The organism is Streptomyces sp. NPDC012935, from assembly GCF_042900345.1.
GTDB lineage: Bacteria > Actinomycetota > Actinomycetes > Streptomycetales > Streptomycetaceae > Streptomyces.
On sequence record NZ_JBIBBC010000029.1, the window covers coordinates 1 to 55451 of the forward strand.

The window sequence follows — 55451 nt, forward strand, 5'->3', positions numbered from 1 at the left end:
CGCTCCCGGGGTTTCGCGTCCCGCCCCGCGGCGCCCCCGCCCCCCCCCCCCCCCGCCCCCCCCCCCCCCCCCCCCCCCCCCCCCCCCCCCCCCCCCCCCCCCCCCCCCCCCCCCCCCCCCCCCCCCCCCCCCCGGGCCGGGGTCGAAGGGGCAGCGCCCCTTCAAGGACGGGACGGGTAGGGGCGGCGGGGGCGAAACGAGCGCCCCCCTCAGCCGGCCACCCGGGCCCGCCCCTCCCCTTCCCCCTCCCCGCCGGAGGCAACCGGCGCCTCCCCGAACCGCGCCAACACCAACGCCCCCACCACCGACACCACGAACCCCAGCACCGCCAGCCAGGCCAACCCCTCCCGCGTCCGATCCCCCAACCACACCACCCCCACCAGCGCCGGCCCGACCGTTTCTCCGATCACCATCGCCGCCGTCGCAGTGGTCACGGACCCCCGCTGCAATGCCGACGTCAACGCCAGAAACGCCGCCCCGCCGCCCAACAACAGCGCATACGTCGCCGGGTTCGCCAACAGCTCCGGCACCGCCACCGAGTCGATCAACCGCACCGCCACCTCCACCACCCCGAACCCGAACCCCGCGGCCAACCCCAGCACCAACCCCCGCCCCCGCTCCGGCAACCGCCCACCGGCCAGCCCCACCCCGAGCACCCCCAGAGCCACGCCGAGCATCGCGAACCTGAGCGGATCCGAGCCCTCCCGATCCCCTTCCGCCCCCGACGCGAGCCCCAGCATCGCGAGCCCGGCACACACCACCCCCACCGCGGCCCACTCACTGCGCCGCAACCGCACCCGCAGCAACCGTGCCGCGACCACCGCCGTCACCGCGAGACTGGACGCCAACGCCGCCCCGACGGCGTAGATGGGAAGCGACCGCAGGGCGACGACCTGCAACACGAACCCCAGCCCGTCCAAGGCCAGCCCGGCCAGATACCGCCACTGCCGAAGCGCCCGCAGCAGCACCCCCGCCTCGCCGCCCCGGCCGCCCTGCGCACTCGCCGTCCGCGCGGCCATCGCCTGCAGGACGGTGGCCGTACCGAAACAGACCGCCGCACCCAGCGCACACACCATCCCAAACAGCACAAAGCGACTGTAGGCGAGCACCGAAGGGGCAGCCCCGCCGACAGCCCCATACGAAACGATCTCTAGGCTGTCCGCCGGACGGGAAAAAAGACGAGTACAACATCTGGAATCTCGGGGGAGACACACATGGCGGAAACACGACGCAGGCTGCGCTCCAGCACGGTCGTACTCGGCGGCATGGGAGTCATAGCCGCGGCCCTCACCTCATGCAGCTCGGACCCGGACCGCCGCTGCGTCGACCGCGACAGCTACACGTACGAGGGCTACAAGGTCGTCGCGGACAAGAACTGCAAGTCCGGAACGGGTTCGAGCACCTCGTACGGCAAGAGCGGCAAGGGCGGCAAGGGCGGCAAGAAGAAGACCGGCAGCGCGGACGCCGCCTGGTACTACGACGCCGACGTCTCCGCAGGCCGCGCCGACTACGGCACCTTCAGCCGTGGCGAGGCCGTCGACCGCGGCGGCTTCGGCTGCTCGGGCTCGGGCAGCAGCGGCGGCTGAGCAGGACCCGTAGACGATGGAGCGCCGCACGACCGCCCCCCGCCCCGGCTGGCAGCAGACCGTCGAGGAGCAGGGGCTCATCTATCCCCTTACCCGTCACCCCGACAACTCCCTGCGCCCGTACTGGGACGAGAGCGCCTACTACGTCTTCTCCCTGGAGGAGGTCGAGGCGCTGGAAGAGGTCGTCGAAGAACTCCACCGCATGTGCCTGACGGCGGCCGAGCACATCGTCGCCGACAACCGGTTCGCCGACCTCGGCATCACCGACCCGCGCATCGTGCACGCGGTCACCGACGCCTGGCACCGCCGCGCCGAACTGCCCTCCGTCTACGGCCGCTTCGACCTCCGCTACGACGGCACCGGCCCGGCGAAACTCCTGGAGTACAACGCCGACACCCCCACGTCCCTCGTCGAGGCCGCCTCGCCCCAGTGGTTCTGGATGGAGGAACGCTTCCCCGGCGCCGACCAGTGGAACTCCCTCCACGAACGCCTCGTCGCCGCCTGGAAGAAACAGTCCGCCCTGCTCCCGCCCGGCAGCCCCCTGTACTTCGCGTACTCCTCCGCCGACGAGCTCGGCGAGGACATGATGACCGTCGCCTATCTGAAGGAGACGGCGGAGCAGGCGGGGCTGGACACCGGCTGGATCTCCATGGAGGAGATCGGCTGGGACCGCCTCTCCGGCCGCTTCGTCGACACCCGACTGCGCTTCATCCGCAGCTGCTTCAAGCTGTACCCCTGGGAGTGGCTCACCACCGACCGCTTCGCCGACCACGTCCTCGGCACCCTCGACAACGGCGGCGGCACCGGCTCGACGCTGTGGATCGAGCCGGCCTGGAAGATGCTCCTCAGCAACAAGGCCCTCCTCGCCATCCTCTGGGAGCTCTACCCGGACCACCCGAACCTGCTCCCCGCCCATCTCGACGGGCCACGGGAACTGGCGACGACGACGGGCTACGTCGCCAAGCCCCTGCTGGGCCGGGAGGGCGCCGGGGTGACCGTGCACGAGCCGATGCCCTCGATCACCACCGGCGCCGGTCCTGCCGTACGCGAAGAGCCCTGCTGTTACCAGCAGTTGGCTCCGCTCCCCGCCTTCGACGGCAATCACGTCGTCCTCGGCGCGTGGGTCGTCGAGGACGAGTCGGCGGGCCTGGGTATCCGCGAGTCGTCCGGCCTGATCACGGACGGGTACGCGCGCTTCCTCCCGCACGTGATCCTCTGAAGGCGCCCGCCGGCCCCAGACCACTCACCGCTGCCGCCCGGGCCGGCTCCCCGGACCACCGTCCACCACCACCTGACCTGGACGATCCACGGTGCCAAGCCCCTCGCCCGCGCGATCTTCGACCACACCGCACACTGCTGTAGCTGTAGCTGTAGCTGTAGCTGTAGCTGTAGCCGGACGGCCGGCAGTGCCGGGTCACATCCCGAGCACACCTCGCAACTGGGCGAGCCCCCAGTCCAGATCCTCCTGCCCGATCACCAGAGGCGGCGCGATGCGGATCGTCGACCCATGGGTGTCCTTCACCAGCACACCCCGGTCCATCAGCTTCTCCGACACCTCCCGCCCCGTGCCGTACATCCGGGCGATGTCGACCCCCGCCCACAGCCCACGTCCCCGCACCGCCGTCACCCGCCCGGTCCCGGCCAACAGGCCCAGCTCCCGGTGCAGATGCGCGCCGAGCTGTGCCGCCCGCTCCTGGAATTCGCCCGTCCGCAGCATCGCGATCACCTCCAGCGCCACCGCACAGGCCAGCGGATTCCCACCGAACGTCGACCCGTGCTCCCCGGGCCGGAACACGCCGAGCACATCGGCCGACGACACCACCGCCGACACCGGCACGACCCCGCCCCCGAGCGCCTTCCCGAGCACATACACATCCGGCACCACCCCCTCGTGCTCGCATGCGAACGTCCGACCCGTGCGCCCCAGCCCCGACTGGATCTCGTCCGCCATGAACAGCACGTTCCGCTCCCGCGTCAGCTCCCGCACCGCCGGCAGATAACCGGCCGGCGGAACGAGCACCCCCGCCTCGCCCTGGATCGGCTCCAGCAGTACCGCCACCGTGTTCTCCGTCAACGCCTCCCGCATGGCCGTCAGATCGCCGTACGGCACGATCTCGAAGCCCGGCGTGTACGGCCCGAAGTCCGCCCGCGCCTCCGCGTCGGTGGAGAAGCTGATGATCGTCGTCGTACGGCCGTGGAAGTTGTTGCCCGCGACGACGACCTTCGCCATCTCCGCCGGCACCCCCTTGACCCGGTAGCCCCACTTCCGGGCGGTCTTCACCGCCGTCTCCACAGCCTCCGCCCCGGTGTTCATCGGCAGCACCATCTCCATCCCGCACAGCTCGGCGAGCTGCTTGCAGAACGCGGCGAACCGGTCGTGATGAAACGCCCGCGACGTCAGCGTCACCCGCTCCAGCTGCGCCTTCGCCGCGTCCACGATCCGCCGGTTGCCGTGCCCGAAGTTGAGCGCCGAATACCCGGCAAGCAGATCCAGATACCGTCGCCCCTCCACATCCGTCATCCACGCCCCGTCTGCCGTAGCCACGACGACCGGCAGCGGGTGGTAGTTGTGGGCGCTGTGCGCGTCGACCGCGGCGATCAGGGATTCGGTGGTGCTCGACGTGCTCACGGGGTTCTCCGTTTCCGCCACCACGAGTGCTCGCGCTCCGCCGGTCACGAGGCTCGTGGCCACTGTCCATTTCTGGCCGTTCGAGTGCTTTGCGGCCCCTTCCTATCGTTGCTCGCATGGCGGACGCGGGACCATGCCGCGTCGGCGCGCCCGGTAGGCTGATCGACGGGCCGTGACTGGCGCGCTGAGATGGGACCGACCATCGGGGAGCGGCCCACTGGACCTCGTCGTCCAGCACCGAGTGCCGTGCGCCTGGGCCGAACCGTGAACGCTGCACACGACGTCCGGAGGTCCCCATGCCAGCCGAGCCCCTCTCCAACGAGTCCACCGCCTTCCGTTCCGCCCTCGACGTGATCCGCGCCGTCGAGCCGCGCGTGGCCGACGCCATCGGCCAGGAGGTCGCCGACCAGCGCGAGATGCTGAAACTGATCGCCTCCGAGAACTACGCCTCCCCGGCCACCCTCCTGGCGATGGGCAACTGGTTCAGCGACAAATACGCCGAGGGCACCGTCGGCCGCCGCTTCTACGCCGGCTGCCGCAACGTCGATACCGTCGAGGCCCTCGCCGCCGAGCACGCCCGGGAGCTCTTCGGCGCTCGCCACGCCTACGTCCAGCCCCACTCCGGCATCGACGCCAACCTCGTCGCCTTCTGGGCCGTCCTCGCCGCCCGCGTCGAGGCCCCCGCCCTGGAGAAGGCCGGCGTCCGCCAGGTCAACGACCTCACCGAGGCCGACTGGGCGGAACTCCGCCAGGCCTTCGGCAACCAGCGCATGCTCGGCATGTCCCTGGACGCCGGCGGCCACCTCACCCACGGCTTCCGCCCGAACATCTCCGGCAAGATGTTCAACCAGCGCTCCTACGGCACCGACCCCGCCACGGGCCTGATCGACTACGAGGCGCTGCGTGCCTCCGCCCGCGACTTCAAGCCGCTGATCATCGTCGCCGGCTACTCCGCCTACCCCCGTCTCGTGAACTTCCGGATCATGCGCGAGATCGCCGACGAGGTCGGCGCCACGCTCATGGTGGACATGGCCCACTTCGCGGGTCTCGTCGCCGGCAAGGTCCTCACCGGCGACTTCGACCCCGTCCCGCACGCCCAGATCGTCACCACCACCACCCACAAGTCCCTGCGTGGCCCGCGCGGCGGCATGGTCCTGTGCGACGACTCCCTCAAGGACCAGGTCGACCGCGGCTGCCCGATGGTCCTCGGCGGCCCGCTCCCGCATGTCATGGCAGCCAAGGCCGTCGCCCTGGCCGAGGCCCGGCAGGATTCCTTCCGCGACTACGCCCAGCGCATCGTCGACAACTCCCGGGCACTGGCGGAGGGCCTGATGCGCCGCGGCGCGACCCTCGTGACCGGCGGCACGGACAACCACCTCAACCTGATCGACGTCGCCTCCTCCTACGGCCTCACCGGCCGCCAGGCCGAGGCCGCGCTCCTCGAGTCCGGCATCGTCACCAACCGCAACGCCATCCCGGCCGACCCCAACGGCGCCTGGTACACCTCCGGCATCCGCATCGGCACCCCTGCCCTGACCACCCGTGGCCTGGGTACCGCCGAGATGGACGAGGTCGCCGCCCTCATCGACCGCGTCCTCACCACCACCGAGCCCGGCACCACCAGCAAGGGCGCCCCCTCCAAGGCGCAGCACGTCCTGGACCCGAAGCTCGCCGACGAGATCTCCCACCGCGCCACCGACCTCGTGGCGGGCTTCCCGCTGTACCCGGAGGTCGACCTGGGCTGACGCCACTGGGGCATCTTCCTGGCGTTCTCAGAGATCCAGGTCGATCAACTCATGGCGTGGTTCCTCCCGCGGCGGTCCGGCTCCCGGCCGGGCCGCCGCGCGGCGTATCAGCAGCGTGCCGCCCACTCCGGTCGCGAACCCGACGGCCAGCCCCGCCAACGCCCACCCGGCATCATCCATCGCCGGGCCGGGCTGCTCCCCGGCGGCAGCGGCCCCGACGAACTGGTCCCCCGTCTCGCCGAGGAGCCCTGCCAGGTCCAGCCGCTCGAAGACGGAGCGTGGCGCGCGGTGCCAGCGGATGTCGTCGTCCTCCACGTCGGGAGCGAGATCCGAGCGCACCCAGGGCGTGCCGTCACCGGCCACGAACAGCTGGTCCTGCCGGTGGATGGCCACGTCTCCTCCCGGCGGCCGGTTCGTCCGGGGCCAGCCACCGATCCCGGTCAGACCCCAGATCACCGTGATGCGCATCCGTGGATGACGCCCCTCGGCCCAGGCCTCGGACACCCGCTCCGTCCCGACGTACGTCGGCTGCAGCAATTGCCAGAGGCGGGCGAAGGCCGACTCGCCGGAGCGCAAGGTCGTCGTCCGTCCCGTGCCACCGGCGACGACCACAGCCACATCGGGAACATCCCGCCCCTGTGCCGGCACCGCCGCGGCGGTCGTCGCTGTTCCGCACAGCGCCAGCGCAGCCGCCATCGGGACGAGCAGCGCGAGCCGCGCCGTGCCGTACCCGCCGCCGTACGCCGGCCGCGTCGTTCCCTTGCCGGGGAGGTCCTCCAGCCCCGCGCGGCGACGAACGACGTCCGCCGCCGTGCCGTACCCGCCTGCTCGCCACCCTCTCCGCCCTCCGCCATGTGCACCCACTGCTCCCCCTCGCGTCTCATCAGCCCCATCAGTCCGCCCGCCGGCCGTGTCGGTCCCTTGCCGGGCAGGGCCTCCAACCCCGCGCGGCAAAGACCGACGTCCGCTTCTCAGGCCGGCGTCACACGTCGCGCAGCTCCTGCCTGGGCCCCGGCTCACCCCGCAGCCGCTCCAGAGACAGTCGCGTGGCGAAGGGCCGCAGTACCAGCGCAAGCACCGCTCCGGCTGCCGCGCCCGGCAGTGCCCACCACCAGTCGGTCCCGTCACCCGACCCGGTTGATTGGGCCAGCGGCGCCTCGGTCGCCATGTCAGTGGTGTCGGTCGCAGCGCCCGCCGACGAATCCCTCGCGCCTTCGTTCTCTCCGGGTGCCTTCGACGCCGGCGGGACGGCCTCCGCGCTACCCCCAGCCGAGGTCTTGCTCATCAGGCCAAGGTCCCTGAACAGGGTGCGCAACTGGGCCGGCTGCTCGGCGCGATGCCAGGTGCCGTTCGTCGGCTGGTTGCTGCCCACAGCGGTGTGTATCCAGACGCTCCGCCCGTCGTCCATCTCGTAGACCCGGTCGACGCGCCACGGCGTCACGTCATGGGCCATCCACGTGACGCTGATCTGGTGGGCCGCCATGAGGTCGGCCTCAGGCGGCTTGTCCCGCGTGCCCCTGCCCCCGGGGCCGAGCAGCCCGTCCAGCTCGCCGTACTCCTCGTCCGAGTAGTACAGCGAAGCCGTCTTCTGGCTCTCCGGGGAAGCCAGGAAGACGCTTGTCGATCCTCCGGCCGAGGCGGGAGGCGCACCCCACAGCAGAAGGGCGAGCGTGGCAGCCAACGCCCCGATCGTGGCCGCAAGTTCACGGCACCTGCTCCTGCGGCCGCCCTCGCACCCAGGCGGCCGATCTCCCGAGCGGCCGGCCTCCTGTCCCGGCCACCGTCCTTCGAAGCGGCCGATCTCATGTCCCCACATCCGAACCCCCAAGCCGAGCGATCCCCGTGCGGCCCGTCCCCGAGCCGCATGTCACTTCTGGTACACCGCCCGACCCGCCGGGGTTCCCACCCTCGGCCCACTATTTCCGGACCGACTCCTTCAAGGGCTCGTCCCGACCGTGGGCTCTTTCCGACCGTGGGCTCTTTCCGACCATGGGCTCTTTCCGACCATGGGTTGGTTCCACCATGGGTTGGTCCCGACCATGGGGTCGTCCCGGTTCACACGTTGGGCCTGCCTAATTCGAGGTCACCTCGGGCGGCCTCTGGAGCGACCGCGCGATCTCCACCGCTCGGTCCTTCGACGCCACGCCCTCCAGCCGCAGCGTCACGATCCCGCTCCCGGCCTTGTGGGTCCACAGCAACGTCGGCCCGGCCGTCCGCTCCTCGTGGGCATAGCGCCGGCCGCTCGCGTCCACGAGCCAGAAGGTCAGCAGGTGCGGCCGCGCGAACCACAGGGCCGGGTCGGTCGCGCCGTTGCTCGAGGGGTCGGGACCAAGGGCGATCCATTCCGGTGGTTCGCGCACCGTCTTGGCGAAGCCGGGGTCCAGGCTTGCCCGCCGCTCGTCCAGCCGTATCGTGCGCCCGTCCTCGTGCCAGCACAGGCTCACCACGACCCGTCCCCGCGCCTCATCCGTCACCGCGACCGTGTCCGGCATGCCGAGCTCCTCCGGAACCGGGGGTTCGAACCCGGCCCGGCGCTCCGCCTCGGCGAATGACACCGAGCGGCCGCAGCCGGGAACCTGGGCGCCCGGGGCGGGGGCCGCCGACGGGTCGTATCGCACCTCGACCCCGGCGAAGTCGAACCAGTCGAACACCGCAGCCCGCACCGGGGGCGTGAGCACAAGCACCGCCAGCAGGCCGCACAGCGCCGCGGTCAGCGAACGCCACCGCGCCCGCGTCCAGCGCCGCAGCGCCCGCAGCCGTTCAGCGGCGCCCGGTGGCTCGGCCACCGGAACCGGTAGGCGCTCGGCGAGTATCTGCCCCAGCACCCGCTCGACCATCGTCTCGGTGCCGTCCGCCGAGTCCGGCGCGTCCAGCGAGCGTCCGAGCGCCCGCAGCTCCTCGGGCAGCCCTGCCGCGGCGGCATCGCGCCGGCCGTGATCACCGGCGCCAGCGTCAGTGGCTCCGGCTCCCCGACCGCTTCGATCGGCGCCGGTGCCGTCCCCGGCGCCGTCCCGCCCGTACCTATGCCGTCCGTGATCGTCGTACGGTCCCTGGCCGGCGCCGTCGTCCGGCCTCCTCCCGTCACCCATGCTCATCACCCCCTTCCCGAGGCTGAAAGTCAGGCAGCAAGCGCCCCAGCTTCCGCAGCGCGCGGTTCAGCCGGGATTTCACCGTGCCCCGGGGCCAGCCCAGTGCCTGGGCCGTCTCGGACTCGTCCATCTCCAGGAGATAGCGGTAGGTCACGACCAGGCGATGCTCCTCGCTCAGCTTCTCCAGGGCGGACTGCAGCGCGGCACGGCGCTCTATCTCCAGCGCGGCCACCGCCGGGTCCGCCGACTCCGGTATCAGTGGCTCGGCCTCCACGAACGCCGCCTCACGCCCGGCCAGTGAGCGCTGGCGGGCCGCCGTGCGCACTGTGTTCCTCGTCTCATTGGCCACGATCGCGAGCAGCCACGGCTTGAACGCCGAGCCGTCCTTGAACCGCCCCAGCGAGCAGTACGCCTTGACGAAGGCTTGCTGCACCACGTCCTCCGCGTCCGCACCCGCCCCGAGTGCGGCAGCCGCCCTGAGCGCGATGCCCGTATGGGCACGCACCAGCTGCGCATACGCCTCCGGCTCTCCGGCGCGTACGCGTGCGATCACCGCGGCCTCATCGACGATGCGGCCCCCCTCCCGCGTTCTCACATTCTTGGTACACCGCCCGGCCTGGATCGGTTCCCACCCGTGTCGGATCTGTTTCCGTGCCGTTCCGGATCGGCCCCCGACACCTGAGAGAATGGTGAGCATGGCCTCTGATCGACCCCGCGTGCTCTCCGGAATCCAGCCCACCGCAGGCTCGTTCCACCTCGGCAACTACCTGGGCGCCGTCCGCCAGTGGGTGGCCCTGCAGGAGACCCACGACGCGTTCTACATGGTCGTCGACCTGCACGCGATCACGCTCCCGCAGGACCCCGCGGACCTGCGCGCCAACACCCGGCTCGCCGCCGCCCAGCTCCTCGCCGCCGGCCTCGACCCCGAGCGCTGCACGCTCTTCGTCCAGAGCCACGTCCCCGAGCACGCCCAGCTCGCCTGGGTCATGAACTGCCTCACCGGCTTCGGCGAGGCCTCCCGCATGACCCAGTTCAAGGACAAGTCCGCCAAGCAGGGCGCGGACCGGGCGTCGGTCGGCCTGTTCACGTACCCGATCCTGCAGGTCGCGGACATCCTGCTGTACCAGGCCAACGAGGTCCCGGTCGGCGAGGACCAGCGCCAGCACATCGAGCTCACCCGCGACCTCGCCGAGCGCTTCAACGGCCGCTTCGGCCAGACCTTCACCGTCCCGAAGCCGTACATCCTCAAGGAGACGGCGAAGATCTACGACCTTCAGGACCCGTCGATCAAGATGAGCAAGTCGGCGTCCACGCCGAAGGGCCTCATCAACCTGCTCGACGAGCCCAAGGCCACCGCCAAGAAGGTCAAGAGCGCGGTCACCGACACCGACACCGTCATCCGCTACGACGTCGCGAACAAGCCGGGCATCAGCAATCTGCTCACCATCTACTCGACCCTCACCGGGACGGGAATCGCGGAACTGGAGCAGAAGTACGACGGCAAGGGCTACGGTGCGCTCAAGACGGACCTCGCCGAGGTCATGGTCGAGTTCGTGACGCCGTTCCGGGAGCGCACCCAGCAGTACCTGGACGACCCGGAGACGCTGGACTCGATCCTGGCCAAGGGCGCGGAGAAAGCGCGTGCCGTCGCCGCGGAGACGCTCTCCCAGGCGTACGACAAGGTGGGCTTCCTGCCCGCCAAACACTGAGCCCGCACCACGGCAGGCGACCGGAAAACGGCCGTACCACCGCACAGCGCTGCACATCACTACGGTTGCGCCTGCCCGCAGCACTGCCGTGGCCGTACAGTCGATAGCCGAGTGACCGCATCGGCGGCCGCTCACGCTCACCAACAGGGCACGAGCTCACAACAGGACGAGCCTCGCGATGTGCGAGCTCACCGACAGACGACAGGAGACGACGTGGGGACCGTAACGATCGGCGTGTCGATCGCGGTCCCGGAGCCTCACGGCAGCCTGCTCCAGGAGCGGCGCGCGGGCTTCGGCGACGCCGCGGCTCACGGCATCCCCACGCACGTCACACTGCTGCCGCCGACGGAGGTCGACGCCTCGCTGCTGCCCGCGATCGAGGCGCACCTCGTCGAGGTCGCGGCCGCCGGCCGCCCCTTCCCGATGCGGCTGTCCGGCACCGGCACTTTCCGGCCCCTCTCGCCGGTGGTCTTCGTGCAGGTCGTCGAGGGCGCCGCGGCCTGCACGTGGCTGCAGAAGCAGGTCCGCCACGACTCCGGGCCGGTCGCACGCGAACTGCAGTTCCCGTACCACCCGCATGTCACCGTCGCGCACGGCATCGACGAGGCCTCGATGGACCGCGCCTTCGACGAGCTGGCCGACTACCAGGCCGCGTGGTCCTGCAACGGCTTCGCCCTCTACGAGCAGGGCGCCGACGGCGTGTGGCGCAGGCTGAGGGACTTCGCCTTCGGCGGCTCGGTGGTGCCGCCGCAGGCGGGGGCCGTGGAGCGTGGGTCGATCCCAGCGGGGTAGCTCCGCTGGTGGGGCGGGGGCGGTTGGTGGTCGGCTGCGGGTTCGTGGTGGTTGGTCGCGCAGTTCCCCGCGCCCCTAGGGGGCGTTGCCGAGCCGCGGCAATCATGGGGTGACCCCGTCTTGTGCTTTGCGGGCCGGGTCGTTGATTGTCTGCGGGTTCGTGGTGGCTGGTTGCGCAGTTCCCCGCGCCCCTGGGGGGTGTCGGGCCGCGGCACTGATGGGGTGACCCCGTCTTGTGCTTTGCGGGCCGGGTCGTTGATTGTCTGCGGGTTCGTGGTGGCTGGTCGCGCAGTTCCCCGCGCCCCTGGGGGGTGTCGGGGCGCGGCATTGAATGCGGTGGCCCGTCGCAGCGGACCTAGAGCGGCAGGCGGCGGAACATCGCTCGCGGTACGTGCCGTAGGGCTGACATCACCAGCCTGAGCGCGCCCGGGACCCATACCGTCTCCGAGCGGCGCCGGAGGCCCACTTCGATGGCCGTCGCGACGGCCTCCGGGGTGGTCGCGAGCGGGCTTTCCTCCAGGCCGGCGGTCATCTTGGACCGTACGAATCCGGGGCGGACGATCATGACGTGGACGCCGGTGCCGTGCAGGGCGTCACCCAGGCCCTGGGTGAAGGTGTCGAGGCCGGCCTTGCTGGAGCCGTAGATGAAGTTGGCGCGCCGGGCCCGTTCGCCGGCGACCGAGGACAGGACGACCAGGGAGCCGTGGCCCTGGCTCTGGAGGGCGCTCGCGGTGACCAGGGTCGCCGACACGGCGCCCGTGTAGTTGGTCTGGGCGACCCGCACGGCGCTCAACGGCTCGCGCTCGTCGTGGGCCTGGTCGCCGAGGATCCCGAAGGCGAGCAGCACCATGTCGATGTCGCCCTCCGCGAAGACCTTGCCGAGCGCCGCCTCGTGGGACTCGGGGTCGAGCGCGTCGAAAGCCACCGTGTGCACGTCGGCTCCCAGTGCGCGCAGATCGGCCGCGGACTGCTCCAGGGCGGGCGACGGGCGGCCGGCCAGCCAGACCGTGCGGGTACGGCGCGCGATCAGGCGGCGTGCGGTTGCCAGCGCGATCTCGGACGTACCGCCGAGGACGAGCAGGGACTGGGGGAGGCCGAAGGCGTCCTTCACGACAGCTCCTAGGGATCTGAGGGTCCGAGAGATGAGGGGTTGAGGGTGCGAGAGGTCCGTTGGCCGGTGCTACAGGCCCAGGCGCCGGGCCAGGTCCGAGACGAACACCTCGCGCGGGTCCACCTCGGCGCGCAGCGCGCGGAAGGCGTCCAGGCGGGGGTACATCGCGGCGAGCACCTCGGGTCGCAGCCGGGAGTCCTTGGCGAGGTACACGCGCCCGCCCGCCGCGGCCACCTCCTCGTCCAGCGCGTCGAGGAGGGTGGCGAGGCCGGGCATGCCGGCCGGGATGTCCAGGGCCAGGGTCCAGCCGGGGGCGGGGAAGGAGAGCCAGCCGGGGTCGGCTTCCCCGAAGCGTTTGAGGACGGCCAGGAAGGACGGGCAGCGGTGCTCGGAGATGCGCCGCACGATCCGGCGCAGTGTCTCCTCCTGGCCGTGTCCGACGACGAACTGGTACTGCACGAAGCCGCCCCGGCCGTAGATCCGGTTCCAGTGCGGGACGCCGTCCAGCGGGTGGAAGAAGGCGGAGAGCCGCTGCAGTTCGCCGGTACGCGCGTGTGGGGCCGTGCGGTACCAGAGCTCGTTGAACCAGCCCACGGTACGGCGGTTGAGTAGCCCTTCCGGCAGGAACGCGGGCGCGGTCGGCAGCCGGGCGGGGCGGAAGGCGAGCGGGTCTCTCCACGCGCGTGTGCCTCTGCGCAGGGCCTCCAGGGGCGCGTGGTCACCGCGGGTGAGCACCGCGCGCCCCGTCGCCGCGCCACGTGCCAGCAGGTCGATCCACGCCACCGAGTAGCGGTAGTGGTCGTCGGTGGCGGCCAGGCATGCCATGAGGTCGTCGAGGTCCCGCGCGCGTTCCGTGTCGACCGACATCAGCGAGGTCTGCACCGGCTGGAGTTGGAGCGTGGCCGTAAGGATCACTCCGGTGAGGCCCATGCCGCCGGTGGTCGCGTCGAACAGGGGTGTGCCGCGGCGGACGGTGCGGATCTCGCCGTCTGCGGTGAGGAGTTCCAGCGACAGGACGTGACGGGAGAACGCGCCCGACACGTGGTGGTTCTTGCCGTGGATGTCGGCCCCGACGGCGCCGCCGACCGTCACATAGCGGGTGCCGGGCGTCACCGGCACGAACCAGCCGAGCGGCAGCAGCACCTCCATCAGCCGGTGCAGGGAGACACCCGCGTCGCAGGCCACGGTGCCGCCGTCGGCGTCGATCGCGTGGATGCGGTCCAGGCCGGTCATGTCGAACACCGTGCCCCCGGCGTTCTGCGCCGCGTCCCCGTACGCCCGGCCCAGGCCCCTCGGGATGACTCCGCGGGCCCCGCAGCCCCGGACGGCGGCCGTCGCCTCCTCGTACGTCCTGGGGCGGATCAGACGGGCTGTGGTGGGGGCGGTGCGGCCCCATCCCGTGACGGAGACGGTGTCGGCAGGCATGTCGGCGACCGTAGCGCCCGCATCTGAGGGATTACTTCTGAAACATCCAGTTTCTCCCCGAAATGGGTGATTAATGGGATGTCGCTCAATATTGCCGTAATTCTGGCTCTGTGGGCGTGAACAGTGAGTCCACATGGACCAACTCGACGACATCGATCGGCGAAGCCTTCGGGGCGCGGACCGCCGAATCCTTTCCGCACTCCATGCCCGCGGCCGCGACCCACGGGTCGCCGCCGCCGCTCGTATCCTGTCCCGGGCGGGCGAGCACGGCGCGCTGTGGCTGGCGGCGGGCGTCGCGGGGGCGGCCGTGGACGGTCGGCGACGTGGCGCCTGGTTGCGCGGTACGGCGCTCACCGCGGGTGCGCACCTCGCCAGCATGGGCGTGAAGAGGGTGGTGCGCCGTCCTCGCCCGGCGCATGTCGAGCCCCTGGTGCGCACCCTCGGCCGGCACTCCTTCCCCAGCTCCCACGCGGCCTCCGCGGCGGCTGCCGCCGTCGCCTACGGCACGCTCGGCGCGTACACGATCGTGCCGCTCGCCGCCGCGATGTGCGTGTCGCGCCTGGTCGTCGGTGTGCACTACCCCTCGGACGTCGCGGCAGGCGTGGCGCTCGGGGCACTCACCGCGCGCGCAGGGACGCGCTGGATGAGCACAGGGGGCGCCCATGCCTGAGACCGCGCACCTGACAAGCGCCGCACGCATCAGACAGGCCGCGCTCCACGAGCAGCGCACGCCCCCGCGTCGAGCCGTGCCACCACCCCGCGCAGGCGGCCCCCGCGCGCTGCTGAAAGGCCTGCTCAAGACCGCGCGCCCCAAGCAGTGGGTCAAGAACATCCTGGTCATCGCCGCTCCGGCCGCCGCCGGTCGGCTCTTCACGACCCATGCCCTGACCCAACTGGCGCTCGTCTTCGTCCTCTTCACCGCCAGTGCCGCCGCCGTCTACCTGATCAACGACGCCCGCGACGCCCAGGCGGACCGCGCGCACCCCACCAAGCGGCACCGGCCGGTCGCCGCCGGTCAGGTCCCCGTGCCGGTCGCCTACACCGTCGGAGGCGCCCTGGCCGCCCTCACGCCGGCCGCCGCGGCCTGGCTGACCTCACCCGCCGTCGCGGCCCTGCTCGCGGCGTACATCGGCATGCAACTGGCGTACTGCGTCAGCCTCAAGCACGTCCTGGTCGTCGACCTCGCCGTCGTCACGACCGGGTTCCTGATGCGGGCGATGGTCGGCGGGCTCGCGCTCGGCATCCCGCTGTCGCGCTGGTTCCTGATCACGACCGGGTTCGGGGCGCTGTTCATGGTGTCGGCCAAGCGCTACTCCGAAGCCGTGCAGATGGCCGGGAAAGCGGGCGCCACGCGCGCGTTGCTCACCGAGTACACCACCGGCTACCTGCGCTTCGTCTGGCAGCTGGCGGCCGGGGTCGCCGTCCTCGCCTACTGCTTGTGGGCCTTGGAGGAGGGCGGCGTCCCGCACACGAGCGTGCTGCCCTGGCGCCAGCTGTCCGTGGTCGCCTTCATCCTCGCCGTCCTGCGCTATGCCGTCTTCGCCGACCGCGGCACCGCGGGCGAACCCGAGGACGTCGTCCTGCGCGACCGCGCGCTCGCTTTCATCGGAGTGGTGTGGCTGGCCATGTACGGGCTGGCGGTGGCCAATTGGTAGGCACGCGCGTGTGGAGGGGCCGGCGTGAAATGGCCGGCGTGCGTGCGGGGCACGGCGCAAGTGAGGAGGGCGGCACGACTGCGCGGGAGGGCGGAGGTGAGGGGGGCGGCACGCCTGCGTGGGAGGGCGGACGTGACGGAGATGGCTCGCGTGTGGGGGAGTTCTGGGGCGAGGCGGGGGGTACGCGTGCGTGGCAGGACAGCGGTGAGCGGGGCGGTACGCGTGTGTGGGGCGACCGGCGGGAACTCCTCGGCTTCGCCACCGTCGGGCTGCTCGCCTACGGCGTCGACCTCGCCCTTTTCACCTGGCTGCGAGGCCCGGCCGCCCACGACCCCCTCACCGCCAAGGCCCTCTCCTTCGTAGCCGCCTGCACGGTCGCGTACGCCGGGAACGCGCTCGGCACCTACCGCCACACCCAGTCGACGGGCGTGCGCCCGTACGCCCTCTTCCTCGTGGTGAACATCGCCGGGGCGGCCGTACAGATGCTGTGTCTCACCGTGAGCCACTACGGTCTCGGCCTCACCTCCCAGCGTGCGGACACGGTGTCCGGAGCCGGAATCGGGATGGCGCTGGCTACGGTCCTGCGGTTTTGGGGCACACGGACATTGGTCTTCCGGAGGGAGGGCAGAGTCGGATCATGGACTGGCTGAAGAAGCTCCCCGTCGTCGGGTCCGCGGCGGCCTGGCTGATGACCACGCACGTGTGGCGGTCGTACGAGCGCATGGACCGGGTGAAGTGGACACGGCTGGCCGCCGCGATGACGTTCACCAGCTTCGTGGCGCTGTTCCCCCTGCTCACCGTGGCCGCGGCGATCGCTGCCGCGACGCTCAGCACGGAGCAGCAGAACAAGCTCGAGGACAAGATCGCCGACCAGGTGCCCGGCATCTCCGACCAGCTCAACATCGACGCGCTGGCGCAGAACGCCGGCACCATCGGCCTCATCGCCGGCGCCCTCCTGCTGTTCACCGGCATCGGTTGGGTCACCGCCACGCGCGAGTGCCTGCGCGCTGTGTGGGAGCTGCCCGACGAGGAGGAGAACCCCATCCTGCGCAGGGCCAAGGACTTGGGCGTCCTCCTGGGCCTCGGCGGCGCCGTGCTGGTGACGATCGCGGCCTCCACGGTCGCCTCCGCCCTGGTCGGCTGGATCACCCGGCAACTGGGCATCGACGAGGGCGGCTGGGGCGGGGTCCTGCTGCAGATCGCCGCGTTCCTGGTCGCCGTACTCGCCAACTTCCTGCTCCTGCTGTACGTGCTGACCCTGCTGCCCGGCGTCGAACCGCCGCGCCGCCGGCTGATCGTGGCCGCACTGATCGGCGCGATCGGGTTCGAACTGCTGAAGCTGCTGCTCAGCGGCTATATGCAGGGCGTGGCCACGAAGAGCATGTACGGCGCGTTCGGCGTGCCCGTCGCCCTGCTGCTGTGGATCAACTTCACCTCGAAGCTGGTGGTGTTCTGCGCCGCCTGGACGGCGACGCAGAGCAAGGAGGTCGAGCTCGCCGAAGATTCCGAGAGCCCCGGCGAGCCCGAGACGGGTGGGCCCGAGAAGAATGAGCTCGGGAAGCCCGAAGTCAGGAACGGCCCCGAAGTCAGGAACGGCCCCGACGCCGCACCAGGTCGGGCAGCGGCCACCGGCGGTTGATCAGGAACGCGCCCGCCGCGAGCAGCACCAGCGCCCCGCCGGTGATCCCGAGCGCGATGCCGACGCCGCTCGAGCCGTCCGTGGCCGAGGCCCCCACTGCCGACTTCGAGGACTTCTCGGCGTCCCCGGTGCCGCCGGCCTCCCCGGCGTCGTTCGCACCCGGCTGGGCGGTGGCCTGTGCTGCGCTCTTCGGCGGCACCAGCTCACCCACCGGCTGCACCTTGCCGGCCGCCTGGAAGCCCCAGTCGAAGAGCCTCGCGGTCTCCTTGTAGACCTCGTTGTGCTCGCTCTTCTCCGGGTTCATGACGGTGACGAGCAGCACCTTGCCGTTGCGCTCGGCGACGCCGGTGAAGGTGGAGCCGGCGTTCGTGGTGTTGCCGTTCTTGACACCCGCGATGCCCTGGTAGACGGAGATGTCGGAGTCGCCGCTGAGCAGCCGGTTGGTGTTCTGGATCTCGAAGGTCCCGCGGACGGACTTGCCCTTCTTGTTCTTCTTCGTCTCGCCCGGGAACTTGGCGCTGACGGTCGAGCAGTACTCCCGGAAGTCCTTCTTCTGCAGCCCGGAGCGCGCGATCAGCGTCAGGTCGTACGCCGACGAGACCTGGCCCGGAGCGTCGTAGCCGTCGGGGGACACCGCGTGCGTGTCGAGGGCCTGCAGTTCCTCGGCGTGCTCGTTCATCTCCTTGACGGTCTTGTCGATTCCGTCGTTCATCTTCGACAGCACGTGCACGGCGTCGTTGCCGGAGCGCAGGAAGACCCCGAGCCACAGGTCGTGGACGCTGTACGTCTCGCCCTCCTTTATCCCGACCATGCTGGAGCCGGACCCGACGTCCGCCAGGTCGGACGGGATGACCTCGTGCTCCATGGTCTTCGGGAACTTCGGCAGCAGCGTGTCGGCGAACAGCATCTTCATGGTGCTCGCCGGCGCCAGCCGCCAGTGCGCGTTGTGCGCGGCGAGCACATCGCCGGACTCAGCGTCGGCGACGACCCAGGAGCGGGCGGTCAGGTCCTTGGGCAGGACGGGGACGCCGCCCGCGAGGTTCACCTGGGTGCCGGGTTGCCCCAGCCGCTCGCCGCCCACGGTCGACATGTTCGCCGGGGGAGTGGCCGACGGGCTCGTACTCGGGGACGGCTTGGGGGCCGCGTGGGAGACGGGCGCGGTCAGCGCGAGGGACGACACGACGGCTGAAGTGACCAGCAGGGCTCGCCCGGTGGTCTTCTTGGGTGCGGACACGAGCGAGAACGTACATGCCGTTCCCATGGAAGTCCCGCTTCTGTCCCCACCCCGCTCGGAGGGCCGGACACGCGACGGCGATACTGAACGCATGAAGCTCAGCCGCCCCGTCTCCTGGTTCCTGCTCGCCTTCGGGGTGTGGAGCTGGGTCATCTGGGTCACTTTCGTCAAAAACCTGATCAAGGACAGCAGCGGGCTCGCGTTCGACGACGGTCACCCCACGGCGTACTTCTGGGTGCATCTGCTGCTCGCCGTCGTCTCCTTCGTATTGGGGACGGCCGTCGGGGTCATCGGGTTGCGTGGAGTGCGCGCACTGCGCCGGACGTCATAGGAACTCGGCCATCGCGCCGGGCGTTCACTCAGCACGCAACGGAAAGGGAACGTCGGCGTGGTCATCGTCTTCGCGCTTGTCGCACTGCTGGTGCTGTCCGTCCTGGTGGCGGGCAACTGGTGGCTGTGGCGCCGTCTGTTCCGCGACACGACCCGCGGCCCCGGGTTCGTGCGCCGCGCGGGCGTGCTGGTCATCGCCGGTGGCTGGACGCTGACGATCGGGGCCCTCGTCGCCGAGCGCTCGGGCGCGCCCTTCTGGCTCCAGCAGGTCCTGGCCTGGCCGGGCTTCCTGTGGCTGGCCCTGTCGATGTACCTGATGCTGGGCGTGCTGGCGGGCGAGGTCGTACGACCGCTGCTGCGACGGTGGCTCGAACGGCGGGCTCGCGCGGGCGAGCCGGACCCGGTCCCGGGACCGGTGGGCGTGACACCGGCCACGTCCCCCGAAACGGGGACAGCCGACCGCCAGACCCTCTCCCACGGGTCCGGCCCGACGCCGACGCGTACGGCTGCCTCAGAGGCGGCGCCTACGGCCGTCCCGCCTGGGACGCCCACGGCGGGCTCGGCCGCGGCACGTACGACAGGCTCGCCCACGGCGGGCTCGGCCACGGCACCTACGACAGGCTCGACCGCGGCGCCCTCGGCGGGCATCACCTCAGCGACCAGGACCGGCGGGGCCTCAGCCCTCACGACCGACCCGTCTCCGGTCCCCACCACCAGCCCGTCCCCGGCGTCCGTGACGCACCCGCTCCCGGCATCCGCGAACGGATCGGCCTCGGCGACTGCGACCGACCCGTCTCCCGTGTCCGCGACCGACCCGTCCCCGACATCCGCGAACGGATCGTCCCCCACATCCCCGAACGGATCGGCGCCGGCGTCCGCGAACGGATCGGCGTCCGCGACCGCCCCGGCCCCCGCCCCCACCCCCACAGCCCCCGCCCCCTCCCGCCCCCTGGCCACCCCCACCCGCCGCCTCTTCGTCTCCAGAGTCGTCGCCGGTGCCGCCGCCGCGGCGGCCGTGGGGACCGTCGGTTACGGCTCATACGGCGTACTGCGCGGCCCCAAGGTGAAGCGGGTCACCGTCCCGCTGGCCAAGCTCCCGCGTGCGGCTCACGGTTACCGGATCGCCGTCGTCAGCGACGTCCACCTGGGCCCGGTCCTGGGCCGCGGTTTCGCGCAGAAGGTCGTCGACACGATCAACGGCACGCAGCCCGACATGATCGCGGTGGTCGGCGACCTGGTGGACGGCAGCGTGAAGGACCTCGGCCCGGCCGCGGCCCCGCTCGCCGGGCTCCGGGCGAGACATGGCGCGTTCTTCGTCACCGGCAACCACGAGTACTTCTCCGGCGCCGAGCAGTGGGTCGAGGAGGTACGCCGCCTGGGCCTGCGCCCCCTGGAGAACGCCCGCACCGAACTGCCCCACTTCGACCTGGCCGGCGTCAACGACGTCGCGGGCGAGAGCGAGGGCCAGGGCCCCGACTTCGCCAAGGCCCTCGGCGACCGGGACACGGCACGCGCGTGCGTGCTCCTCGCGCACCAGCCGATCCAGATCCACGACGCCGTCGACCACGGCGTCGACCTCCAGCTCTCCGGCCACACACACGGCGGCCAGCTCTGGCCGGGCAATCTCGTCGCGGAGCAGGCGAACCCCACCCTGGCCGGCCTGGAGCGGTACGGCGACACCCAGCTGTACGTCAGCCGGGGCGCGGGCGCCTGGGGCCCTCCGACGCGTGTGGGCGCCCCGTCGGACATCACGGTGATCGAGCTGGCGTCCCGTCAGGCCTGACGACGGCTGCCCGATCCGCACAAGGCCCGCCCAACTCGGCTCACCCTGCCTGTGAATGAACTACGGGCCACCTGTGAAACACGGCCGAAACGCCCGTAGGTAAGTTCTTTCCCATGTCACCAGAATCCTCTTCCCCCTGCTGAAACACGTGTGATTAGGTGTGCGCGCCGCCAAGGGGAGGCGGCGCAATTCACTGCTCATGCGGGGCCCGTCCAGGGCCGGGGAGAGGGCACACCCATGCGTTCGGTTCGCATGCGGATTCTCGCGACGCTGCTCGTGCTGGCGGCCGTGGGAGTGGGCGGCTGGCAGCTGTTGCCGTCGCAGCGGGACGAGAACAGGACCATCACGGTCGGCACGACGGACGCCGTCACGTCGCTCGACCCGGCCGGCGCCTATGACGCAGGCTCGTGGGCTCTGTTCAACAACGTCTTCCAGTCACTGCTGACGTTCGAGCCGGGCGGCGTCACACCCGTGCCGGACGCGGCCCAGAGCTGCGAGTTCGTCGGCAGCGACCTGAGCACGTACCGCTGCGAGCTGCGCGAGGGACTCACCTTCCCGAGCGGGCGCGCCATGACCGCGCAGGACGTCAAGTACTCCTTCGACCGGGTCAAGCGGATCAAGTCCGACGTCGGCCCGTCCGCCCTGCTGGACACCCTAGGCTCGGTGAGCGCCGGCGGCCGGATCGTCACCTTCCAACTGTCGTCGCCCGACGCCACGTTCCCGCTCAAGGTGGCCACCGGGGCGGGCGCCATCGTGGACCGCGAGAAGTATCCGGCCGACGCGCTGCGCACCGACAACGCTGTCGACGGCACCGGTCCGTACACCCTGTCCGCGTATACGAAGGACAGCAAGGCCGTCCTCGCGCCCAACTCCCTCTACAAGGGGGCCCTCAAGGAAACCGGCCGCCCCGTCGAACTGCGCTACTACTCGGACGCGGACGCCCTCGACAGCGCGTGGCAGGCGAAGCGGATCGACGTCGCCACCCGCACGCTGCCGCCCGAGGTCCTCGCCGGTCTGAACTCGGCCGACCCGGGCCAGCGCGTCTCCGAGGCCGACAGCTCCGAGATCCGCAATCTGTACTTCAACACCCGCAAGGGCTCGCCCCTGAACGACGTCCGGGTCCGGCAGGCCCTGGCCTGGCTGATCGACCGCGAGCGGCTGGCGGCCACGGTCTACAAGGGGACCGTCGACCCGTTGTTCTCGCTGATCCCGACGGGCATCACGGGCCACACCACCTCGTTCTTCGACAGCTACCCCAACCTGAGCCCCGCCAAGGCGCGCGCCCTGCTCGACGAGGCCGGCGTCAGCCTGCCCGTCCGTTTCACCTACGGCTACGCCACCGGCCGTGGCGCCGCGACCGCGGAGGAGGCCGCGGAGATCAAGCGGCAGCTGGAGGCGAGCGGGCTGTTCGAGGTGACGGTCAAGGGCTACGAGTGGACCGACTTCCAGAAGCGCTGGGCGAGCGGCAAGCTCGACGCCTATGCCGTTGGCTGGGTCGCCGACTTCCCCGATCCGGACACCTACGGCGGCCCGCTCGTCGGCACCGGGAGCACCATGAACACCGGCTACAGCGACAAGGCCGTCGACCGGCTGATCACGGCCAGCCAGCAGTACGCCGACCGCAGCGAGGCCACGAAGGACTTCCGCTCGCTGCAGGAGGCCGTCGCCCGCGACGTCCCCGTGATCCCGCTGTGGCAGGCCAAGGAGTACGTGGTCACCAGCGAGGACGTCGGCGGTGGTCAGTATCTGTCGGACGGCACCGGCCTCTTCCGGCTCTGGAGCCTCAACTGGATCTGAGTCCCATCCGAGCCCTGACGTCCCATCGAGTCCTGACGTCCCATCCGAACTCTGACGTCTCACCCGGATCTGACGCGATCTCGCGGCCTTGACATTCGCCCGGTGATGCCAGGGGGCCGCTCGGCGCTGCACCATGTGTCGAAGGTGTGCGCGGGGTGAGGAGCAAACGTGCTGAGACGCAACGCCTTCCGGCTGCCCCGGCACCCGGCGTCCGTAGGTCTCGCCCGGCGCCGGGTCCGGGACCATCTGGCCGACTGGGGGCACGGGCCGCGGGATCCGGCTCTGGAGGACGCGCTGCTGCTCGTCTCCGAGCTGGCCACCAACGTCGTACGCCACGGCCCGCTGCTGGAGCGCGAGTTCGAGGTGGCCGTGACCGCGCTCGCCGACGGGTCCTGTCTGATCGAGGTGTCGGACGAGGGTCAACTCGCGCCACGCTTAAGGTCGGTGAGGGAGTCGGAGGAGACCGGCCGCGGCCTGCATCTCGTGGAGAACCTGGCCGCGGCGTGGGGCGTGTGGAGCCGCGGGCGGCACGGGAAGACGGTGTGGGCACTCGTCCTCGCCCACGCCAGCCCATGAGACCGGCAAGCTTTACGACCGTAAAGGCGCGGGGGTACAGGCGCGCACCGTCACCGCGACGGCAGCGACACCGTCACCGCCAGCCCTTCACCCGGCGCGGTCCGCACCGCCACCTCCCCGCAGTGCGCCTCCACCACGCCCTGCACGATCGCCATCCCCAGCCCGCTGCCCGCGCCCCCGCCGGCCCGGAAGAACCGGTCGAAGACACGTGCCGCGTCCTCCTCGCACAACCCCGGCCCCTTGTCCGCGACACACAGCCGTACGACGCCGTCCTCCCGCTCCACCCCCAGCCGCACCGGCACCTCGGCCGGCGTGTGCGTGCGGACGTTGCTCAGCAGGTTGCCCAGCACCTGCCGCAGCCCCGACTCGTCGGCGTGCACGAGCAGGGTGCCGTCGGCATCGACGGTGATGGGCCGCTCCGGCTGCTGCACCCGCAGGTCCTCGGCGGCCTCGCGCACGAGACGGCTCAAGTCGACGTTACGGAAGCGCAGTTCGGGACGCTGGTCGAGGCGGGCGAGGGTGAGCAGCTCGTCGACGAGGCGCCCCATGCGGTCGACCTCGCCGTGCATCCGGTCCCAGGCACGTCTGCGTTCGGTCGGGCCGGTGAGCATCCCTTTGTCGTACAGCTGGAGGTACCCGCGTATCGCGGACAGCGGCGTGCGCAGTTCGTGCGAGGCGTCGCCGACGAACTGGCGCAGCTGCGCCGCGCTGCGCTCGCGCGTGCGGTAGGCCGACTCGACCTGGTGGAGCATGGAGTTGAGGGCGACCCGGAGCTGTTCCACCTCCAGGGTCGAGTCGCGGCTGGAGGGGATTCGCCGGGTCAGATCGCCGTCGGCGATGGCCGACGAGGTCTCCACCATGCTCTCCAGCGGCCGCATCCAGCGCAGCACGCTGATCATGGTCAGGCAGGCGAGCAGCGCCAGCAGCAGGGCGCCCACGGCGAGATCCATCCTCAGTGCCTTGCCCATGCCCTCGTGCAGGCCCTCGGTCGGCATGGCGATCAGCACGACGGTGCCGTCCGACAGCCGTGCGCCGACCATCCGGTGGCGGTCACCCTCGACCCGTACGTCCCGTGGCTCCTCGTCGGCGGCGAACGCGACCGGGTCCTTCGCCGCGGCGGCGAGGGCGTGCTGCCGGGGCGTCGGCTGCAAGGGGCCCAGGGCCACGGGCTTTCCGCCGGAACCGACCGCGACGTACACCATGCTCGGGCTCGGCAGCGGGTCGGTGTCCGTGGCTCCGCCGCCGTTGAACCTGTCCAGCGCGATGCCCAGTTCGCTCAGCGACTCGATCTGCCGCAGGGTGAACCCGGCGTTGCTCAGTGCGGTCCGCGCCCCTTGGAGTTCGGTGTCGACCTTGTCGAGCAGGTAGAACCGCGCGGTCATCAGGCTGACCGCGGTCGCCACGACGATGCCGACGGCCAGCAGCGCCACGTTCGCCAGCGTCAGCTTGCCGCGCAGCGAGTGGATGCCGCGCCGGCGGCAGACGTCGAGGATCCCGGCGAGCCTCATGCCAGCCCGTATCCGACGCCCCGCCGAGTGGTGATCACCGGCGGCCCCAGGGTGTCCAGCTTGCGCCGCAGATAGCTGATGTAGGTCTCCACGACGGTCGACTCGGGCGGTGTGTGCTCGTACTGCCAGACGTGGCGCAGGAGTTGCTCCTTGGGCACGATCCGGCCGCCGTTGCGCACCAGGAAGCGCAGCAGGGCATACTCGGTCGGGGTGAGTTCGACGGTGCGGTCCGCGCGGCGGACCGAGTACGTCGTCTCGTCCAGCTCCAGGTCGCCGTACCGCAGGGGCGGTCGCTGGGGCAGGACGTCGGCCGGGCGGGTGCGGCGCAGGACCGCCGTGACGCGGGCTATGACCTCGTCGATGTTGAACGGCTTGGTGATGTAGTCGTCGCCGAAGCCGAGGGCGCCGACGATCTCGGCGGGGGAGTCGCGCGCGGTGAGGAAGACGAGCGCCAGGTCGGGGCGCCGCTCGCGCAGTTCACGCCCGAGCGCCCGGCCGTCCCCGTCCGGGAGCATGACGTCGAGCAGCGCCGCGTCGGGGCAGGTGCGCTCGACCAGCGTGAGCGCCTCGCGGACCGTGCCCGCGGTCATGACCTCGAAGCGGTGGTAGCGCAGGGCGATCGCGAGGACGTCCGCGATGCTCTCCTCGTCCTCCACGATCAGCACGGTGCCGGAAGCCGTCGTCATGCCCCCAGTATCGGCTGCACCACTGACAGTCGGGTGGGCCGGCCGCTTTGGAGTTCCTTGAGAGTCATGGCCATCGCCTGCCACGCACGGGCCGCGCCGCCAATCCTGTTGCCCAGGACCTGGGGGACCGACCGAACCGAATAAGGAGCGTTGAGCGTGGCGGCATTGGCACGGTGGTGCTATCGGCACCGGCTGGTGGTCCTGTTGCTGTGGTTGGGGGCACTGTTCGGCCTGGGGGCGGCGAGTTCGGCCGCGGGCACGAACTACGCGAACGTCTTCTCCCTCCCGAACACGGACTCCACGACCGCGTACGAACTGATGGAGAAGGCCTTCCCGGAGCGCGCGGGCGACACCGACACGGTGGTGTGGAAGGCGGACGGGGACGCCGGGGAGTCCGTCCGGGACGAGTCCGTACGCTCCCGGATCGAGCCCGCGCTCGAGGAGATCGGGCGGATGAAGGGGGTCGGTGAGGTCACCGACCCGTACGCGGCGCAAGGGGCCGCGCAGATCAGCCGGGACGGGCGGATCGCGTACGCCCAGATCACCTTTACCGAGCAGGCGAACGGCATCCCGAAGGAGCTTATCGAGGACGTCGTCGACACGGCGCAGGCCGCCGAACGCGACGGGCTCCAGGTCGAGCTGGGCGGCCAGGCCATCGCCCGTACCCAGGAGCCGCCCCAGGGCACGGCGGAGGCGGTCGGCATCCTCGCCGCCGCGGTCGTGCTGTTCCTGGCGTTCGGCTCGCTGTTCGCGATGCTGCTGCCGATCGTCGTGGCGATCGCGGGAGTCGGCACCGGCCTGATCGGGACGATGCTGCTCAGCCATGTCACGGACGTGCCCGAAGTGGCCCCGCTGCTCGGCTCGTTGATCGGCCTCGGTGTCGGCATCGACTACGCCCTGTTCATCGTCACCCGGCACCGGCGCGGCATCCTGCGCGGGATGAAGCCCGAGGAGTCGGCGGTGACGGCCCTCAACACCTCAGGGCGCGCGGTGCTGTTCGCGGGCGGCACGGTGTGCATCGCGCTCGCCGGCATGCTGGTGATGAACATGCGGTTCCTGGACGGCGTGGTCGTCGCGACCTCCCTGACGGTCGTCCTGAGCGTGCTGGCCGCGATCACTCTGCTGCCCGCCCTGCTCGGCCTGCTGGGCATGCGTGTCCTCAGCCGCCGGCAGCGGCGCCGGCTCGCCGCCGCGGGACCGGAGCCGGAGGAGGCGAGCGGCCTCGCGGCGCGCTGGTCGGCGTACGTCCAAAGGCGACCGCGGCGGCTCGCGGCGCTGGCCGTCGTGGTCATGGCGGTCCTGGCGATCCCCGTGCTGTCGCTCCGCCTGGGCGCCACCGACCAGGGCAACCACCAGGAGTCGACCACGACCCGGCAGGCCTACGACCTGCTCGCCGAGGGCTTCGGGCCCGGCGTCAACGGCCCGCTCCAGGTGGTCGTCGAGGGCGACGCCCCCGCCGGCCTGGTCGACGGCATCAGGTCCACCGAGGGCGTCGCCCAGGTGGCCGCGGTCCCGCCCGCGAACGGCGTCACGGTCATCCAGGTCGTACCGACCACATCACCCCAGTCCGAGCAGACGGACCGGCTGATCGACCGGCTGCGCGACGACGTGATCCCGAAGTCCGGGGCCGAGGCACATGTGGGCGGAGTGACGGCGGTCTTCAAGGACTTCGCCTCGGTGACCGGCGACCGCCTGCCGTACTTCGTCGCGACGATCATCACGCTCGGCTTCCTGCTGCTGATGGTGGCCTTCCGGTCGCTGGTGGTGCCGCTGACGGCCGCCCTGATGAACCTCATCGCTGCAGCTGCGTCCTTCGGCGTCCTGGTGGCGATCTTCCAGTGGGGCTGGGGCACCGAGCTGATCGGCGTCGGCAAGGAGGGCCCGATCACGTCGTTCCTGCCGGTCATCATGCTGTCCCTGCTGTTCGGCCTCTCCATGGACTACCAGGTGTTCCTGGTGAGCCGTATGCACGAGGAGTGGGTGCACACGAAGGACAACGCGCGTGCGGTACGCGTCGGCCTCGCGGAGACCAGCCGGGTCATCAACTCGGCCGCCCTGATCATGATCTGTGTGTTCAGCGCGTTCGTGCTGAGCGGCGACATGGAGGGCGCGATGGCGGGCATCGGCCTTGCGGCCGCCGTCGCCCTGGACGCGTTCATCCTGCGTACGGCCCTGGTGCCGGCCGCGATGCACCTGCTCGGCAAGTCCAACTGGTGGTTGCCGGACTGGATGGAGAAGCGGCTGCCGCACCTGGCGGTCGAACCGAAGGAGGACGCGCCGGCGCCGGCGACCGAGGAGGAGCCGGCCGGGGCGGGCCGGGCCTCGGTCGTGCACGGGTACGTCCGCACCGCTGACGGTGAGCCGGTCGACGGTGCGGCGGTGACGCTGCTGACGAAGGGCGGGCGCCAGGTGGACCGGGTGACGTCCCTGGCGGACGGCTCGTACATCGTGTCCGTGCCGGCGCCCGGGACGTATCTGCTGGCGACGACCGCTCCGTCGTACGGGTCGCGGGCGGGGCAGGTCGTCGTGGCGGACGGGCCGCTCGTGCACGACGTCGAGCTGGCCGAGGGCGAGGTGGACGCCGCGCCGCGCGGGGGCGGCGTCAACTGACCGACGCGGAAGGAAGCTTCAGGGGCGCTCGTCCTCGACGGGCGCCTCCTTGCCCTTCGTACCGCCCTTCGTATCGCCCTTCGTCCGGCCCTTCGCCGGGTCCGGCAGCGCGTTCGTCATCCCCGGCAGGAAGTCCGTGAACAGCTCGTGCACGTCGCGCACCAGCGGCCGCAGCACCCGGAACCGCGCCAGCGCCACACCCCGGGCAGTGAGCCGGGCGGACCGCTCGGCCAGCCGATAGCTGCGCTCGCGCCCCTCGGTCCGGTCGAAGATCCAGTACAGGACGAGCCCCATCTGGCCGAGCCACATCATCTCGGGCAGTACGTCCCTCAGGTCCTCGGGCACCTTGGTCTTCGCCGAGCCCGCGAGCACCTGCCGGTGGATGTCGATGGCCTCCTCGCGCGCGTGCTCCGACTCGGCGGAGAAGGGGCTGAGCGGGCTGTCGGGATCGGCGGCGTTCTTGAAGAACTGCACCGCGAACTCGTGGTACGGCGTGGCGATGTCCAGCCACACCTTCAGCACCCCCGCGAGCCGCGCCTCCAGGTCGCTCTCGCGGGCCAGGACGTCCCGGATCGCCGCTCGGTGCTCGGCGGCGATCCGGTCGTAGAAGCCCTGGATCAGGTGTTCCTTGCCCGCGAAGTAGTAGTACGCGTTGCCGACGGAGACCCCGGCCTCCTGGGCGATCGCCCGCATCGTCGTCTTGTCGTAGCCGCGCTCCTGGAACAGCCGCATGGCCGTCTCCAGGATGAGCGCACGGGTCTGCTCGGACTTGCTGGGCGCATCGCCCTGTTCAGGGCTGTCGTTCTTCGAGGACACGGAAAGAGAGCCTAACGAGTGGCGTTTCGGCCGCCGGTCAGGAGGCCTGTGCCGCCTGGTAGAGGTTCTGGGCGTCGGCGCCGAAGTACGGGCCGTACATCCGGTTCGGCAGGAAGTTGTACTTGAAGCTGTTCACCGAGGACAGCAGGCCGGTGCCCGTGGCCTCGTTGAACTGAGTGAACCAGGGGCCGCCGCTGGAGCCGCCGGTCATGTTGCAGTTCATGCCGTGGTCGTTCGACAGCAGGAAGTCCCGGTTGGTGTTGCCGCTGCAGTAGATGAACTTCTCGCCGTCGTACGGGGCCGCGGCCGGGAAGCCGAACGCGTACATGCGCAGGTTGTAGCCGGTGTTGAAGGCCAGCCCCTGTCCGCCGACGACGTCCGTCAGCAGTTTGCCGTCCAGCGGGGCGACGACCGCCGCGCCGACGTCGTAGTTGATGTCCTCGCTCGCCGTCCACTGCGGAGTGGACAGGGTCTTCGACGCGGTCCAGCGGCCATGAGGGGCCTGCCCGTCGTGGTAGCCGGGCACGAAGACCCAGTTGGTGTGCCAGGCGCCCTCCAGCTTCACGCAGTGGCCCGCCGTGATCACGGTGCTCTTGTTGGCGCTGGTGACGGCGTTGCCGGAGCAGGACGCCGTACGGCCCTGGTACGTGAAGAAGACGCGGCCCGCGGTGGATACGACCGCTCCGCCGCCGGTCCACTGGCCGCCGCTGTGCGGGAAGGCCAGGAGGCCGATGTCGGAGGCGGTGCGGCCGGCCGGCGCGCTGGGCGCGACGGTGGTCGCCGTGCCCTTGCGGGGCGCCGAGCCGCCGTCGATGTGCCCGTTCACGGTCGCCAGGTCGAGCGGGGTGGCCGCGCGCATCCGTTCCGATGTCCAGAACTCACGGGCCTGCTGCTGCGCGCCGGCCGAGACCGAGCTGACGCCGGTCGGGCTGTCCGACCTCGGCGCGGCGCCCGCGGGTGCGGCGAGGGCGCCGGCGGTGAGCAGCGCGGTGACGCCGACCAGAGCGCCGAGGAGGGGGCGGGGTATGCGGGTGACGCGGGGTATGCCTCTCACGCGTACTCCTTCTGCGATGGGGGACCGGGCGACCGGGTGGGGCGCCGCCCGGCGGACGACAGACAGTCGGTGCGAGTGCGCAGTGGTGAACGGGGGGCAGCGTGCCAACCCCAGGACGGTTTTGGAAGGGTGCATGCCAAACCGATGTCCCAAAACATGCCGTTCAGGACGAGTTGGTCCCGCTCGGCACCCGCCTCATCGGGTGGCGCAGGTGCCGCTCTCGCAGCCCGGCGGCTCGTACGTCCAGCCCCGGCTCGTGTCGTACGACCACCCGTCCGCACGCCGGTAGGTCCGCCCGCCCTGGCGCGTACCGTCCCACTGCGCCCCTCGCCACTTGGCGGCTGCGAGCACGGCCCCCCTGGCGAGCCGTGCCCCCGACGGAGTGCTGAGGCGATGCGCGAGCGGCCGGTGCTCGCGCAGGGCCCACAGCGTGACGATCCAGGCGGCGCCGCCCCGGTAGACCTGCCCCGCGGCGCCGACGACGGTGATCTCGGCGAGGGTGGCGCTGTGGTCGAGCCCGGGGTAGCGCCGCCGCGCGTCGTCGGACCCGGCCGCCACGAAGTCCAGCGGCACCAGCTGAGGCTGCCGCACGAGCCAGTCGTGCAGGAAGGTGCACAGGGAGCACTGGGCGTCGTAGAGGACGGTCAGGCGGCGGACCGGAGGACCGGGCGTGTCGGTCGCGGCGCGGTCCGCCACGGCGTCCGTCCTGCCGGTCGCGTCCTTGCCGATCGCGCCCCTGCCGGTCGCCTCGCCGGGCATCCGGTCACGCCCCGGCCGACGGAGCGACCCACTCCTGCGGCGCGACCGGCGGCGTCTGCTCCCGCTCCATGACGCTGCGCCGCCGGATCTTGTTGAGCACGTAGACGTTGCTCAGGTGCATCACGCCGAGGACCAGGAGCACCACACCGAGCTTGGTCGACAGGGCCTCGAAGACCCCGCGAATGTCCACGACGGTGTCGTCGTCGCTCAGGTACAGGGCGACGAAGCCGAGGTTAACGAGGTAGAAGCCGACCACCAGCAGGTGGTTCACGGCGTCGGCGAGCTTCTCGTTCCCGCGCAGCACGTCGGCGAGGAAGATCCGTCCGTTGCGGCTGAGAGTGCGGGCCACCCAGATGGTCAGGGCGATGCTGACGACCAGGTAGATGACGTAGGCGATGACCGTGCGGTCCATGACGCCTCCCCCTCCTTGAACACGTTCAAAATGCTGACAGTGACGACTCTAGAGCTGTCTTTGAACGTGTTCAACTCGATTGCGTGAGGCCTGCGTCACGCACCACTTCAGGGCGGCCCGCCGTGACCTCGGTCAGGGCCTGCGCCCGAGCATCGGCCGTTTGGAGTAGTCCGTGAACCCGACGACGTTCCCCCAGGGATCGGCGATCTCGACCGTCCAGCCGGTGGCCACGGAGGCGGGCTCGTCGAGCAGCACGATGCCCCGCTCACTCAGCGCCCGTGCCGCCGCACGCGCGTCCGGCACCTCCAGCCATACGCGCGCGGAGGGCCAGGGCGGCGGCCGGTACGTCACCCCTTCCTCGGTGCGCAGCAGGATCCCGGGCGTCTCGCCGCCGACCTTCAGCCCCGCGATCCCGGCCTCGTCGAGCCGGAACCCGACCGCGAACCCGGCGCGCTCGTAGAACTCGAGGGCCTCGGCCAGGTCGCCGACCGGCAGCAGCACGTTGTCGAACCCGAGCAGTTCGTACGACTCGTCATCTGACATACCGTCAGGGTAAGGCGATGATCGGCAGGAACCGGTGATTGTCAGTGGTGGCTCGTACCGTCGTCGTCATGGGAATCGTGACGTTCGTCGACGAGACGACAAGCGGGGGCCGCAGCGACGGCTGGGGGCTCGAGATCGCCGAGGAGCGGCTCACCGTGCGCGAGTTGATCCGGCGCCGGGTGCTCCGGGAGGTCACGGAGTACAACGCGCGCACGCCGGAGGTCTTCCAGGGGCTGGTGCAGCCGAAGGACGCGGACCGCATGCCGAGCGGGTATGCGGGGCGCACCCGCCGCAGGCTGGACCCCGAGGCCCAGACCGAGCAGGCGCTCAAGGCCTTCGCCGGCAACGGATTCCTCGTACTCGTCGGCGACCGTCAGGTCACCGACCTCGACGACGAGATCGAGCTCCGCCTCGGTACCGAGATCACGTTCCTGAAGCTCGTAGCGCTGGTGGGCGGCTGAGGACCGAGTCGCTCACATTCGCCGAGATGGCCGACGGCCACTGGGGTCACAAGCTGTAAAGAGCGCGCACGCCCCAGCGTGTTCCGCCGTGCGTACCCCGAACACCACAGGGCCCCGTTCCCGAAGTGACGGAAACAGGGCCCTGATGCGAACCTGGGAGGGTCAGAACCGCCGAGTGATCAGCGCCTTCTTGACCTCCGCGATCGCCTTCGTGACCTCAATGCCGCGCGGGCAGGCGTCCGTGCAGTTGAACGTCGTGCGGCAGCGCCACACGCCGTCCTTGTCGTTGAGGATCTCCAGGCGCTGCTCGCCGGCCTCGTCGCGCGAGTCGAAGATGAAGCGGTGCGCGTTGACGATGGCGGCCGGGCCGAAGTACTGGCCGTCGTTCCAGAAGACCGGGCACGAGGACGTGCAGGCGGCGCAGAGGATGCACTTCGTCGTGTCGTCGAAGCGCTCGCGGTCCTCCGCCGTCTGGAAACGCTCGCGGGTCGGCTCGTTCGTGTCCTTCGTGATGAGGAAGGGCATGACGTCGCGGTACGCCTGGAAGAACGGCTCCATGTCGACCACGAGGTCCTTCAGGACCGTCAGGCCCTTGATGGGCTCGACCGTGATCGGCTTCTCGGGGTTGATGTCCTTGATCAGCGTCTTGCAGGCAAGGCGGTTCTTGCCGTTGATCCGCATCGCGTCCGAGCCGCAGATGCCGTGGGCGCACGAGCGGCGGAAGGTCAGCGTGCCGTCGACGTCCCACTTGATCTTGTGGAGACCGTCGAGGACGCGCTCCTTCGGGTCGATCTCCAGCTCGAAGTCTTCCCACACGGCCTCTGCGGAGACTTCCGGGTTGAAGCGGCGGACCCGGAACGTGACCGTGATGTACGGGGAGGCCGTGGACTCCGCCTCGACCTTGTCCATGACGGGGGTTGCCATCAGTACTTACGCTCCATCGGCTGGTAGCGGGTCTGGACGACCGGCTTGTAGTCGAGACGAATGGACTCCGTGCCGTCGTCGCCGACCTCGCGGTACGCCATGGTGTGGCGCATGAAGTTGACGTCGTCGCGGTTCGGGTAGTCCTCGCGGTAGTGACCGCCGCGGGACTCCTTGCGGGCCAGCGCGGAGACGGCCATGACCTCGGCCAGGTCGAGCAGGTTGCCCAGCTCGATGGCCTCCAGCAGGTCGGTGTTGAACCGCTTGCCCTTGTCCTGGATCGAGACGTTCTTGTAGCGCTCGCGCAGCTCCGCGATCTTCTCGACCGCCGTCTTGATCGTCTGCTCGGTGCGGAACACCATGACGTTGGCGTCCATGGTCTCCTGCAGCTCCTTGCGGAGCGTCGCCACGCGCTCGGTGCCGGTGGAGGTGCGAAGGCGCTCCACCTGTGCGAGCACCAGCTCCGCCGGGTTCTCCGGCAGCTCAACGTACTCCGCCTTCTGGCTGTACTCCGCGGCCGCGATGCCGGCCCGGCGGCCGAAGACGTTGATGTCCAGGAGGCTGTTGGTGCCCAGGCGGTTGGCGCCGTGCACGGACACACAGGCGACCTCGCCGGCCGCGTACAGGCCCGGGACGACCGTCGTGTTGTCGAGCAGGACCTCACCCTCGACGTTCGTCGGGATGCCGCCCATGGCGTAGTGCGCGGTGGGCTGGATCGGGATCGGGTCCGTGTACGGCTCGATACCGAGGTAGGTGCGCGCGAACTCCGTGATGTCGGGCAGCTTCGCGTCCAGCTGCTCCGGCGGGAGGTGCGTGAGGTCCAGGTAGACGTGGTCGCCCTCGGGACCGCAGCCACGGCCCTCGCGGATCTCCGTGTAGATGGAGCGCGAGACGACGTCCCGGGACGCGAGGTCCTTCATGACCGGCGCGTACTTCTCCATGAAGCGCTCGCCGTCCTTGTTACGGAGGATGCCGCCCTCACCACGGGCGCCCTCCGTCAGCAGGATGCCCATGCGCCAGATGCCGGTCGGGTGGAACTGGAAGAACTCCATGTCCTCCAGCGGCAGACCCCGGCGGTACACGGCTGCCTGGCCGTCACCGGTCAGCGTGTGCGCGTTCGACGTCACCTTGAAGAACTTGCCGGTGCCGCCGGACGCGTAGATCACGGCCTTCGCCTGGAAGACGTGGATCTCGCCGGTCGCCAGTTCGTAGGCGACCACACCGGCGGACTTCTTGACGCCGTCCACCTCGGTGATCAGCTGGTCGAGGACGTAGAACTCGTTGAAGAACTCCACGCCGTGTTTGACGCAGTTCTGGTACAGCGTCTGGAGGATCATGTGGCCGGTGCGGTCGGCCGCGTAGCAGGACCGGCGGACCGGAGCCTCGCCGTGGTTACGGCTGTGACCGCCGAAGCGGCGCTGGTCGATGGTGCCGTTCGGGGTGCGGTTGAACGGCAGGCCCATCTTCTCCAGGTCGAGGACCGAGTCGATGGCCTCCTTCGCCAGGATCTCGGCGGCGTCCTGGTCGACCAGGTAGTCACCGCCCTTGACCGTGTCGAAGGTGTGCCACTCCCAGTTGTCCTCCTCCACGTTGGCGAGCGCGGCGGCCATGCCGCCCTGCGCGGCGCCCGTGTGGGAGCGGGTGGGGTACAGCTTGGTCAGCACGGCGGTGCGGCTGCGCTTCGTGGACTCGATGGCCGCGCGCATGCCCGCGCCACCGGCGCCGACGATGACGGTGTCGTACTTGTGGATCTTCATGGTGGTTGCCTCAGCCCCGTGCCTAGCGGATGTTCGGGTCGAAGGTGAAGATCACCAGCGTGCCCAGCAGGATGGTGAACACCGTGGCGGTGTAGAGCAGGCCCTTCAGCCACAGCCGGGTGTTCGCGCGCTCCGCGTAGTCGTTGATGACCGTGCGCAGGCCGTTGGCGCCGTGCAGCATCGCGAGCCACAGCATCAGCAGGTCCCAGACCTGCCAGAACGGGGACGCCCAGCGGCCCGCGACGAACGCGAAGCCGATCTTGGACACGCCGCCGTCCAGCACCAGCTGGATCAGCAGGTGGCCGATGACCAGGACGACCAGCACGACGCCGGACAGGCGCATGAACAGCCAGGCAGCCATCTCGAAGTTGCCCCGCGTGGACTTCGGGGTCTTCTTGGTGCGCTGGCGCGGTGCCTCGATGTAGGGGGCCGGGTTGTCGACGTTGTAGAGGGACTCGCCCTCGACCGGGCCGATACCGGTGGCGGACTTGTCAGTGGTGACTGTGTTGTTCGACATCGTGCGCGTCAGCTCCCGAACAGTTCACGAGCGGCGTGGCCGAGGACGGGGTAGATCGCCCCGAGCATCAGCACGACCCACAGGCCGACGACGGACCAGAGCATCTGCTTCTGGTAGCGCGGGCCCTTCGACCAGAAGTCGACGGCGATGACGCGCAGTCCGTTGAGCGCGTGGAAGAGGATGGCGGCGACGAGGCCGTACTCCAGCAGCGCGACGATCGGCGTCTTGTACGTGGCTACGACCTTGTCGTAGTCCTCGGGAGAGACACGGACGAGAGCGGTGTCCAGCACGTGAACGAACAGGAAGAAGAAAATGAGGACGCCGGTGACTCGATGAGCCACCCAGGACCACATTCCTTCCCGGCCGCGGTACAGCGTTCCAGCCGGCACGGAAGTTCCTCCGGGAGCGGGGATTGGGGCCAGCCGGCTTGTGCTGTCGGTCGGGCCCGGCCGGGTACGGTCCACCGGCCCTCAGCATCGTATCCACGGTCGCCTGCGGCGCTGAGCGGGGGGCTGGGTATGTGATCAAAGTGGCACGCGGATGGGGGATTGGCGGCTAACCGGATGGTCTGGCCGGTTATCTGCCGGATGCGGGCTCGTTGTGGCTGGTCGCGCAGTTCCCGGCGCCCCTCAGAACCTCCACCAGGCGTCCTCTTGCAAGGCGGCGGAGTTCCTCTGCCGCCAGGACCCGCTCTTCTTCCGGATCGTTTGTCAATCGTGACCGGATGCCGGCCAGGGCTTGGTCGAGGGCCTCGTTCGGTGGGAGACCGTCCACGCAGATGACGAACGCGTGTCCGAACCTGGCCTCGTAGGCGGCGCTCGCGGCGCTGAGTGCCGTGTGGGCCGCGCCGTACACGTCGGTCGGCAGCACGGGCAACGTCTCTCCTGCCAGCGCCTGCGCCAGATCGCCCGGCATCAGGTCGTACGCGGCCTCGTCCGAAGCCGCCAGCAGGGACTCGACGTCGGGGTACGGGCGGTGGTCGGCGAGTCGGTCGGCCCAGCGGGGGCTGTGCAGGCAGGTCAGGAGGGTGCGCCGGACCGCGTCGGCGGGGGCAGCGTTGAACGCCTCCAGCGCGTCCGGGGGCGGTGGAGTGCGGGTCTGCTCGGGCAGCGACGGTATGGCGACTCGGCCAGGAAGGTGTGTGGGCGTCACGTGGTTTCGACAGGAGATTTTGGGGGAGGAGTGGCGCCACGTTACCGAGTGTGGACGTGAGGTGTCCGACGGATGCCCGAATTTCAGTCGAACGGGAGAGTTTCGGAACGCCCGCTGGACGGCCGTCGGACGGCGGGCTGAGCGCATAGGGCCTAGGTTGGCGATGTGAGCCAGCACAAGCACAGGCGCCGGGCATCGGCCACAAGGGTGTGGAAGCAGACGTGGGTGCTGATCGTCGCGGTGGTCGTCGTGACGGTCGCGGCAGGGGTGAGCCTCGGGCTCCTGGCCACCGGCGACGACGGAACGTCGGCGCAGTCGGAGCAGCGGCGGTCGGGGCCGGGGACCGGCGAGGCAGCCTCGCCCGACGCCCCGAGAGGGGCGCCAACCCCGACTCCTTCGCCCACCCGGTCGTACCCGCTCTCGAAGGCCCCCCGCACCATCCCGGCCGTGACCTCCCACACCGCCGCCCGTGGGCCCGGCTGGCGCCCCGCGCAGGGTGAGCGGGTCGTCGTGAGCGACGCGGCCCTCGCGGACGAGGGCCGGCTCATCGCCGGTGAGCTGGGGCTGAAGTACGCCGGTGAGAAGGACGACGTGCGGGCCGGGGACGTGCGGCTGGCCCTGAACGACGACGAGGGTGCGGACCCGGAGTCGTACGCCATGACCGTGCGCGGCGGGCGGGTGACCATCAGCGGGCCCGGTGAGGCGGGGGTCTTCTACGGGACCCGGACGCTCAAGCAGGAGGTCCACGACGGGGGTACGGCGCCGGAGGGCGTCGTGCGGGACGAGCCCGCCAAGCCGGTGCGCGGGTTCATGCTCGACATGGCGCGCAAGTACTTCACCGCCGACTGGATCGAGGACCGGGTGCGGGAACTCGGCGACCTCAAGTACAACCAGCTGGGGCTGCATTTCTCCGACGACCAGGGATTCCGTATCGAGTCCGAGTCGCATCCGGAGATCGTGTCCCAGCAGCATCTGACCAAGGCGCAGGTCCAGAAGATCGTCAAACTGGCTCAGAGCCGGCACATCCAGATCGTGCCCGAGATCGACTCGCCGGGGCATCTGGGCGCCGTCATCGCCGCGCACCCCGATCTTCAGCTGCGCAACGTCAACGGGGTGGCGACCCGGGGCGCCATCGACATCTCCAAGCCCGAGTCCGGCGAGATCGTCGACGACCTGCTGAACGAGTACGCCGGGCTCTTCCCCGGCAACCAGTGGCACCTCGGCGGCGACGAGTACCAGGCACTGGTCGTCTCCGACCCCGAGGCGTCCTACCCGCAGCTCGCGGCCGCCGCCCGGGAGGACTACGGCTCCGGCGGCACCGTCGCCGACCTCGCCACCGGATGGCTCAACGACCGCGCCGACACCGTCCGCGCCCACGACCGGACCCCCCGGGCGTGGAACGACGGGTTCTTCCGGGACACCTCCGTCCAGCCGGACAAGGACATCCAGGTGGCGTACTGGACGGGCAAGGAGATCGGCGCCCGGGCGCCGGTGGAGTACCTGAGCACGGGTCGGAAGGTCATCAACTACAACGACGAGTTCCTCTACTACGTGCTCGGGGAGCCGCAGACGTTCGTCTATCCGACGGGTCAGCGGATCTACGAGCAGTGGACGCCGCTGGTCCTGCGCGGCACGACGGCCGTCCCCGCCAAGTACGACGACCAGATCCTGGGCGCCTCCTTCGCCGTGTGGTGCGACCTGGCGAACGCGCAGACGCAGGCCCAAGTCGCGGCCGGGATCCGGATGCCGCTGCGGGCGATGGTGCAGAAGGTGTGGGACGCGGGTGAGCCGGAACTGTCCTGGGCCGAGTTCACGGCGCTCGCCGACCGGCTGGACTGAAGCCGCGGATTGGCCGATACGGCTGCGAACCCCCGTGCGACTGTGGTGTATTCGGCCCGAGCCGTACCGAACAGCCAGGGGGAACCGAAAATGGGGTACTGGGGGTACTTCGTCGTGGGCCGCGGGGAGCGGCCGCTGTCGGAACTGGACGCGCTGGCGGGCGCCGAGGGGATGACCCTGCGGGCCCAGGCACCCGGCGGGTGGCAGGTGTGGGAGTACCCGAGCAGCGGCGCTGACGTCGGCAGCATGAACGCCCTGGCCCTGGAGACGGGGGCGCCCGCGCTCTTCGGGTACGTCATGGACAGCGACTGCGTGGTGGTGGAGGCGGCGGCGCCGGAGAGCGGGGCGTGGACGACCTGTCTCGCGCGCGGCGCGATGGCCGGGTACCTCGGCGCCGGAACCGAGGGGCTCACGCTGGAGGACTACTTCCTCGAGCCCCCCGACGCCGCCGAGCGGGCCGTCGCCTGGGCCGCCGAGGCAGGGCACGAAGTGAACACCGAGCCGATCGTCGCCGTACTCACCGCTGATGCGGACCCTTTGGCCGAAAACCTATTCTTCCGGCTGCTCGATCGGCTGGGCGTCGTGCCCCTGTGACACTCCCGGGCCGTCGCACGCAGTAAGGGGAAGTGCGGGCTCCGTAAAGGACGGCGCTCGCCAGGGTTCTGTGCGGGGACCCCGACCCTCAGGAAAGACCCGCTTAGGGAGGCGTGGATGAGCCTGGTGGAATTGATCGCTCAGGCCGACGAACGCGGACTGGCCGCCAGCGGGTTGGCTTGTTTGGACCGGTGCGTGCCGCTGCTGGGCGGTGACGACGAGGCGCTGCGCCCGCTGTGGGCGAACCTCGCGGACGGCGGGGACTCCGCCGCGTGGGGTGAACTGCTGGAGCAGGTACGCGCGAAGCTGGGCGTCGCCGACGTCATGGACGACGCGGACGTCGAGGACGAGGCCGCCCTGCTCGCCCGGCGGATGCTGGCCGCGGCCCCGGCCGTACGGTCCGCCGCGGAGGCACGGATCTGGGCCGACGCCTGCTCCGTCGCCTCGCTGCAGATCCACCGGCTCCTCGACCCCGCGGGGGACGACTCGTCCCCGGCCGACGCCCTCCCCGAGACGATCGGTTCGGCCCGCGCGGAGGGGACCTCCGCCTCCGCCGAGGGTCGTACGCAGGGCATGTCGCCGCTCGTCGCCGCCGAACTGCGCCGCCAGATCAGCGTCCTGGAGATCCTGGCCGGGCATGGCGCGAACGGGTTGCGCCGCGCGCTGGAGGTGTCGACGGAGGGGCGGCGGGTGTTGCGGGCGGTGGTCTCCCGGCGTGCGCGGACGCTCCGGGGATAGCTCCGGGGATGGCTCCGCGGGTGGTGCCGGGCGCCTGAGGGGGCGCCGCGGGAGGTTGTCGGGCGGGTGCAGGTGCAGGTGCAGGTGCGGGTGTGTGGGGGCTTGTCGAGCAGTTGCCCGCGCCTCGCTGGGCTGCGCTGCAGAACTTGGACGTTCATGGGAGCAGGCACTTCACCACCGCGTCGCCGTAGTCCGCGGTTCGGGTGTAGAACGCCGTGAGGTCGCGGTGGGCCGCCGCGAGGATGGTGCGCACTTCCGGTTCGGGAGGGGCTGTGGTCTGCAGTGGGCGCCACAGTGCCTCGAAGTCGGTCGACCCGAGGTAGTCGGCGACGCGGGTGACCTGTGCCGCGGTGAGGATCAGGAACGGCGGGTGTTCCGGCATCGGGTGGTTCACCTGCCGGCCACCCAGAACCACGTCGGCCCGTGGCCCGTCCTTCGCCGGCCCTGCGTAGAGGGCGTGCTGCTCGGCGTACCGACGGTCCAGCAGCTCGTCGCGGTGCCGGTCGAGCCGTCGTCGCACGGTGTCCCAGTCGTCCTCGAACAGGCGCTGGAACCAGGTTGCGCTGTTGCGCAGTGCCGAGGGCGGCACCGCTCGGAGATGGAAGTACAGGCTCATCAGTGACTGGAGCGCACGGGAGCGGCCAAGCGTCACTCCCGCGTAAACCTGGTTCCTCGGGGGAGTCCTGTGACTGTCGTGGGAGCGAGGTGGGGCGGTCCTGCGCCGGTCTCGGGAAGTCGCCGGATCCGGGTGACGAATCCCAGTTCAGGCACGCTTTCCAGGGTGTGACGACTCAGCAGCAGACCAGGCCCGCAGCCGCTACCAAGCCGGTGCGGTGGGCGGCGGACGCGGTGGCGACGATGCGCGAGGGGGCGCGGCTGCGACTCGACTACTCGGCGCAGAGCTTGTGGCGGGTCGACCGGATGATCGAGGAGCTGCGCCGGGAACGGACGCCGTATGCCGCCGTGGAGAACACGCTGCGCGGTCTCGGCTCCTACGCCGGCGAGGTGATCGCCCGTCAGGCCGGCGCCGAGTGGTGGGCGACGGGCGGCGACCACTGGATCCGTACGCCCGATGGGCGGCTGTGGGATCCGATCGACGAGGCGCGGCGGTGTTTCGCGGGCGACGGGTCGCTGCGGCTGTTGTGCCGGGACGCCGTGCAGCGCTAGGCACGAGTGGCGATGACCCGGCCGGGGCTCCGTGACGGGCGGGCCCCGGCCGGGTCCTGCGAGGGCGTCAGCTCGCCCAGACCTCCGCCTCGTCGGCCGGGACGGTGGTGGCCAGGCCCAGCTCCTTGCGGGCGGCGACCGTCTTGTTCGGGTCGATGCCGGTGAACGCCGAGTCGTAGGCGATGTAGAACGTGTCCGTGTCGGCGGCGTTCGCGGCCTTCTTCCACTGCTCGGCCGTCTTCGTCAGGTCCGCGCGGAGCTTGCCGACCTCGGAGCCGTCGATGTCCTTCAGGCCCTTCACATGCGTGTCGAGGGCGGCCGCCACTGCCTTGGCCTGCGCCTTGTAGCCGGTGAAGTCCGCCTCGACGGAGTCCTTGTCGGACTGGTTGGCCCAGAACGCGTCGTAGACGGCGTTGGAACCGTTCAGGTACGCGGTCTGCTCGGGCTTCAACGACTTCGCGTTCAGCGCGCCGGTGAAGGTGCCCGAGTCCTTGGTGTAGCTGCAACTGACGGCGCGGTCGCCGGTCGCCCAGCTCTCCTGGGTCGGGGTGTAGTGAATGAGTCCGACACCCTTGGGGAGCGCCCAGGTGTCCGGGGCGAACTTCCCGGCCTCGGCGGGGCATCGCTCGTCGGCGATGGCGGCGACCGCGTCCGCGCCGGGGTACTTCGACCCTTCCTCGATTTTGAAGTCGCCGACGACCTGGCCCGTGTGCGCCTCGGCGCAGGGCACGATCTCGACGAGGATCTCCGTGCCCCCGGCCTTGTTGTTCGGGTTGTAGCAGTCCCCGACGTTCAGCGAGAACACCGATCTCTGGCGGGCCACCTTCTTCGCGCCGTCCTTGGCGCTGTCGACGGCATCCGTGACGTCCGCGCATCCCACCGCGCCGATCGCGATCAGGGCGACGGCGGTGGATATGCCGCGAAGGGAGCGAAATTGACCGCGAACTGACATGACGTTACATCCCCTTATGCGAACTTTATGTTGATCGCGCGCATCGTATGCCATCCCTGTGACAGGGCTGTGCGCAGGTCACGGCGACTCTGACTCGCGATGTGTGGCAATGGTTGTAGCGACCAGTCACGTGTACGGCCCCTGTGACACTTCTGTGAGGCCGGGCGCTGTTGACCGTGGAGGGGCGTGGGCAAGGGTGGCCGCACCGCGGGGTGCGAATCCGCCGCGAACCGGTACGGACAAGGACAGTTCTTGGGCCAGGGAGGGGAACCCCGACGCGGGCACGCGCACGACGGGGAGTTGAGCGCGGCCGTCGCGCGGGCTCAGGAAGGTGACGAGGCCGCCTTCGCGGTCGCGTACCGGCTGGTGCACCCGGCACTGCTCGGGTACCTGCGCGGGCTGGTCGGGGACGAAGCGGAGGACGTGGCCTCCGACGCCTGGCTGGAGATCGCCCGGGACCTCGGCCGGTTCAGGGGCGACGGCGCCGGATTCCGGGGCTGGACCGCGACCATCGGCCGGCACCGGGCGCTGGACCATCTGCGCCGTCAGAAGGTACGGCCCCGGTCGTCGGCGCTGGAGCACGACGTACTGGACCTGCCCGGTCCGCACAACACGCACGACCAGGCCCTGGAGTCGATCTCCACCGAGCAGGCCCTGGACCTGGTCCGCGGGCTGCCGAAGGACCAGGCCGAGGCCGTACTGCTCCGGGTCGTCGTCGGCCTCGACGGCCCCGCCGCGGCACGCGTCCTCGGCAAGCGCCCGGGCGCGGTCCGGACGGCCGCCTACCGGGGGCTGAAGCGTCTGGCCGAGCAGCTGGGCGTCGCAGGTGTGACGGATGACGGCCCCCGGACGCTGGGGGAATCGAAATGAACAGTGCGGGTGTCGGCGGCTGACAGGCGGCGCTGCGGTGCATTGCGCATCGGAACTACGGCGATACGGCCCCAGGCCGCCACGGCGTTTCGACGCGGCGAGGCGGCGAGGCGGCCAGCGCGGTGAGTCGTACGGGGCGCGTCGGACGTACAGGCTCTGTGAGCTCACGAGTCACAGCGGTCACGGCAGTCGCGACTGTGACAGCAGTCGCATGGGCCACAGGGGCTCAAGTGGGTGCGGGCCGCGCAGACCGCGGCGGCTGCGCAGTCAAAGGGCGGCACAGGCCAACCAAGCAGGTCGGACAGGGACGGGAAGACGGACATGGGTGAACGGCGGAGCGGCGGCGGAGAACCCGGCCGTCGGCATGCCCGCCCTTACGACAGGGCCTCGGGGCATGCGTCCGGCCCGGCTGTGACCCTCGACGACGCCGCGCTGGAGGCGCTGCTCTCCGCCGCAGTGCTGCGCGGGCACCCCGTGGACACCGGGGGCGAGCAGCGTGCCGTGGCCGCCTTCCGGGCCGCCCGTGCCGCGGGGGCACACCAGGCACGCAGCCGACGCCGGGACGACTGGCGGCCGCGCGAGCCGCGCCGACTGCCCCTGTCGCTGAAGACCACCCTCTCCCTGTTCGTCGCGAGCCTCGCGCTGGGCGGCGTGGCAGTCGCCGCGATCGGCTCGTCCGGCCCCTCTAAGGCCCCCGGCGACGACGGGACCAGGCCCACCCCGTCGGCCGGCGTCCCCGACAGGCCCACCGACGGGCACCCCTCCGCGGCGTCCGGCGCCGCCTCCGCCAAGCCCGGCCACCCGCCCACCGCCCAGGACACCGAGGCCAGGTGCCGCGCGTACGACCAGGTCGAGGATCGCGGCAAAGCCCTGGACTCGACGGCCTGGCAGCGGCTCGTCGCGGCGGCGGGCGGTGCGGACAAGGTGGACGCGTACTGCGCCGAGCGGTTGGCGGAAACGGAGAGCGGGCCCACGAACGGGTCGGCCAACGGACCCACGAACGGGTCGGCGAACCGTCCCACGAACGGGCCGACGAACGGGCCGACGAACCGACCCACGAACGGGCCCACGAACGGGCCCACTAATGGGCCGACGAACGGGTCCACCAATGGGCCGACGAACGGGCCAACCAACCCGCCTACGAACAAGGGCGACGGGGCGACCGCCCCTGGCCCGCCGGGGCCGTGAAGGGTGACTGTCCCGCATCGGGGACATCGCCGCCGGCCGGGTCGGCGCTCCCATCCGACTCGCCGTCGTGGCAACCCACTTGCTGACCGCGCTCATCAACCACGAGTACCAGCACGATCAGTGGATCAGTGAAGTACGCGGCGGCGACCTCGGCCACGCGCTGCCGTCCGACCCCTCCAGCGAGCACATCCGCCGTATCGACGGCTACCTCGTCGTCGACGTCCGGTAGCCGGGCCGGGCCCTGCGCGAGACGACCGGGGCCGCCACCCCCCACAGGAGAGGCCCCGGCCGTCGCGCGGCACGGGCCGCGCGGCGGCCCGTACTTTCTACAGCGCCATGACTGCGTTTTCTGTCACACCTGGGCGGAGACATCGCCGGAATCCGGGGTAGTTGCACGTTGTACGGACATGGACGAGCAGCGCTTTCAGGCCGTAACGTGCCTTTCGCGCCGGACGCGGCAGGTGTATGACCACCGCAACGACCTGCGGTTCCAGAACCGCAACCATCAACTGAGGAACCACGACGGCGAGAACCGGTCCGCGACAGCGGCACCGGCTTAGGCGCAAAAGGGGCGCAGTGCTGGGGGACGACGCGGAGCTGACCGCCGCGGTGCTTGCGGCACAGGACGGGGACGAGAGCGCGTTCCGGACTGTGTACCGCACTGTGCACCCGCGGCTGCTCGGGTACGTACGGACGCTGGTCGGCGACCCGGACGCCGAGGATGTCGCCTCAGAGGCGTGGTTGCAGATAGCGCGTGACCTGGAGCGGTTCAGCGGGGACGCGGACCGCTTCCGCGGCTGGGCCGCCCGGATAGCCCGCAACCGTGCGCTGGACCACATACGCATGCGCGGCCGTCGCCCCGCGATCGGCGGTGACGAGACGGAGCTGACTGGGAAGGCCGCCGAGTCCGACACGGCGGGGGAGGCCATGGAGGCCCTGGCCACCGACGGCACCCTCTCCCTCATCGCCCGCCTGCCGCAGGACCAGGCAGAGGCTGTCGTCCTGCGCGTGGTCGTGGGGCTCGACGCCAAGACTGCCGCTCAGACGCTGGGCAAGCGTCCGGGCGCCGTACGAACCGCCGCACACCGGGGTCTGAAGCGGCTCGCCGAGCTGCTCGGCGACGATCCGGAATCGACCGGGGTGCTCGACGCTCTGCCTCCGCAGCGAGGAACCCGCGACCGTGCGGTGACGTCTGCGAGTGTGACGCATATGCGTTCGCGGACGCAGAAGGATGTGTGATGGCCGACGAGCAGTACAGGTGGCTGGACCGCGAAACGGCGGAGCGTTTGCTGCGCGGAGAGTCACTCGAAGCTGTCGAACCGGTCGACCGCGACCAGGCCGAACGCCTCGCCAAGACGCTTGAGGCGCTGACCGCCGAACCCCCGCTGAGCAGCGCGGAACTCCCTGGAGAGGCCGCAGCGCTGGCGGCGTTCCGCGCGGCGCGCGCGGGTCGGCTCACCGGGTCCGCGAACGTCGTCCACGGCCCCGCATCCGGTGCTTCCGAGGGCTGCGCCGACCCCGAAGCCGGGTTCGGCGACGTCGGCCTCGTCCGTATCGGTGGCGCCGACAACGGTGTCCGCCGACCCCGCTGGGCACGTCCCGTACGGCTCGGTCTCGCCGCCGCGCTGGCCGTCGGCATGGTCGGCGGGGTCGCGGTCGCGGCGGGAACCGGAGTCCTGACATCGCCGTTCGTCGGGGACGAAGGAGGCCGCCCGGCCGCCACGGTCTCGGCACCGGTACCACCCGAGCGCCCGCTTCTCTCGCCCTCGCCGGAGGGCGGCGTGCGGGGCGGGCCCACGCCCGACGACGACTCGCAGGCACCCACCGATCCAGGGGCGACCGAGGGCGCCGAACCCGGCGGTCCCGCCCCGGACCGCGGATCGGCCCCCGACCGGGACAAGGCCGCCCGCGGCTGGTGGAAGGTCGCCACCGCGTACTGCCGTGACCTGCACGACGGCAAGGAACTGTCCAAGGACCGCCGCCGTGCCCTGGAGAGCGCGGCGGGGGGCTCCGAACGCGTGCGGAAGTACTGCAAGGGCGTCCTCAAGGCCGTCAGCGACGGCACCTGGGGCAAGTCGGGCGGCGGCAAGGACACGGACCGCGACCGGGACCGAGACGGGGAACGGGACAGGAACCGAGACCGGGACAGCGACGACGACGAGGGCGACCGCGCCGATTCGCGGGGCGACGGCTGGGACGGCCGGCACGGCGACGAGGACCGTGACCGTGAACGTGACCACCGCGGTGACCGCGGCCGTGTCCGCGACGGCGACCGCACGAGGGGCGCCGTGGCAGCAGCCCCGTCCACCGTGGTGGCGCGCGCGGCGGACCTCCTGCCGGACGGCGTCCTCACTTCCGTAACAGGTCGCTGACCTGCAGTTTTGTGATTGGTTGAAAATTCTTCGCCGCAGGAGTGACACTTTCGGCCGCCATGGCGCTGATGTGAGTGAGCCGACTGGTCATCGGCCGTCGCACAGAGCCGGGGTTCCCCCCGTACCTACGGCTCGTGCATCGGCGCGGGCGGGACACGTTCCCCCGGTCCCGCCCGCGCCCCACACCCACTCCCCGCGCCTCACCAGTGGACGACGACCTTGTCGCCGGTCCTCACCTGCGCGAACATCTCCCCGATCGCCCGCTCGTCCCGGACGTTGACGCAGCCGTGCGAGGCACCTGCGTAACCCGTGGCCGCGAAGTCGGACGAGTAGTGCACCGCCTGGCCGCCGCTGAAGAACATCGCGTACGGCATCGGCGAGTCATAGAGCGTCGACACATGGTGCCGTGACTTCCAGTAGACGCTGAACACACCTTCTCGGGTGGGTGTGTACTGCGACCCGAACCGCACCGGCACCGTCAGGACCGACCGCCCGTCGATCATCCAGCGCAGCGTCCGACTCGACTTGCTGATGCACAGCACCCGGCCGGTCAGGCACCGCGCGTCCGGTGCGTCGGCCGGCTGGCCGCCCATCAGGTACAGGTCCCACTTGCCGGGCTCGCGGGTCATCCGCAGCAGCCGCTGCCAGGTGACCTCGTCGGTCTTCCCCGTCCTCGGCAGCCCCCGCTTGCCCTGGAAGCCCCTGACCGCCTGCTCCGTCAGATCGTCGTAGGTCCCGGTCGGCCCGTCGAAGAGCCAGGCGATCTGACGCAGACGGGCCTGGAGCTCCCGGATGTCACGGCCCTCGTCGCCCCGCGACCACAGCACGGCGGGTGGCGCCGCCGGCGTGGGCTTCGCGCTCGGCTTGTCGTCGGGCGGCGCCGACTTCGGGGACGGCGTGCCGCTCGGGAGCTCTATGTGCACGGGCGAGCGCCGCTCCTCCTCGCCGGAGGCCTGCACGGTGCAGCCGCACAGCACGCTCAGCGCGGCACCGCAGGCCAGTGCGGCGGTCGCTCTCCCCAAGCCCATGCCCCGTGTCCGCCCCATACCCCTGGTACGCATCCCGGCCCCCGTCGTCTCACCGCGGCCGCCCCGACCGCCCGACCGCCCTGGTGTCACCTGAGATGCTCCCCGCACGTGACCGGTTGCGAACTACGCGGCATGGTTGGACACAGAGGTGAAGGACACGGTCCGCGGTGGCGGGCGACAACCTAGGCACCCTCGGAGGCACACCATGGCGCGTGAGTCTGAGTCCGGAGCGCCCATCGAGCCGGTCTACGGGCCGGACGCGCTCAGCGGCTGGGACCCTGCCGAGAAGCTGGGGGAGCCGGGCTCGTACCCCTTCACCCGCGGCGTGTACCCCACGATGTACACGGGCCGCCCGTGGACGATGCGCCAGTACGCCGGCTTCGGTACGGCGGCGGAGTCCAACGCCCGCTACCGGCAGCTGATCGCCCACGGCACGACCGGCCTGTCGGTCGCCTTCGACCTGCCCACCCAGATGGGCCACGACTCCGACGCGCCGATCGCGCACGGCGAGGTCGGCAAGGTGGGAGTCGCCATCGACTCGGTCGACGACATGCGGGTGCTGTTCGGCGGGATCCCGCTCGACAAGGTGTCGACGTCGATGACGATCAACGCGCCGGCCGCGCTGCTGCTTCTGCTGTACCAGCTGGTGGCGGAGGAGCAGGGGGTCCCGGCGGACCGTCTCACCGGCACGATCCAGAACGACGTGCTGAAGGAGTACATCGCCCGTGGGACGTACATCTTCCCGCCGAAGCCCTCGCTCCGGCTGATCGCCGACATCTTCCGGTACTGCCAGGCCGAGATCCCGCGCTGGAACACGATCTCGATCTCCGGCTACCACATGGCCGAGGCGGGCGCGTCCCCCGTGCAGGAGATCGCCTTCACGCTCGCCGACGGCATCGAGTACGTCCGCACGGCGGTGGCGGCGGGCATGGACGTGGACGACTTCGCGCCCCGTCTGTCCTTCTTCTTCGTGGCCCGTACGACGATTCTGGAGGAGGTCGCCAAGTTCCGTGCGGCGCGCAGGATCTGGGCCCGGGTGATGCGGGACGAGTTCGGTGCACGGAACCCCAAGTCCCTGATGCTGCGCTTCCACACGCAGACGGCCGGCGTCCAGCTGACGGCCCAGCAGCCGGAGGTGAACCTGGTGCGCGTGGCGGTGCAGGGCCTCGCGGCCGTCCTCGGCGGCACCCAGTCCCTGCACACCAACTCCTTCGACGAGGCGATCGCGCTGCCCACGGACAAGAGCGCCCGCCTCGCGCTGCGCACCCAGCAGGTGCTGGCGTACGAGACGGACGTGACGGCGACCGTGGACCCCTTCGCGGGCTCGTACGCCGTGGAGAGGATGACCGACGACGTCGAGGCGGCCGCGGTGGAGCTGATGCAGCGCGTCGAGGACCTCGGCGGCGCGGTGGCGGCCATCGAGCACGGCTTCCAGAAGGGCGAGATCGAGCGCAGCGCCTACCGGATCGCCCAGGAGACGGACTCCGGCGAGCGGGTCGTCGTCGGCGTCAACCGCTTCCGGCTCGACGAGGAGGAGCCGTACGAGCCCCTCCGCGTCGACCCGGCGATCGAGGCCCGGCAGGCGGAGCGCCTCGCGAAGCTGCGCGCCACGCGCGACCGGGACGCGGTGGACTCGGCCCTGGCCGCGCTGAAGAAGGCCGCCGCGGGGGAGGACAACGTCCTGTACCCGATGAAGGACGCGCTGCGGGCCCGGGCGACGGTGGGGGAGGTGTGCAACGCGCTGCGGGAGGTCTGGGGGAGGTACGTCCCGAGCGACGCCTTCTGATCCGCGCCGTCTCGCCCGATGAAATCCGGGATCGGATTGTCGTACCCCCGTGCCACACTCCTTTCCATGTTCGGTGTCATCGACCTCCCCACCTACCTCGCGGGCCTGATCCTGATCGTCCTGCTGCCCGGTCCCAACTCGCTGTACGTGCTGTCCGTCGCCGCGCGCCGGGGCGTCCGTCCCGGGTACACCGCCGCGGCCGGTGTCTGGTGCGGGGACACCGTGTTGATGACCCTGTCCGCCGCCGGGGTCGCCTCCCTGCTGCAGACGAACGCCGTGTTGTTCGGGATCGTGAAGTACGCGGGGGCCGGGTATCTGACCTGGCTGGCGATCGGGATGATGCGGGCGGCCTGGGGGATGTGGCGGCACCGGCGCGCGGCGGCCGTGGAGGAGAGCCCGGTCCCGGCCGCCGAGGAGCGGCCCTTCCGGCGGGCCTTCGTCGTCAGCCTCCTCAACCCCAAGGCGATCCTCTTCTTCGTCGCCTTCTTCGTGCAGTTCGTCGATCCGGCGTACGCCTACCCCGCGCTGTCGTTCGTCGTGCTCGGAGCCTTCGCGCAGCTCGCGAGCTTCCTGTACCTCAGTGCGCTGATATTCGGCGGCACGAAGCTGGCGGCGGCGTTCCGCAGGCGCAAGCGGCTGTCGGCCGGAGCCACTTCGGCGGCGGGGGCGTTGTTCCTCGGGTTCGCGGTGAAGCTCTCGCTCGCCGGCAGCTGATCACTCGTCGGTAGCCGATCGGATGCCGACGCCCGCCAGGTAGGCAGACAGGTCGTCGGCCGTCTCGCCGGCCCACCCCACGTACCCGTCCGGCCGGACCAGGAGCAGGCCCTTCCCGTACGACGCCTGCTCCTGGCCGCCGACCACCCGTACCGCTTCCGGCAGTTGAGGTGCCTGCGCGCCCACGGCGACGAGCGTCCAGTGCGGCCCCCGGAACGCGTCGAACAGCCGCACGCCACCCAGCGTCCCGTCCGGAGCGCGGTCGCCCGCCCGCACCGGACCCGGAGCCGGCCGTGTCTCCCGGGTCAGCGACGACTCCCGGTAGCCCAGCCCGAGCTGGCGGGTCGCCTCGCCGCGGCGCACCTGGCCGCGGTGCACGCTCGTCGACAGGCCGAGCATGTCCGCGGCGATGGGACGCCGTTCCTCCTCGTAGGTGTCGAGGAGCGCCGCGCCGGCCCCGTCCCGCAGCACCGCGCCCAGTTTCCAGCCCAGGTTGTAGGCGTCCTGGACGCTGGTGTTGAGGCCCTGCCCGCCCGCCGGCGAATGGATGTGCGCGGCGTCCCCCGCGAGGAACACCCGCCCGTCCCGGAACCGGTCCGCCAGCGCCGCGCGCGGCCGGAAGTCCGAGGCCCAGCGGACCTCTGTCACGTCTTCCGGCGCGAGGTGGGAACGCGCGGCGACCGCCTTGCGCACGCCGTCCGCCGAGACGTCCACCGACGCCCCTTCGGGGAACCGGGCCGCTACCTGGAACTCCTCCGTGCCCGCGAGCGGACAGATCGCGAGGAAGTCCTGGCCCTCCCCGTGCGGCGGGAAGATGTGCCAGTTGTCCCGGTCCAGGCCCGTGATCCTGACGTCCGCCACCAGCGTCGGGCTCGGATCGACGGTCTCCCCGGTCATGCCGATACCGAGGGCCCGCCGTACGGCCGACCGGCCGCCGTCGGCGGCGACGACGTACCGCGCGCGCACGCTCTCGCCGGACGCGAAGCGAGCCGTCACGCCGTGCTCGTCCTGCGCGATCCCGACGACCTCCCGGTCGAAGGCGACCTGTCCACCCAGCTCCGCCAGCCGCGCGAAGAGAATCTCCTGCGTCCGCCACTGCGGAACCATCCACGGCTCGGTGTACGGCGAGTCCTCCGTGACCTCCGCCGGGTCGAACATCTGGTGCTCGCCGACCCGCCGGCCGTCCTGCCAGATCATCCCGACCGGATAGCTGCCGCCCGCCGCGTGGATGGCCTCGAGGACGCCCAGGTCGTCGAAGACCTCCATCGTGCGCGGCTGGATCCCCTTGCCGCGCGACCCGGGAAAGAGCCGCTCGGCCCGCTCCACGACCAGCGCGTCCACGCCGCGCCGGGCGAGATCGATGCCGAGGGCGAGGCCGGTGGGGCCCGCGCCGACGATCAGTACATCCGTGTCCACCGGTACATCCGCATGCGCGTTCACGAGCACCGTCTCCTTAACGTTGTTAAGTTCCTTCGGTTACGAGCGTGCCCTTAACGGCGTTAAGCTGTCAAGCGTGAATACGGAACGCCGAGCGCCCCTCGATCGCACACGCGTCGCGGACACCGCGCTCAAGCTCCTGAACGAGGTGGGCCTCGACGGCCTGACCCTGCGTGCCATCGCCAAGGAGCTGGACGTCAAGGCGCCCGCTCTGTACTGGCACTTCAAGGACAAACAGGCGCTGCTCGACGAGATGGCGACCGAGATGTACCGGCGGATGGTCGCCGCGACGCCCCTCGACCCGGACGAGGGCTGGCGGGAGCGGCTCCTGAGGTCCAACCGCGGGCTGCGCGCGGCGCTGCTCGGCTACCGCGACGGGGCCAAGGTGTTCAGCGGCTCACGCTTCACCGGCATCGAGCACGCCGAGCAGATGGAGGACAACCTGCGCCTGTTCACAGCCGCCGGCTTCGCCCTCGCCGACGCGGTCCGCGCGACCTCGACGACGTACTTCTACACCCTCGGCTTCGTAACTGAGGAACAGGGCGTCGAGCCGGTCGCGGGTGGGCGCCGTGAGGGGTACGACATAGAGCAGCGCGCCCGCCTGATGGCCGACTTTCCCTTGTCGGCTCAGGCGGGCGCGGAGATCTTCACCGACTACGACCGGCACTTCGAGGAGGGACTGGCGGTGGTGATCGCCGGTATCGAGGCGCGGTACGGGGTCGGCTGAACGGGGCGGCGGATCACCTCGCCCGGCGTCGGGCGTTGCGGATCGCACGGGTGACGACCGGCGGCAGCACATCCGCGGCGAGCCTGCGGGCGCGGCTGCGGGGTGCCTTCGGCCGCGCGGGGCGAGCCGCGGAGGCGGCAGCCGCGGCGGGTGCGGCGGGCTCCACGGGGATGCTGTCCGCGTGCCGGGACGGCGGGAACGGCGGGGCCTGCGTGCCCTTGGCCTTGAGTCGGATGATGCGGTGCCCGGCCGCCTGCTGGACGCTGAGGTGGCAGTCCTTGCGCGCCCGCACCATCGCCAGCAGCTCCTCCTGGACCGGCTCGGGGTCGCTCCAGGTCGCGTACAGCTTCTGTGTGCTCAGGCAGATCGGGTGCAGGCCACGGTTGATCACGGCCTCCCAAGTGGCTATCGCCACTCCCGGCGTGTGCTCGGAACGGAAGTCGTCCAGGACGACCACCCCGTCGGGCAGCAGGAGGTCGTGGGCCGCGCCGATGTCGCCGTACACGTGCTCGTACAGGTGCGAGCCGTCCACGTGGACGAACCGGCACGAGCCCGCCGGGACCTCGTCGGGCACGATCGAGCTGGGGCCCTGCAGGACGCGCGGCAGCTCGTCGTGGAAGGAGAGGTAGTTCTCCTCGAAGGCCTGCCGGGTCAGCGCGCTGTACGACTTCGCCGACTCCGCCTTGTTGGCGTCGTCCGGTGCGTCGCCCTCGAAGAGGTCGCACACCGTGTAGCGCTCACCCGGCTGGAGGCGTTGGCCGGTGAAGATCGCGCTCTTGCCCATGAACACCCCGATCTCCAGCAGGTCGCCGCGCATCCCCGCGGACTGCTGCCGGTCGAGGAGCCAGTCGAAGAGCACCTGGTCGAGCGGGGGAAACCAGCCGGGGACGTCGTCGAGGGTGCGAGGGCGTCGGACGGCGGGCGTGGACTGTGTGGCTGCCATAGGCGCGAGCACTCCGTTGTGATCCTGCGAGTCGGACGGGGTACTCCGGTGTCTGCCCCGTGCGAATACGCCAAACCAGCTGTGCGATGAACGCCAGGACAACATCGCATGGTCAACGGGGGGCTCATCGGTTTCCGCGCGGTGTACCGGATCGACGGGCCGTGGCAGGCTGCCCCGGGCAGGGCGCCGGACCAGCGGTTTTCAGTCCGGATACCCCCACGCGCGCGCCAATTCTGCCAGCCGCTCCGGAAGCTCCACGTCCGGGTGTGCGGTGCGGGCGGGCTGGATGCGGCCGGACTTCAGGGTGCTGGACCAGTCGCCGAGCTGGGGGCGGAGGGTGCCGTGGTCCTGTGCGCCGTAGTCGAGCATGCCGGGCTCCCACGGCAGGCCGAGGTAGGCGCAGATGTCGCGGGTGACCCGCTCGGGCTCGGCGGTCAGCTCCTCGTACCGGATCACGTGGCCGTCGAGGTTCTGACGCGCCTCCTCCAGCTTCTCGCTGTAGCCGAGGACCTCGGCGCGGATGGCCTCGTGGTCGGGGTCGGCCCGGCGGCTGGTCAGGGACGCGATCACGGCGGCCGGGTGCCGCAGCAGGAGGATGTGGCGGGCGTGGGGCCAACATCGGTGCAGCCGGGGCCAGATGAGGGTGTTCGGCGGGGTCTTGTCGACGATGACGTCCTTGCCGCTGCGGGTGAGCTCCAGGTGCAGCACCCGGTCCCACAGCAGGTGCTCCAGCTCGTCCTTGTCGAGCTCCAGCTCCCGCATGGCGGCCGCGGTGAACTCGCGGGACAGGTGCACGTGCAGGGTGCGCAGATGCATCTCGTGCGGGGCCCGGATACGGCTGTGGCTGTTCAGCAGCACTCGAAGCAGCGTGGAGCCGGAACGCACCGAGGACAGGACGAAGACCGGCGACCGAACCAGGCGCGGCGCGGGCGGGGCGGTGTAGCCGGCGTCGGCGTCATCGGCGCTGCGGGGCGAGGGGACGGCGTTGAGGTTCCCGCGCGGCGGGCTCACGGCCTGCATCATCAGCCTGCCCCGACGCTTCAGTCCTTTGCTGATCGCCGTCATCCGAGGGTCTCGCACGGTGACACCTTTCTCTCGCGCATTGCCCTCCGCATCCCAGGGGCGGTAGTTGAACGGCAGATGACGCGTAGGAGACGCGAAGCGGGGATGTGCGTGCGCACATCCCCGCTGACCAGGTGTCTTACCGCTTCCTTAATTCTTCCTGTTAATCGTGGCCAGCTTGCGACGAATCAGCGGAGTGGCCCAGTCCTCCACGTACCGGTTGAGCAGCCGGGCGAGCAGCAGCATCGCGCCGACGGTCAGCAGGACGGTGGCGTACGACGGGATGTTCAGCCCCTGGTGGAGTGCCTTGATGGCGACCCAGCCCAGGTGCTCGTGCACGAGGTAGAAGGGGTACGTCAGGGCGCCCGCGACCGTCAGCCAGCGCCAGTTGGCCCAGTGCAGCCAGCCCAGCGCGATCGCGGCCACGGCGACGTAGCCCAGGGTGACCACCAGCATGATGCCGAAGGAGCTGCGGTAGGAGAAGGCGTCCACGTCGGGGGCGTGCCACAGCCGCGACACCGCGTAGTGCTGGCCGATCAGCCAGCTCACGATCACGATGCCCCAGGCGTACGCGTCCTTGCGGTCGCGGTGCACCAGGTACAGGCCGACGCCGCCGATGAAGTACGGGGCGTACTCGGGCATCAGGACGATGTCGAGGAGCGGCTCCTGCGCGCCCTCTGTGATGACTGCGGCGAGGGTCCAGACGGCGCAGAACAGGATCACGCGGCGGCGAGTCGCGCCGGGCAGTACGACACACAGCGCGAACAGGGCGTAGAAGCGGATCTCCGCCCACAGGGTCCAGCACACACCGAGCACCCGGTCGACACCCAGCGGCTGCTGAAGCATCGTCAGGTTCACCAGCGCGTCACTGGGGGACACCGCCTTGTACGTGACGACCGGCAGCGCGAAGACGAGCGTCACGATGATGATGGCCGCCCAGTAGGCCGGCAGCAGCCGGGCGGCGCGGGACGCGAAGAACGACTTCAGCGGTCTGCCCCAGCCGCTCATACAGATCACGAACCCGCTGATCACGAAGAACACCTGGACGCCCAGGCAGCCGTACGCGAAGTAGCCGTGCAGCGTGGGGAACTGCTGTTGGGGCGAGCTTCCCCAGGCGTCGGTGACCTCGCCGCCACGGCCTCCGTAGTGGTACGCCGCCACCATCAGCGCGGCGACCAGGCGCAGTCCGTCCAGTGCGCGCAACCGGGGCTCGCGGGGCTTGTCCGGCTTGGGTGGGCGGGACGAGGCGACCGGTGGGAGGACGGTGCGTACCACGGTGCCCGTGGAGGTCACTTTGGTGTCCTCGGGCGTGTCGATCACAGGATTCCCCTCGCTGGGATTCAGCCGGACCACAGCACACTAGTCCGAATCCAAGCGCCCACTTCGGCGAGCGGCGCAAGATTCGCCCCGCCGTCCGCGCGAGTTCACCTATGCGTCGCTTCCAACTCCGGCCCCACCGGCCCCACCCTCGCGACGCCCTTCGGTTGTGAAAACGCCGCATAGACGGAGTGTCGTTTCGGCGACGTAGGGGTGCCGTGTTGGGGGCGGAGTGGGGAGTTGAACAACTGCTCGAAGAGGAGCGCGAAGCGGGCCCTGCGGGCAGGTGCGAGCGCTTCCTCGACAGACGCCGTCGGGGACGGGTTGCTGAGACCCGGTTGCTGAGACCCGCGCTGCTGGAGAGCCGCGCGCCGACGGCGGCCGCGGCAGACCGCTGCCGCAGGGACCCCAGGGCGGCGGG

The 55451-nt window shown here is 70.8% G+C and carries 55 protein-coding genes and 1 riboswitch; of the genes, 27 read left to right on the forward strand and 28 right to left on the reverse strand.

The features are described 5' to 3' along the window. Positions 1–209: 209 nt before the first annotated feature. Positions 210–1076 carry a hypothetical protein gene (locus tag ACFY5C_RS39160; RefSeq protein ID WP_389454693.1) on the reverse strand — a complete coding sequence of 289 codons (867 nt, stop codon included), beginning with the start codon at positions 1074–1076 and terminating at the stop codon, positions 210–212. Between the two features lie 138 nt (positions 1077–1214). Between ACFY5C_RS39160 and ACFY5C_RS39165 the strand changes: the two genes are divergently transcribed. Then, a complete protein-coding gene (locus ACFY5C_RS39165; RefSeq protein WP_389454512.1) occupies positions 1215–1586 on the forward strand; it encodes a hypothetical protein in 372 nt (123 codons plus the stop codon). Positions 1587–1602: 16 nt separating this feature from the next. Beyond that, positions 1603–2805, forward strand: coding sequence for a glutathionylspermidine synthase family protein (locus tag ACFY5C_RS39170; protein WP_389454516.1), 1203 nt, complete (start codon positions 1603–1605; stop codon positions 2803–2805). 195 nt (positions 2806–3000) lie between these two features. Here the strand turns inward: ACFY5C_RS39170 and rocD are convergent, their stop codons facing one another. Continuing rightward, on the reverse strand, positions 3001–4215 hold the full coding sequence (gene rocD, locus ACFY5C_RS39175) for an ornithine--oxo-acid transaminase (RefSeq protein ID WP_389454519.1): 1215 nt from the start codon (positions 4213–4215) through the stop codon (positions 3001–3003). Positions 4216–4377: 162 nt separating this feature from the next. Continuing rightward, a riboswitch (ZMP/ZTP riboswitch) is annotated at positions 4378–4480 on the forward strand. 31 nt (positions 4481–4511) lie between these two features. Between rocD and ACFY5C_RS39180 the strand changes: the two genes are divergently transcribed. Further along, positions 4512–5960, forward strand: coding sequence for a glycine hydroxymethyltransferase (locus tag ACFY5C_RS39180; protein WP_389454522.1), 1449 nt, complete (start codon positions 4512–4514; stop codon positions 5958–5960). 27 nt (positions 5961–5987) lie between these two features. Here ACFY5C_RS39180 and ACFY5C_RS39185 read toward each other — a convergent pair whose 3' ends face one another. The 4 genes from ACFY5C_RS39185 to ACFY5C_RS39200 all read right to left on the reverse strand — a co-directional run bounded on the left by ACFY5C_RS39185 (position 5988) and on the right by ACFY5C_RS39200 (position 9602). Next, complete coding sequence (locus ACFY5C_RS39185) at positions 5988–6656, reverse strand: hypothetical protein (protein ID WP_389454696.1); 669 nt, start codon at positions 6654–6656, stop codon at positions 5988–5990. Between the two features lie 286 nt (positions 6657–6942). Beyond that, entirely contained in the window at positions 6943–7641 is a 699-nt protein-coding gene (locus ACFY5C_RS39190) for a hypothetical protein (RefSeq protein ID WP_389454525.1), read from the reverse strand. Positions 7642–8032: 391 nt separating this feature from the next. After that, on the reverse strand, positions 8033–9049 hold the full coding sequence (locus ACFY5C_RS39195) for a hypothetical protein (protein WP_389454528.1): 1017 nt from the start codon (positions 9047–9049) through the stop codon (positions 8033–8035). After that, positions 9042–9602 carry an RNA polymerase sigma factor gene (locus ACFY5C_RS39200; RefSeq protein ID WP_389454530.1) on the reverse strand — a complete coding sequence of 187 codons (561 nt, stop codon included), beginning with the start codon at positions 9600–9602 and terminating at the stop codon, positions 9042–9044. The genes ACFY5C_RS39195 and ACFY5C_RS39200 overlap by 8 nt, the downstream gene beginning before the upstream one ends. A gap of 142 nt (positions 9603–9744) precedes the next feature. Here ACFY5C_RS39200 and trpS point away from each other — a divergent pair, with 142 nt between their 5' ends. Together trpS and ACFY5C_RS39210 are read left to right on the forward strand one after the other, a co-directional pair. Then, positions 9745–10758, forward strand: a complete 1014-nt coding sequence (gene trpS, locus ACFY5C_RS39205; RefSeq protein ID WP_389454533.1) for a tryptophan--tRNA ligase — start codon at positions 9745–9747, stop codon at positions 10756–10758. Between the two features lie 213 nt (positions 10759–10971). Further along, complete coding sequence (locus ACFY5C_RS39210) at positions 10972–11550, forward strand: 2'-5' RNA ligase family protein (RefSeq protein WP_389454536.1); 579 nt, start codon at positions 10972–10974, stop codon at positions 11548–11550. Between the two features lie 355 nt (positions 11551–11905). On the opposite strand, the gene ACFY5C_RS39215 is transcribed toward ACFY5C_RS39210, so the two are convergent. Both ACFY5C_RS39215 and ACFY5C_RS39220 read right to left on the reverse strand, forming a co-directional pair. Next, positions 11906–12661, reverse strand: a complete 756-nt coding sequence (locus tag ACFY5C_RS39215; RefSeq protein WP_389454539.1) for a decaprenylphospho-beta-D-erythro-pentofuranosid-2-ulose 2-reductase — start codon at positions 12659–12661, stop codon at positions 11906–11908. A gap of 69 nt (positions 12662–12730) precedes the next feature. Continuing rightward, a complete protein-coding gene (locus ACFY5C_RS39220) occupies positions 12731–14086 on the reverse strand; it encodes an FAD-binding protein (RefSeq protein ID WP_389454542.1) in 1356 nt (451 codons plus the stop codon). Between the two features lie 133 nt (positions 14087–14219). Between ACFY5C_RS39220 and ACFY5C_RS39225 the strand changes: the two genes are divergently transcribed. From ACFY5C_RS39225 to ACFY5C_RS39240, 4 genes are all read left to right on the forward strand, one after another. Beyond that, a complete protein-coding gene (locus ACFY5C_RS39225; protein ID WP_389454545.1) occupies positions 14220–14756 on the forward strand; it encodes a phosphatase PAP2 family protein in 537 nt (178 codons plus the stop codon). Then, complete coding sequence (locus ACFY5C_RS39230; protein WP_389454548.1) at positions 14749–15741, forward strand: decaprenyl-phosphate phosphoribosyltransferase; 993 nt, start codon at positions 14749–14751, stop codon at positions 15739–15741. Before ACFY5C_RS39225 ends, ACFY5C_RS39230 begins: the two co-directional genes overlap by 8 nt. A 224-nt stretch (positions 15742–15965) precedes the next feature. Next, positions 15966–16391: a GtrA family protein gene (locus tag ACFY5C_RS39235; RefSeq protein ID WP_389454699.1), complete on the forward strand. Its 426-nt coding sequence runs from the start codon at positions 15966–15968 to the stop codon at positions 16389–16391. Next, entirely contained in the window at positions 16379–17380 is a 1002-nt protein-coding gene (locus tag ACFY5C_RS39240) for a YihY/virulence factor BrkB family protein (protein WP_389454551.1), read from the forward strand. Before ACFY5C_RS39235 ends, ACFY5C_RS39240 begins: the two co-directional genes overlap by 13 nt. Here ACFY5C_RS39240 and ACFY5C_RS39245 read toward each other — a convergent pair. Next, on the reverse strand, positions 17328–18614 hold the full coding sequence (locus ACFY5C_RS39245; RefSeq protein ID WP_389454554.1) for a D-alanyl-D-alanine carboxypeptidase family protein: 1287 nt from the start codon (positions 18612–18614) through the stop codon (positions 17328–17330). The genes ACFY5C_RS39240 and ACFY5C_RS39245 overlap by 53 nt on opposite strands. A 91-nt stretch (positions 18615–18705) precedes the next feature. Here ACFY5C_RS39245 and ACFY5C_RS39250 point away from each other — a divergent pair, with 91 nt between their 5' ends. From ACFY5C_RS39250 to ACFY5C_RS39265, 4 genes are all read left to right on the forward strand, one after another. Then, a complete protein-coding gene (locus ACFY5C_RS39250; RefSeq protein ID WP_389454557.1) occupies positions 18706–18945 on the forward strand; it encodes an SCO4848 family membrane protein in 240 nt (79 codons plus the stop codon). Positions 18946–19002: 57 nt separating this feature from the next. Continuing rightward, positions 19003–20727, forward strand: a complete 1725-nt coding sequence (locus ACFY5C_RS39255; RefSeq protein WP_389454561.1) for a metallophosphoesterase — start codon at positions 19003–19005, stop codon at positions 20725–20727. 237 nt (positions 20728–20964) lie between these two features. Continuing rightward, a complete protein-coding gene (locus ACFY5C_RS39260) occupies positions 20965–22524 on the forward strand; it encodes an ABC transporter substrate-binding protein (RefSeq protein ID WP_389454564.1) in 1560 nt (519 codons plus the stop codon). Positions 22525–22692: 168 nt separating this feature from the next. Beyond that, a complete protein-coding gene (locus tag ACFY5C_RS39265; RefSeq protein WP_389454566.1) occupies positions 22693–23100 on the forward strand; it encodes an ATP-binding protein in 408 nt (135 codons plus the stop codon). A 50-nt stretch (positions 23101–23150) separates the two neighbouring features. On the opposite strand, the gene ACFY5C_RS39270 is transcribed toward ACFY5C_RS39265, so the two are convergent. Together ACFY5C_RS39270 and ACFY5C_RS39275 are read right to left on the reverse strand one after the other, a co-directional pair. Further along, complete coding sequence (locus tag ACFY5C_RS39270; protein WP_389454569.1) at positions 23151–24608, reverse strand: ATP-binding protein; 1458 nt, start codon at positions 24606–24608, stop codon at positions 23151–23153. Further along, positions 24605–25294: a response regulator transcription factor gene (locus tag ACFY5C_RS39275; RefSeq protein ID WP_389454572.1), complete on the reverse strand. Its 690-nt coding sequence runs from the start codon at positions 25292–25294 to the stop codon at positions 24605–24607. Before ACFY5C_RS39275 ends, ACFY5C_RS39270 begins: the two co-directional genes overlap by 4 nt. Positions 25295–25459: 165 nt before the next feature. On the opposite strand from ACFY5C_RS39275, the gene ACFY5C_RS39280 reads away from it, so the two are divergent. Further along, on the forward strand, positions 25460–27904 hold the full coding sequence (locus ACFY5C_RS39280) for an MMPL family transporter (protein WP_389454702.1): 2445 nt from the start codon (positions 25460–25462) through the stop codon (positions 27902–27904). An 18-nt stretch (positions 27905–27922) separates the two neighbouring features. Here the strand turns inward: ACFY5C_RS39280 and ACFY5C_RS39285 are convergent, their stop codons facing one another. From ACFY5C_RS39285 to ACFY5C_RS39305, 5 genes are all read right to left on the reverse strand, one after another. Further along, entirely contained in the window at positions 27923–28720 is a 798-nt protein-coding gene (locus ACFY5C_RS39285) for a TetR/AcrR family transcriptional regulator (RefSeq protein WP_389454575.1), read from the reverse strand. Positions 28721–28757: 37 nt separating this feature from the next. After that, positions 28758–29774 (reverse strand): trypsin-like serine peptidase, encoded by a 1017-nt coding sequence (locus tag ACFY5C_RS39290; protein WP_389454578.1) that lies wholly within the window; start codon positions 29772–29774, stop codon positions 28758–28760. 195 nt (positions 29775–29969) lie between these two features. Continuing rightward, entirely contained in the window at positions 29970–30533 is a 564-nt protein-coding gene (locus tag ACFY5C_RS39295; protein ID WP_389454581.1) for a thiol-disulfide oxidoreductase DCC family protein, read from the reverse strand. Between the two features lie 4 nt (positions 30534–30537). Beyond that, a complete protein-coding gene (locus ACFY5C_RS39300; protein ID WP_389454584.1) occupies positions 30538–30945 on the reverse strand; it encodes a hypothetical protein in 408 nt (135 codons plus the stop codon). Positions 30946–31077: 132 nt separating this feature from the next. Next, positions 31078–31488, reverse strand: coding sequence for a VOC family protein (locus ACFY5C_RS39305; RefSeq protein ID WP_389454586.1), 411 nt, complete (start codon positions 31486–31488; stop codon positions 31078–31080). Between the two features lie 68 nt (positions 31489–31556). On the opposite strand from ACFY5C_RS39305, the gene ACFY5C_RS39310 reads away from it, so the two are divergent. Next, positions 31557–31949, forward strand: coding sequence for a hypothetical protein (locus tag ACFY5C_RS39310; RefSeq protein ID WP_389454589.1), 393 nt, complete (start codon positions 31557–31559; stop codon positions 31947–31949). A 162-nt stretch (positions 31950–32111) separates the two neighbouring features. On the opposite strand, the gene ACFY5C_RS39315 is transcribed toward ACFY5C_RS39310, so the two are convergent. From ACFY5C_RS39315 to ACFY5C_RS39335, 5 genes are all read right to left on the reverse strand, one after another. Beyond that, on the reverse strand, positions 32112–32873 hold the full coding sequence (locus tag ACFY5C_RS39315; RefSeq protein WP_383613769.1) for a succinate dehydrogenase iron-sulfur subunit: 762 nt from the start codon (positions 32871–32873) through the stop codon (positions 32112–32114). Next, positions 32873–34627, reverse strand: a complete 1755-nt coding sequence (gene sdhA / locus ACFY5C_RS39320) for a succinate dehydrogenase flavoprotein subunit (RefSeq protein ID WP_389454593.1) — start codon at positions 34625–34627, stop codon at positions 32873–32875. Before sdhA ends, ACFY5C_RS39315 begins: the two co-directional genes overlap by 1 nt. 22 nt (positions 34628–34649) lie before the next feature. Continuing rightward, on the reverse strand, positions 34650–35144 hold the full coding sequence (locus ACFY5C_RS39325) for a succinate dehydrogenase hydrophobic membrane anchor subunit (protein WP_389454596.1): 495 nt from the start codon (positions 35142–35144) through the stop codon (positions 34650–34652). 8 nt (positions 35145–35152) lie between these two features. Then, on the reverse strand, positions 35153–35533 hold the full coding sequence (sdhC, locus tag ACFY5C_RS39330; RefSeq protein WP_079052045.1) for a succinate dehydrogenase, cytochrome b556 subunit: 381 nt from the start codon (positions 35531–35533) through the stop codon (positions 35153–35155). 187 nt (positions 35534–35720) lie between these two features. Then, positions 35721–36296: a 2-oxo-4-hydroxy-4-carboxy-5-ureidoimidazoline decarboxylase gene (locus ACFY5C_RS39335; RefSeq protein ID WP_389454599.1), complete on the reverse strand. Its 576-nt coding sequence runs from the start codon at positions 36294–36296 to the stop codon at positions 35721–35723. A 225-nt stretch (positions 36297–36521) separates the two neighbouring features. On the opposite strand from ACFY5C_RS39335, the gene ACFY5C_RS39340 reads away from it, so the two are divergent. From ACFY5C_RS39340 to ACFY5C_RS39350, 3 genes are all read left to right on the forward strand, one after another. Next, complete coding sequence (locus ACFY5C_RS39340) at positions 36522–38135, forward strand: glycoside hydrolase family 20 protein (protein ID WP_389454704.1); 1614 nt, start codon at positions 36522–36524, stop codon at positions 38133–38135. A 90-nt stretch (positions 38136–38225) separates the two neighbouring features. Next, positions 38226–38729, forward strand: coding sequence for a hypothetical protein (locus ACFY5C_RS39345; protein WP_389454601.1), 504 nt, complete (start codon positions 38226–38228; stop codon positions 38727–38729). Between the two features lie 117 nt (positions 38730–38846). Continuing rightward, entirely contained in the window at positions 38847–39467 is a 621-nt protein-coding gene (locus ACFY5C_RS39350) for a hypothetical protein (protein ID WP_389454604.1), read from the forward strand. A gap of 154 nt (positions 39468–39621) precedes the next feature. Here ACFY5C_RS39350 and ACFY5C_RS39355 read toward each other — a convergent pair whose 3' ends face one another. Then, positions 39622–40083: a DUF1877 family protein gene (locus ACFY5C_RS39355; protein ID WP_389454607.1), complete on the reverse strand. Its 462-nt coding sequence runs from the start codon at positions 40081–40083 to the stop codon at positions 39622–39624. A gap of 167 nt (positions 40084–40250) precedes the next feature. On the opposite strand from ACFY5C_RS39355, the gene ACFY5C_RS39360 reads away from it, so the two are divergent. Next, positions 40251–40634, forward strand: coding sequence for a hypothetical protein (locus ACFY5C_RS39360; protein WP_389454610.1), 384 nt, complete (start codon positions 40251–40253; stop codon positions 40632–40634). 67 nt (positions 40635–40701) lie between these two features. Here the strand turns inward: ACFY5C_RS39360 and ACFY5C_RS39365 are convergent, their stop codons facing one another. Beyond that, entirely contained in the window at positions 40702–41586 is an 885-nt protein-coding gene (locus ACFY5C_RS39365) for a septum formation family protein (RefSeq protein ID WP_389454613.1), read from the reverse strand. 252 nt (positions 41587–41838) lie between these two features. On the opposite strand from ACFY5C_RS39365, the gene ACFY5C_RS39370 reads away from it, so the two are divergent. The 5 genes from ACFY5C_RS39370 to ACFY5C_RS39390 all read left to right on the forward strand — a co-directional run bounded on the left by ACFY5C_RS39370 (position 41839) and on the right by ACFY5C_RS39390 (position 46016). Next, positions 41839–42456: an RNA polymerase sigma factor gene (locus ACFY5C_RS39370; protein WP_389454616.1), complete on the forward strand. Its 618-nt coding sequence runs from the start codon at positions 41839–41841 to the stop codon at positions 42454–42456. Between the two features lie 321 nt (positions 42457–42777). After that, positions 42778–43644, forward strand: coding sequence for a hypothetical protein (locus tag ACFY5C_RS39375; RefSeq protein WP_389454619.1), 867 nt, complete (start codon positions 42778–42780; stop codon positions 43642–43644). A 67-nt stretch (positions 43645–43711) separates the two neighbouring features. Continuing rightward, the gene (locus ACFY5C_RS39380; protein WP_389454622.1) at positions 43712–43873 is read left to right on the forward strand and encodes a hypothetical protein; all 162 of its coding nucleotides are present in this window, start codon (positions 43712–43714) and stop codon (positions 43871–43873) included. 347 nt (positions 43874–44220) lie between these two features. After that, positions 44221–44883 (forward strand): RNA polymerase sigma factor, encoded by a 663-nt coding sequence (locus ACFY5C_RS39385; protein WP_389454625.1) that lies wholly within the window; start codon positions 44221–44223, stop codon positions 44881–44883. Next, entirely contained in the window at positions 44883–46016 is a 1134-nt protein-coding gene (locus tag ACFY5C_RS39390; protein ID WP_389454627.1) for a hypothetical protein, read from the forward strand. The genes ACFY5C_RS39385 and ACFY5C_RS39390 overlap by 1 nt, the downstream gene beginning before the upstream one ends. A gap of 200 nt (positions 46017–46216) precedes the next feature. On the opposite strand, the gene ACFY5C_RS39395 is transcribed toward ACFY5C_RS39390, so the two are convergent. After that, the gene (locus ACFY5C_RS39395) at positions 46217–47044 is read right to left on the reverse strand and encodes a L,D-transpeptidase family protein (protein ID WP_389454629.1); all 828 of its coding nucleotides are present in this window, start codon (positions 47042–47044) and stop codon (positions 46217–46219) included. A 205-nt stretch (positions 47045–47249) separates the two neighbouring features. Here ACFY5C_RS39395 and ACFY5C_RS39400 point away from each other — a divergent pair, with 205 nt between their 5' ends. Further along, positions 47250–48830 carry a methylmalonyl-CoA mutase gene (locus ACFY5C_RS39400; protein ID WP_389454632.1) on the forward strand — a complete coding sequence of 527 codons (1581 nt, stop codon included), beginning with the start codon at positions 47250–47252 and terminating at the stop codon, positions 48828–48830. A gap of 66 nt (positions 48831–48896) precedes the next feature. Next, entirely contained in the window at positions 48897–49544 is a 648-nt protein-coding gene (leuE, locus tag ACFY5C_RS39405) for a leucine efflux protein LeuE (RefSeq protein ID WP_389454635.1), read from the forward strand. On the opposite strand, the gene ACFY5C_RS39410 is transcribed toward leuE, so the two are convergent. Then, positions 49545–50960: an FAD-dependent oxidoreductase gene (locus ACFY5C_RS39410; RefSeq protein ID WP_389454706.1), complete on the reverse strand. Its 1416-nt coding sequence runs from the start codon at positions 50958–50960 to the stop codon at positions 49545–49547. It abuts the gene before it with no gap. A 97-nt stretch (positions 50961–51057) separates the two neighbouring features. Between ACFY5C_RS39410 and ACFY5C_RS39415 the strand changes: the two genes are divergently transcribed. Further along, positions 51058–51708 (forward strand): TetR/AcrR family transcriptional regulator, encoded by a 651-nt coding sequence (locus ACFY5C_RS39415; RefSeq protein WP_389454638.1) that lies wholly within the window; start codon positions 51058–51060, stop codon positions 51706–51708. Positions 51709–51721: 13 nt separating this feature from the next. Here the strand turns inward: ACFY5C_RS39415 and ACFY5C_RS39420 are convergent, their stop codons facing one another. The 3 genes from ACFY5C_RS39420 to ACFY5C_RS39430 all read right to left on the reverse strand — a co-directional run bounded on the left by ACFY5C_RS39420 (position 51722) and on the right by ACFY5C_RS39430 (position 55033). Beyond that, the gene (locus ACFY5C_RS39420; RefSeq protein ID WP_389454641.1) at positions 51722–52651 is read right to left on the reverse strand and encodes a class I SAM-dependent methyltransferase; all 930 of its coding nucleotides are present in this window, start codon (positions 52649–52651) and stop codon (positions 51722–51724) included. A 201-nt stretch (positions 52652–52852) separates the two neighbouring features. Beyond that, on the reverse strand, positions 52853–53716 hold the full coding sequence (locus tag ACFY5C_RS39425; protein WP_389454708.1) for a sulfotransferase family protein: 864 nt from the start codon (positions 53714–53716) through the stop codon (positions 52853–52855). 147 nt (positions 53717–53863) lie between these two features. Then, positions 53864–55033 (reverse strand): acyltransferase family protein, encoded by a 1170-nt coding sequence (locus ACFY5C_RS39430; protein ID WP_389454644.1) that lies wholly within the window; start codon positions 55031–55033, stop codon positions 53864–53866. Between the last annotated feature and the right edge of the window lie 418 nt (positions 55034–55451).

Bases quoted from the DNA above. Each gene is read 5' to 3' on its own strand.
- leuE (WP_389454635.1), top strand. From the start codon at position 48,897: ATGTTCGGTGTCATCGACCTCCCCACCTACCTCGCGGGCCTGATCCTG.
- ACFY5C_RS39345 (WP_389454601.1), top strand. From the start codon at position 38,226: ATGGGGTACTGGGGGTACTTCGTCGTGGGCCGCGGGGAGCGGCCGCTG.
- ACFY5C_RS39170 (WP_389454516.1), top strand. From the start codon at position 1,603: ATGGAGCGCCGCACGACCGCCCCCCGCCCCGGCTGGCAGCAGACCGTC.
- ACFY5C_RS39365 (WP_389454613.1), bottom strand. From the start codon at position 41,586: ATGTCAGTTCGCGGTCAATTTCGCTCCCTTCGCGGCATATCCACCGCC.
- ACFY5C_RS39395 (WP_389454629.1), bottom strand. From the start codon at position 47,044: ATGGGCTTGGGGAGAGCGACCGCCGCACTGGCCTGCGGTGCCGCGCTG.
- trpS (WP_389454533.1), top strand. From the start codon at position 9,745: ATGGCCTCTGATCGACCCCGCGTGCTCTCCGGAATCCAGCCCACCGCA.
- ACFY5C_RS39355 (WP_389454607.1), bottom strand. From the start codon at position 40,083: ATGAGCCTGTACTTCCATCTCCGAGCGGTGCCGCCCTCGGCACTGCGC.
- ACFY5C_RS39305 (WP_389454586.1), bottom strand. From the start codon at position 31,488: ATGTCAGATGACGAGTCGTACGAACTGCTCGGGTTCGACAACGTGCTG.
- ACFY5C_RS39240 (WP_389454551.1), top strand. From the start codon at position 16,379: ATGGACTGGCTGAAGAAGCTCCCCGTCGTCGGGTCCGCGGCGGCCTGG.
- ACFY5C_RS39195 (WP_389454528.1), bottom strand. From the start codon at position 9,049: ATGGGTGACGGGAGGAGGCCGGACGACGGCGCCGGCCAGGGACCGTAC.
- ACFY5C_RS39310 (WP_389454589.1), top strand. From the start codon at position 31,557: ATGGGAATCGTGACGTTCGTCGACGAGACGACAAGCGGGGGCCGCAGC.
- ACFY5C_RS39220 (WP_389454542.1), bottom strand. From the start codon at position 14,086: ATGCCTGCCGACACCGTCTCCGTCACGGGATGGGGCCGCACCGCCCCC.
- ACFY5C_RS39325 (WP_389454596.1), bottom strand. From the start codon at position 35,144: ATGTCGAACAACACAGTCACCACTGACAAGTCCGCCACCGGTATCGGC.
- ACFY5C_RS39350 (WP_389454604.1), top strand. From the start codon at position 38,847: ATGAGCCTGGTGGAATTGATCGCTCAGGCCGACGAACGCGGACTGGCC.
- ACFY5C_RS39375 (WP_389454619.1), top strand. From the start codon at position 42,778: ATGGGTGAACGGCGGAGCGGCGGCGGAGAACCCGGCCGTCGGCATGCC.
- ACFY5C_RS39300 (WP_389454584.1), bottom strand. From the start codon at position 30,945: ATGGACCGCACGGTCATCGCCTACGTCATCTACCTGGTCGTCAGCATC.
- ACFY5C_RS39270 (WP_389454569.1), bottom strand. From the start codon at position 24,608: ATGAGGCTCGCCGGGATCCTCGACGTCTGCCGCCGGCGCGGCATCCAC.
- sdhA (WP_389454593.1), bottom strand. From the start codon at position 34,627: ATGAAGATCCACAAGTACGACACCGTCATCGTCGGCGCCGGTGGCGCG.
- ACFY5C_RS39420 (WP_389454641.1), bottom strand. From the start codon at position 52,651: ATGGCAGCCACACAGTCCACGCCCGCCGTCCGACGCCCTCGCACCCTC.
- ACFY5C_RS39275 (WP_389454572.1), bottom strand. From the start codon at position 25,294: ATGACGACGGCTTCCGGCACCGTGCTGATCGTGGAGGACGAGGAGAGC.
- ACFY5C_RS39225 (WP_389454545.1), top strand. From the start codon at position 14,220: ATGGACCAACTCGACGACATCGATCGGCGAAGCCTTCGGGGCGCGGAC.
- ACFY5C_RS39165 (WP_389454512.1), top strand. From the start codon at position 1,215: ATGGCGGAAACACGACGCAGGCTGCGCTCCAGCACGGTCGTACTCGGC.
- ACFY5C_RS39185 (WP_389454696.1), bottom strand. From the start codon at position 6,656: ATGGCGGCTGCGCTGGCGCTGTGCGGAACAGCGACGACCGCCGCGGCG.
- ACFY5C_RS39390 (WP_389454627.1), top strand. From the start codon at position 44,883: ATGGCCGACGAGCAGTACAGGTGGCTGGACCGCGAAACGGCGGAGCGT.
- ACFY5C_RS39315 (WP_383613769.1), bottom strand. From the start codon at position 32,873: ATGGCAACCCCCGTCATGGACAAGGTCGAGGCGGAGTCCACGGCCTCC.
- ACFY5C_RS39180 (WP_389454522.1), top strand. From the start codon at position 4,512: ATGCCAGCCGAGCCCCTCTCCAACGAGTCCACCGCCTTCCGTTCCGCC.
- ACFY5C_RS39250 (WP_389454557.1), top strand. From the start codon at position 18,706: ATGAAGCTCAGCCGCCCCGTCTCCTGGTTCCTGCTCGCCTTCGGGGTG.
- ACFY5C_RS39425 (WP_389454708.1), bottom strand. From the start codon at position 53,716: ATGACGGCGATCAGCAAAGGACTGAAGCGTCGGGGCAGGCTGATGATG.
- ACFY5C_RS39230 (WP_389454548.1), top strand. From the start codon at position 14,749: ATGCCTGAGACCGCGCACCTGACAAGCGCCGCACGCATCAGACAGGCC.
- ACFY5C_RS39160 (WP_389454693.1), bottom strand. From the start codon at position 1,076: ATGGTGTGTGCGCTGGGTGCGGCGGTCTGTTTCGGTACGGCCACCGTC.
- ACFY5C_RS39400 (WP_389454632.1), top strand. From the start codon at position 47,250: ATGGCGCGTGAGTCTGAGTCCGGAGCGCCCATCGAGCCGGTCTACGGG.
- ACFY5C_RS39295 (WP_389454581.1), bottom strand. From the start codon at position 30,533: ATGCCCGGCGAGGCGACCGGCAGGGGCGCGATCGGCAAGGACGCGACC.
- ACFY5C_RS39260 (WP_389454564.1), top strand. From the start codon at position 20,965: ATGCGTTCGGTTCGCATGCGGATTCTCGCGACGCTGCTCGTGCTGGCG.